The organism is Agromyces zhanjiangensis, assembly GCF_040496055.1.
GTDB lineage: Bacteria > Actinomycetota > Actinomycetes > Actinomycetales > Microbacteriaceae > Agromyces > Agromyces zhanjiangensis.
This window is the reverse complement of record NZ_JBEPKB010000003.1, coordinates 392,919-448,271: the sequence shown is the minus strand read 5'-3', so window position 1 is coordinate 448,271 and position 55,353 is coordinate 392,919. Positions and strand designations below refer to the sequence as shown.

The 55,353-nt window shown below is 72.8% G+C and carries 57 protein-coding genes (2 of these 57 running past the window's edge); 26 read left to right on the top strand and 31 right to left on the bottom strand.

The features are described from left to right. Positions 1-1,480: the 5' portion of an APC family permease gene (locus ABME02_RS08405; RefSeq protein WP_353814829.1), read on the bottom strand. Its footprint begins 2 nt before the window's first position; the window shows 1,480 of its 1,482 coding nt (coding positions 1-1,480); its start codon is at positions 1,478-1,480; the stop codon is cut by the window's left edge — 1 of its three bases falls inside, at position 1. 319 nt (positions 1,481-1,799) lie between these two features. On the opposite strand from ABME02_RS08405, the gene ABME02_RS08400 reads away from it, so the two are divergent. Both ABME02_RS08400 and ABME02_RS08395 read left to right on the top strand, forming a co-directional pair. After that, the gene (locus ABME02_RS08400; RefSeq protein WP_353814828.1) at positions 1,800-3,326 is read left to right on the top strand and encodes an APC family permease; all 1,527 of its coding nucleotides are present in this window, start codon (positions 1,800-1,802) and stop codon (positions 3,324-3,326) included. Then, positions 3,313-4,068 (top strand): helix-turn-helix domain-containing protein, encoded by a 756-nt coding sequence (locus ABME02_RS08395; RefSeq protein WP_353814827.1) that lies wholly within the window; start codon positions 3,313-3,315, stop codon positions 4,066-4,068. The genes ABME02_RS08400 and ABME02_RS08395 overlap by 14 nt, the downstream gene beginning before the upstream one ends. A gap of 62 nt (positions 4,069-4,130) precedes the next feature. On the opposite strand, the gene ABME02_RS08390 is transcribed toward ABME02_RS08395, so the two are convergent. The 9 genes from ABME02_RS08390 to ABME02_RS08350 all read right to left on the bottom strand — a co-directional run bounded on the left by ABME02_RS08390 (position 4,131) and on the right by ABME02_RS08350 (position 11,844). Further along, on the bottom strand, positions 4,131-5,474 hold the full coding sequence (locus tag ABME02_RS08390) for a type I glutamate--ammonia ligase (RefSeq protein ID WP_353814826.1): 1,344 nt from the start codon (positions 5,472-5,474) through the stop codon (positions 4,131-4,133). A 113-nt stretch (positions 5,475-5,587) separates the two neighbouring features. After that, the gene (locus ABME02_RS08385; protein WP_353814825.1) at positions 5,588-5,860 is read right to left on the bottom strand and encodes a hypothetical protein; all 273 of its coding nucleotides are present in this window, start codon (positions 5,858-5,860) and stop codon (positions 5,588-5,590) included. A gap of 15 nt (positions 5,861-5,875) precedes the next feature. Then, positions 5,876-7,747: a hypothetical protein gene (locus tag ABME02_RS08380; protein ID WP_353814824.1), complete on the bottom strand. Its 1,872-nt coding sequence runs from the start codon at positions 7,745-7,747 to the stop codon at positions 5,876-5,878. Positions 7,748-7,852: 105 nt separating this feature from the next. Beyond that, on the bottom strand, positions 7,853-8,041 hold the full coding sequence (locus ABME02_RS08375; RefSeq protein ID WP_155050889.1) for a hypothetical protein: 189 nt from the start codon (positions 8,039-8,041) through the stop codon (positions 7,853-7,855). Positions 8,042-8,288: 247 nt separating this feature from the next. Then, positions 8,289-8,942 carry an NADPH-dependent F420 reductase gene (locus tag ABME02_RS08370; RefSeq protein ID WP_353814823.1) on the bottom strand — a complete coding sequence of 218 codons (654 nt, stop codon included), beginning with the start codon at positions 8,940-8,942 and terminating at the stop codon, positions 8,289-8,291. A 61-nt stretch (positions 8,943-9,003) separates the two neighbouring features. Next, positions 9,004-9,360, bottom strand: coding sequence for a hypothetical protein (locus tag ABME02_RS08365; RefSeq protein WP_353814822.1), 357 nt, complete (start codon positions 9,358-9,360; stop codon positions 9,004-9,006). A gap of 149 nt (positions 9,361-9,509) precedes the next feature. Continuing rightward, positions 9,510-10,064, bottom strand: a complete 555-nt coding sequence (locus ABME02_RS08360; RefSeq protein WP_353814821.1) for a dihydrofolate reductase family protein — start codon at positions 10,062-10,064, stop codon at positions 9,510-9,512. A gap of 136 nt (positions 10,065-10,200) precedes the next feature. Further along, positions 10,201-10,626: an aspartate 1-decarboxylase gene (panD, locus tag ABME02_RS08355; protein WP_353814820.1), complete on the bottom strand. Its 426-nt coding sequence runs from the start codon at positions 10,624-10,626 to the stop codon at positions 10,201-10,203. A 123-nt stretch (positions 10,627-10,749) separates the two neighbouring features. After that, entirely contained in the window at positions 10,750-11,844 is a 1,095-nt protein-coding gene (locus ABME02_RS08350) for a fatty acid desaturase family protein (protein ID WP_353814819.1), read from the bottom strand. Positions 11,845-12,066: 222 nt separating this feature from the next. On the opposite strand from ABME02_RS08350, the gene ABME02_RS08345 reads away from it, so the two are divergent. After that, positions 12,067-12,549, top strand: a complete 483-nt coding sequence (locus ABME02_RS08345; protein WP_353814817.1) for a hypothetical protein — start codon at positions 12,067-12,069, stop codon at positions 12,547-12,549. Between the two features lie 118 nt (positions 12,550-12,667). On the opposite strand, the gene gap is transcribed toward ABME02_RS08345, so the two are convergent. Further along, the gene (gene gap / locus ABME02_RS08340) at positions 12,668-13,666 is read right to left on the bottom strand and encodes a type I glyceraldehyde-3-phosphate dehydrogenase (protein ID WP_353814816.1); all 999 of its coding nucleotides are present in this window, start codon (positions 13,664-13,666) and stop codon (positions 12,668-12,670) included. Between the two features lie 200 nt (positions 13,667-13,866). Here gap and ABME02_RS08335 point away from each other — a divergent pair, with 200 nt between their 5' ends. Continuing rightward, entirely contained in the window at positions 13,867-14,454 is a 588-nt protein-coding gene (locus tag ABME02_RS08335; RefSeq protein ID WP_353814815.1) for a VanZ family protein, read from the top strand. 10 nt (positions 14,455-14,464) lie between these two features. Here ABME02_RS08335 and ABME02_RS08330 read toward each other — a convergent pair whose 3' ends face one another. After that, a complete protein-coding gene (locus ABME02_RS08330) occupies positions 14,465-15,412 on the bottom strand; it encodes a GlxA family transcriptional regulator (protein WP_353814814.1) in 948 nt (315 codons plus the stop codon). Positions 15,413-15,542: 130 nt separating this feature from the next. Here ABME02_RS08330 and ABME02_RS08325 point away from each other — a divergent pair, with 130 nt between their 5' ends. Beyond that, positions 15,543-15,908, top strand: a complete 366-nt coding sequence (locus ABME02_RS08325; protein ID WP_353814813.1) for a hypothetical protein — start codon at positions 15,543-15,545, stop codon at positions 15,906-15,908. On the opposite strand, the gene ABME02_RS08320 is transcribed toward ABME02_RS08325, so the two are convergent. Then, positions 15,856-16,521, bottom strand: a complete 666-nt coding sequence (locus ABME02_RS08320; protein WP_353814812.1) for a TetR/AcrR family transcriptional regulator — start codon at positions 16,519-16,521, stop codon at positions 15,856-15,858. The two genes, ABME02_RS08325 and ABME02_RS08320, sit on opposite strands and share 53 nt — an antisense overlap. 92 nt (positions 16,522-16,613) lie before the next feature. Here ABME02_RS08320 and ABME02_RS08315 point away from each other — a divergent pair, with 92 nt between their 5' ends. Next, complete coding sequence (locus ABME02_RS08315; RefSeq protein WP_353814811.1) at positions 16,614-17,645, top strand: SDR family oxidoreductase; 1,032 nt, start codon at positions 16,614-16,616, stop codon at positions 17,643-17,645. Positions 17,646-17,745: 100 nt separating this feature from the next. Here the strand turns inward: ABME02_RS08315 and ABME02_RS08310 are convergent, their stop codons facing one another. Next, the gene (locus ABME02_RS08310) at positions 17,746-18,489 is read right to left on the bottom strand and encodes a glucose 1-dehydrogenase (protein ID WP_353814810.1); all 744 of its coding nucleotides are present in this window, start codon (positions 18,487-18,489) and stop codon (positions 17,746-17,748) included. Positions 18,490-18,837: 348 nt separating this feature from the next. On the opposite strand from ABME02_RS08310, the gene ABME02_RS08305 reads away from it, so the two are divergent. Next, positions 18,838-19,188: a hypothetical protein gene (locus ABME02_RS08305; protein ID WP_353814809.1), complete on the top strand. Its 351-nt coding sequence runs from the start codon at positions 18,838-18,840 to the stop codon at positions 19,186-19,188. A gap of 10 nt (positions 19,189-19,198) precedes the next feature. On the opposite strand, the gene ABME02_RS08300 is transcribed toward ABME02_RS08305, so the two are convergent. From ABME02_RS08300 to ABME02_RS08255, 10 genes are all read right to left on the bottom strand, one after another. Next, on the bottom strand, positions 19,199-19,993 hold the full coding sequence (locus tag ABME02_RS08300) for a transglutaminase-like domain-containing protein (RefSeq protein ID WP_353814808.1): 795 nt from the start codon (positions 19,991-19,993) through the stop codon (positions 19,199-19,201). Then, entirely contained in the window at positions 19,990-20,856 is an 867-nt protein-coding gene (locus ABME02_RS08295; RefSeq protein WP_353814807.1) for an NAD-dependent epimerase/dehydratase family protein, read from the bottom strand. The genes ABME02_RS08300 and ABME02_RS08295 overlap by 4 nt, the downstream gene beginning before the upstream one ends. Before the next feature lie 57 nt (positions 20,857-20,913). Further along, the gene (locus ABME02_RS08290; protein WP_353814806.1) at positions 20,914-22,278 is read right to left on the bottom strand and encodes an RNA polymerase sigma factor; all 1,365 of its coding nucleotides are present in this window, start codon (positions 22,276-22,278) and stop codon (positions 20,914-20,916) included. Beyond that, positions 22,260-22,634 carry a YciI family protein gene (locus tag ABME02_RS08285; RefSeq protein WP_353814805.1) on the bottom strand — a complete coding sequence of 125 codons (375 nt, stop codon included), beginning with the start codon at positions 22,632-22,634 and terminating at the stop codon, positions 22,260-22,262. Before ABME02_RS08285 ends, ABME02_RS08290 begins: the two co-directional genes overlap by 19 nt. 132 nt (positions 22,635-22,766) lie before the next feature. Next, complete coding sequence (locus ABME02_RS08280; protein ID WP_353814804.1) at positions 22,767-24,044, bottom strand: serine hydrolase domain-containing protein; 1,278 nt, start codon at positions 24,042-24,044, stop codon at positions 22,767-22,769. 162 nt (positions 24,045-24,206) lie between these two features. Continuing rightward, positions 24,207-25,382 (bottom strand): NAD(P)/FAD-dependent oxidoreductase, encoded by a 1,176-nt coding sequence (locus ABME02_RS08275; protein ID WP_353814803.1) that lies wholly within the window; start codon positions 25,380-25,382, stop codon positions 24,207-24,209. A 45-nt stretch (positions 25,383-25,427) separates the two neighbouring features. Further along, positions 25,428-26,486 (bottom strand): Gfo/Idh/MocA family protein, encoded by a 1,059-nt coding sequence (locus ABME02_RS08270; RefSeq protein WP_353814802.1) that lies wholly within the window; start codon positions 26,484-26,486, stop codon positions 25,428-25,430. Further along, positions 26,486-27,256 (bottom strand): amino acid ABC transporter ATP-binding protein, encoded by a 771-nt coding sequence (locus ABME02_RS08265; protein WP_353814801.1) that lies wholly within the window; start codon positions 27,254-27,256, stop codon positions 26,486-26,488. The genes ABME02_RS08270 and ABME02_RS08265 overlap by 1 nt, the downstream gene beginning before the upstream one ends. Beyond that, the gene (locus ABME02_RS08260; protein ID WP_353814800.1) at positions 27,253-28,041 is read right to left on the bottom strand and encodes an amino acid ABC transporter permease; all 789 of its coding nucleotides are present in this window, start codon (positions 28,039-28,041) and stop codon (positions 27,253-27,255) included. The genes ABME02_RS08265 and ABME02_RS08260 overlap by 4 nt, the downstream gene beginning before the upstream one ends. Positions 28,042-28,122: 81 nt before the next feature. Continuing rightward, on the bottom strand, positions 28,123-28,974 hold the full coding sequence (locus ABME02_RS08255) for an ABC transporter substrate-binding protein (protein WP_436408251.1): 852 nt from the start codon (positions 28,972-28,974) through the stop codon (positions 28,123-28,125). A 252-nt stretch (positions 28,975-29,226) separates the two neighbouring features. On the opposite strand from ABME02_RS08255, the gene ABME02_RS08250 reads away from it, so the two are divergent. From ABME02_RS08250 to ABME02_RS08240, 3 genes are all read left to right on the top strand, one after another. Then, positions 29,227-30,288, top strand: coding sequence for a LacI family DNA-binding transcriptional regulator (locus tag ABME02_RS08250; RefSeq protein WP_353814798.1), 1,062 nt, complete (start codon positions 29,227-29,229; stop codon positions 30,286-30,288). A gap of 55 nt (positions 30,289-30,343) precedes the next feature. Next, positions 30,344-30,820, top strand: a complete 477-nt coding sequence (locus tag ABME02_RS08245; protein ID WP_353814797.1) for a hypothetical protein — start codon at positions 30,344-30,346, stop codon at positions 30,818-30,820. An 89-nt stretch (positions 30,821-30,909) separates the two neighbouring features. Next, a complete protein-coding gene (locus ABME02_RS08240; RefSeq protein ID WP_353814796.1) occupies positions 30,910-31,728 on the top strand; it encodes a class I SAM-dependent methyltransferase in 819 nt (272 codons plus the stop codon). A gap of 15 nt (positions 31,729-31,743) precedes the next feature. Here ABME02_RS08240 and ABME02_RS08235 read toward each other — a convergent pair whose 3' ends face one another. Then, positions 31,744-32,232: a nucleoside deaminase gene (locus ABME02_RS08235; RefSeq protein WP_353814795.1), complete on the bottom strand. Its 489-nt coding sequence runs from the start codon at positions 32,230-32,232 to the stop codon at positions 31,744-31,746. 96 nt (positions 32,233-32,328) lie between these two features. Between ABME02_RS08235 and ABME02_RS08230 the strand changes: the two genes are divergently transcribed. Further along, positions 32,329-32,874 (top strand): hypothetical protein, encoded by a 546-nt coding sequence (locus ABME02_RS08230; RefSeq protein WP_353814794.1) that lies wholly within the window; start codon positions 32,329-32,331, stop codon positions 32,872-32,874. A gap of 152 nt (positions 32,875-33,026) precedes the next feature. Further along, positions 33,027-33,704, top strand: coding sequence for a hypothetical protein (locus ABME02_RS08225; RefSeq protein WP_353814793.1), 678 nt, complete (start codon positions 33,027-33,029; stop codon positions 33,702-33,704). Positions 33,705-33,828: 124 nt separating this feature from the next. On the opposite strand, the gene ABME02_RS08220 is transcribed toward ABME02_RS08225, so the two are convergent. Beyond that, entirely contained in the window at positions 33,829-34,794 is a 966-nt protein-coding gene (locus ABME02_RS08220; RefSeq protein ID WP_353814792.1) for a 5'-3' exonuclease, read from the bottom strand. Positions 34,795-34,995: 201 nt separating this feature from the next. On the opposite strand from ABME02_RS08220, the gene msrB reads away from it, so the two are divergent. The 5 genes from msrB (at position 34,996) to ABME02_RS08195 (ending at position 39,015) form a co-directional block, all read left to right on the top strand. Then, positions 34,996-35,460: a peptide-methionine (R)-S-oxide reductase MsrB gene (msrB, locus tag ABME02_RS08215; RefSeq protein WP_353814791.1), complete on the top strand. Its 465-nt coding sequence runs from the start codon at positions 34,996-34,998 to the stop codon at positions 35,458-35,460. Further along, positions 35,457-36,032, top strand: coding sequence for a peptide-methionine (S)-S-oxide reductase MsrA (gene msrA, locus ABME02_RS08210; protein WP_353814790.1), 576 nt, complete (start codon positions 35,457-35,459; stop codon positions 36,030-36,032). The genes msrB and msrA overlap by 4 nt, the downstream gene beginning before the upstream one ends. Positions 36,033-36,164: 132 nt before the next feature. After that, positions 36,165-37,232, top strand: coding sequence for an FUSC family protein (locus ABME02_RS08205; protein ID WP_353814789.1), 1,068 nt, complete (start codon positions 36,165-36,167; stop codon positions 37,230-37,232). Between the two features lie 20 nt (positions 37,233-37,252). Then, positions 37,253-38,188, top strand: a complete 936-nt coding sequence (locus ABME02_RS08200) for a PLP-dependent cysteine synthase family protein (RefSeq protein ID WP_353814788.1) — start codon at positions 37,253-37,255, stop codon at positions 38,186-38,188. Between the two features lie 17 nt (positions 38,189-38,205). Next, positions 38,206-39,015 carry a DUF8692 domain-containing protein gene (locus tag ABME02_RS08195; RefSeq protein WP_353814787.1) on the top strand — a complete coding sequence of 270 codons (810 nt, stop codon included), beginning with the start codon at positions 38,206-38,208 and terminating at the stop codon, positions 39,013-39,015. Between the two features lie 18 nt (positions 39,016-39,033). Here ABME02_RS08195 and ABME02_RS08190 read toward each other — a convergent pair whose 3' ends face one another. After that, positions 39,034-39,252, bottom strand: coding sequence for a hypothetical protein (locus ABME02_RS08190; protein WP_155844013.1), 219 nt, complete (start codon positions 39,250-39,252; stop codon positions 39,034-39,036). A gap of 148 nt (positions 39,253-39,400) precedes the next feature. Here ABME02_RS08190 and ABME02_RS08185 point away from each other — a divergent pair, with 148 nt between their 5' ends. The 6 genes from ABME02_RS08185 (at position 39,401) to ABME02_RS08160 (ending at position 47,161) form a co-directional block, all read left to right on the top strand. Further along, a complete protein-coding gene (locus ABME02_RS08185) occupies positions 39,401-42,325 on the top strand; it encodes an aminotransferase class III-fold pyridoxal phosphate-dependent enzyme (RefSeq protein WP_353814786.1) in 2,925 nt (974 codons plus the stop codon). A gap of 66 nt (positions 42,326-42,391) precedes the next feature. Then, a complete protein-coding gene (locus ABME02_RS08180; RefSeq protein WP_353814785.1) occupies positions 42,392-43,600 on the top strand; it encodes an adenylate/guanylate cyclase domain-containing protein in 1,209 nt (402 codons plus the stop codon). A gap of 162 nt (positions 43,601-43,762) precedes the next feature. Next, on the top strand, positions 43,763-44,995 hold the full coding sequence (locus ABME02_RS08175; protein WP_353814784.1) for a carboxylate-amine ligase: 1,233 nt from the start codon (positions 43,763-43,765) through the stop codon (positions 44,993-44,995). A gap of 52 nt (positions 44,996-45,047) precedes the next feature. Continuing rightward, positions 45,048-45,917, top strand: coding sequence for a TspO/MBR family protein (locus tag ABME02_RS08170; RefSeq protein ID WP_353814783.1), 870 nt, complete (start codon positions 45,048-45,050; stop codon positions 45,915-45,917). Positions 45,918-45,998: 81 nt separating this feature from the next. Next, positions 45,999-46,679 (top strand): alpha/beta hydrolase family protein, encoded by a 681-nt coding sequence (locus tag ABME02_RS08165; RefSeq protein WP_353814782.1) that lies wholly within the window; start codon positions 45,999-46,001, stop codon positions 46,677-46,679. 77 nt (positions 46,680-46,756) lie between these two features. Further along, positions 46,757-47,161: a TM2 domain-containing protein gene (locus ABME02_RS08160; RefSeq protein WP_353814781.1), complete on the top strand. Its 405-nt coding sequence runs from the start codon at positions 46,757-46,759 to the stop codon at positions 47,159-47,161. Positions 47,162-47,180: 19 nt separating this feature from the next. Here ABME02_RS08160 and ABME02_RS08155 read toward each other — a convergent pair whose 3' ends face one another. Next, the gene (locus ABME02_RS08155) at positions 47,181-47,936 is read right to left on the bottom strand and encodes an SDR family NAD(P)-dependent oxidoreductase (protein WP_353814780.1); all 756 of its coding nucleotides are present in this window, start codon (positions 47,934-47,936) and stop codon (positions 47,181-47,183) included. Positions 47,937-48,125: 189 nt separating this feature from the next. Here ABME02_RS08155 and ABME02_RS08150 point away from each other — a divergent pair, with 189 nt between their 5' ends. Together ABME02_RS08150 and ABME02_RS08145 are read left to right on the top strand one after the other, a co-directional pair. Then, a complete protein-coding gene (locus ABME02_RS08150) occupies positions 48,126-49,733 on the top strand; it encodes a molybdopterin-dependent oxidoreductase (protein WP_353814779.1) in 1,608 nt (535 codons plus the stop codon). Between the two features lie 402 nt (positions 49,734-50,135). Beyond that, positions 50,136-50,657, top strand: coding sequence for a hypothetical protein (locus ABME02_RS08145; protein WP_353814778.1), 522 nt, complete (start codon positions 50,136-50,138; stop codon positions 50,655-50,657). Between the two features lie 42 nt (positions 50,658-50,699). On the opposite strand, the gene ABME02_RS08140 is transcribed toward ABME02_RS08145, so the two are convergent. From ABME02_RS08140 to ABME02_RS08130, 3 genes are read right to left on the bottom strand one after another with little or no spacing between them, the layout of a single operon-like run. Beyond that, positions 50,700-52,457, bottom strand: a complete 1,758-nt coding sequence (locus tag ABME02_RS08140) for an amidase (protein WP_353814777.1) — start codon at positions 52,455-52,457, stop codon at positions 50,700-50,702. Then, complete coding sequence (locus ABME02_RS08135; protein ID WP_353814776.1) at positions 52,454-53,503, bottom strand: agmatine deiminase family protein; 1,050 nt, start codon at positions 53,501-53,503, stop codon at positions 52,454-52,456. Before ABME02_RS08135 ends, ABME02_RS08140 begins: the two co-directional genes overlap by 4 nt. Continuing rightward, positions 53,500-55,092, bottom strand: coding sequence for a purine-cytosine permease family protein (locus ABME02_RS08130; protein WP_353814775.1), 1,593 nt, complete (start codon positions 55,090-55,092; stop codon positions 53,500-53,502). Before ABME02_RS08130 ends, ABME02_RS08135 begins: the two co-directional genes overlap by 4 nt. A gap of 101 nt (positions 55,093-55,193) precedes the next feature. Here ABME02_RS08130 and ABME02_RS08125 point away from each other — a divergent pair, with 101 nt between their 5' ends. Beyond that, positions 55,194-55,353 carry the 5' portion of a TetR/AcrR family transcriptional regulator gene (locus ABME02_RS08125; RefSeq protein WP_353814774.1) on the top strand. Its footprint extends 470 nt past the window's final position, so only the first 160 of its 630 coding nucleotides appear in the window; its start codon is at positions 55,194-55,196; its stop codon lies beyond the right edge, outside the window.

Below are 55,353 nucleotides of genomic sequence, written 5' to 3'. Positions count from 1 at the left end.
AGGCGCTGATCGCCTCGGTGATGCGCTGGTACGTCTCGGGGCTGGTGCGCCGGAGGTACAGCGCCTGCAGGTAGCCGAAGACGGGCAGCGCGACGATGACCGCGAGGCAGATCCAGCTGACGGCGCCGAACACCGGGTTGCCCGCGGCATCCACGTCGCTGACCATGAACGGGAAGTAGGCGACGATCACGGCCGCCGAGAAGACGAGTCCGACGAGTCCGAGGATCGGCGCGACGAGCGTGTTCCACGGGCGGGTGTCGGCCTTCGTGCGGGCGAAGTAGGCGATGATCGCGATGCTCGTGATCGACATCAGCACGATGATGCCGAGGGTCGCGATGCCGGCGAGCCAGGTGAAGACCTGCGCCACGGGGTCCATGCCGAGCAGGGCGAACGCGGCGATCGCGACGGCCGCGGTCGCGGTCTGCACGAGCGACGAGGTGTGCGGCGACAGGTGCTTCGGGTGCACCCGGCCGAGGCTCGCGGGCAGCACGCCGGCGTTGCTCATCGACAGTTGGTAGCGCGAGACCACGTTGTGGAAGGAGAGCACGCACGCGAACATGCCCGTGATGATGAGCACGTTGATCGCGATCTCGCCGACCGGACCGAGGTAGGCGAGCGCCGTCGCGATGACGAGGCCGCCGGGGTCGTTGATCGCGGCCTCGACGACGCCGGAGGGACCCCACGCCATGACGACGCCCCAGCTGACGAACGTGTAGAACAGCGCGATGCCGATGACGGCGATGTAGGTCGCCTTCGGGATGGTGCGGTTCGGGTCGCGGGCCTCGTCGCGGAAGATCGCGGTGGCCTCGAAGCCGATGAACGCGGCGACGGCGAACATGAGGCCGACGCCGGGCGCGCCGGAGACGATCTGGCTCGGCACGAAGGTCTCGAGCGAGAGGCCTTCGGCACCGCCCTGGATCATGACGGCGATCGTCATGACGACCGCGATGCCGACCTCGAGCACGAGCAGCACGCCGAGCACCTTCGAGCTGAGGTCGATGTGGCGGTAGCCGAGCACGCCGACGAGCGCGATCACGGCGAGCGCCCACAGCCACCAGGGCAGGTCGGGGCCGCCGAGCCCGGCGACCGAAGCGCCGATGATGTAGCCGACGTAGCCGTGCACCGCGACCTGCACGGTCGTGTACGTGAGCCAGGCGAGGTAGGCGGTCGCGAGTCCCATAGGTCGGCCGAGGCCGTAGCCGGCGTAGGTGAAGAACGCGCCGGGCTTCGGCACGTGGCGGGTCATGGCGACGAAGCCGACGGAGAAGAGCAGCATCACGACGCCGGCGAACACGAACAGCGACGGGAAGCCGACGCCGTTGCCGAAGGCGATGCCGAGCGGCACGGAGCCGCCGACGACGGTGAGCGGCGATGCGGCCGCGACGACCATGAAGACGATGGCGGTGACGCCGAGCGAGCCGCTGAGGGTGCGCGGCGCCCGAGTCTCGACCGGTGCGGCCGAGTCCTTCTGGGTGGTCATGTCGATCCCTTTCGACGAGGCGGGGGTGGGGCGGATGCCACGTAGCCTCGCGAACCCGTGTTGCGTCGACGTCGGATGCCGGTAACGGTTCGGGCCGCGCAACTGAGACGCCGCCCGCGCGGCTGTCTCATTCACGCGTCATCGGCCGGAAACATGCGCAACGCAGGCGGGAAACGGATGCCGCCTAGGCTCGCGTGACCGCACGCCCCTGCGCCGCACGCCCCTGCGCCGCACGCCCCCGCGCACGAAGCCGCTCGCGCGGCCGCCGCGCCGCCGGCGTCGCGACCGCACCGCCCGCACCACCCCGAGGAGTCCGCCGATGTCCGCCCTGGAACGCGCGATCGCGAACCCCGAACCCGTGCCGGGCCTCGACGCCGAATCCCCGGTCGCGGGCCTCGCCCGGCGCAGCGTCGGCGGGATCGAGGTGCTCGCGCAGTCGGTCTCGGCGGTCGCACCCGCCGGCGCGGCGCTCACCATCCCGGCGATCATCGCCGCGGTCACCGGATCGGCGTCGCTGCTCCCCATGATCGTCGCGGCGGGCGTGACCCTCCTCGTGGCCTCCACCATCACGCAGTTCAGCCGGCGCATGGCCGCCCCCGGCGGCGTCTCGGCGTACATCGCGAGGGGCCTCGGGTCGACGGCGGCGCTGATCGGCGGCGTCGCGCAGCTCGTCGGCTACGGGTTCGTGGCGATGTTCGCCCTCGCGGGCACGGTCTACACGACGCTCTCCCTCGCCGACTTCGTCGCCCCGGGCCTCGTGGTCTCCGGCACCGTGGCGACCGGCGCCTGGGCCGCGGCGCTCATGGCGGGCTTCGGCGGCCTCGCGCTCTGGATCCTCGTGCGCGGCATCCGCCGCTCGGCCCGGGTGACCCTCGTCGCCGAGGTCGTCTCGGTCGGCGTCATCGGGCTGCTCACCCTCGCCCTGCTCGCCGTGCTCTGGGCGACGGATGCCCCGATGATGGCGAACCGTACGTTCGCGGTGTTCGACCCGACCGGCATCGACGGGCCCGAACTGCTCGTCGCGACCGCGCTCGCGATGACCGCGCTCGTCGGCTTCGAGAGCGCCTCGACCCTCGGCGGCGAGGCGAAGCGGCCGCTGCTGGCCATCCCGCGCGCGATCGTCTGGACCGTGTTCGTCTCCGCCGGCCTGTACCTGCTCACGGGCTACGCGCAGCTCACCGCCGGCGACGCCGGCGACCTCCGCGGCGGCGACGGCTTCTTCCCCGTCGACGGCCTGACCGCGGGCCTCGGGATGCCGTGGCTCGGCGCGGTGCTCGAACTCTCGATCGCCGTGTCGCTGTTCGCGTGCCTCATCGCGTCGGCGACCGCGATGACCCGCGTGCTCTTCGCCCTCTCCCGTGAGGGCCTGCTCCCCCGCGCGCTCGGCCGCACCCGCCGCCGGTCGGGCACGCCTGTCGCCGCCGTCGCGCTCACCATGCTCCTCGTGACCGCCGTGCCGACGGCGTCGGTGCTGCTCGGCGCGCAGATCTGGCCGACGATGCAGTGGCTGCTCCTCGGGGCCGCAACGGGCTACCTCGTCGCGTACTTCCTCGCGTGCGTCGCCGCGCCCGTGTTCCTCTGGCGCATCGGCGAGTCCGGCTGGCGCTCGACCCTCGTCGCCGCGGCCGGGGCGGTCGCCGTCGCCGTGATCCTCGTCGCCTACCTCGCCGTCGAGTGGACGGGTGCCCGCGCCGTCGCCGCGTGGGTCATGGTCGGGGTGCTCGTCGTCACCGTGCTGCTCGCCGCCTGGCGCACGGCGTTCGCGTTCCGGCATCCGCGCATCCGCGGCGTGTACGACGTGCCCACCATCGCCGACGTGTGGGGCGGCCGCCGTGGCGGCGCCTGACGAGCGAGCGGATGCCGCGGCATCCGTCGCCGACCCTGGCCGGTCCGCCGTGGCCGGTGCCGGTCCCGGCGTCGCGGGCGGCGTCATCGGTTCCACCGCCGCGGGCGGCGTCGAGCTGCGCGCGCGCCAGCCGAAGGCGATCCAGCACGCGCTGCACGTGCTGGAGGAGGTCGCGCGCATCGGCCCCGGCGTGACCGCCCAGCAGGTCTCGCGGAGCCTCGGGATGCCGCGCGCGACCGCGTACCGCCTGCTCAACCTGCTCGTGCAGGAGGAGTACCTCGTGCGCCTGCCCGACCTGTCGGGCTTCGCGCTCGGCAGCAAGGTCACCCAGCTCGCGACGCTCGTGCCGACGCCGCCCCCTCCTCGCGCGGTGCGCCGCGTGGTCGACGAGCTGCGCGGCAGCGTGCGCGCCGGCGTGCACCTCGTCCGCTACGACGGCGGCATCCTGCACATCGTCGACGCCGACCCCGACTTCCCGTTCAGCGACGAGGTGCGCATCTCGCGCGACCCGCACGTCTCGGCGCTCGGCGCGCTCCTCCTCGACCCGACGCGCGACCACGTCCGCATGGACTCGCCCATCGACCGCGGTCGCGCCTGCCTCGCCGTGCCGATCCGCGACGACCGCGGCGCCCTCGTCGCCGGCCTCGCGCTCGCCTCGACGCCCGCCCGCCTCGCCGACCCGGGCACCGCGCTCGCGACCCTCGTCGGCGCCGCCGACCGGCTGGAGCCGCTGCTCGCGTGACGCCGCGCGGTCGAGGTGCTGGCGTGGCGACCGGGCCGCTCGCCGGGGCGTTCGAGAGCGTCTCAGTACTTCCAGCGCACGAGGTCCGCGACGTCCTCCGGCACGTGCTCGCCGTACGCCTCCCACTCGTGCTGCCGCGTCGCGAGGTACGCGTCGACCAGCACGTCGCCGAACACGCCGCGGTAGAACTCGCTCGACTCCAGCCGGTGCAGCGCCGAGCCGAGGTCGGCCGGAAGCGGGCGGATGCCGGCGGATCGCCGCTGCGCGGCGGTGAGGGTCGAGGGGTCGACGCGCACGGGCTTCGGAGGCGTCGCGTCACGGGCGATCCCGTCGACCGCGGCCGCGATGATCGCGGCGGTCGCGAGGTACGGGTTCGCCGCGCCGTCGACCGGCTTCACCTCGATGTTCGACTGCTCGGCGCCCATGCCCGCCTGGCCGGGCACGAAGCGGATCGCCGCCTCGCGGTTGCCCTCGCCCCAGCAGATGTCGGCGCCCGCCCAGGCGTGCGGGCGCAGCCGGGCGAACGAGAGCACGCTGCCGCCGAGCAGCGCGACGCCCTCCTCGAGGCGGTCGAGGATGCCGGCGATCATGTTCGCGCCGAGCGGCGCGACGCCGAACTTGGCCTTCGGCTCGGCGAAGACGTTGCGGCCGTCGCGTCGTGCCGACACGTGCACGTGGCATCCGTTCGTCGATCCGCCCACGATCGGCACGGGGGCGAACGAGACCATGAGCCCGTGCTTCTGGGCGACGCGGGCCAGCACGACGCGGGCCAGGGCGAGGTCGTCGACCGCGGCGAGCGGGTCGCGCGGGGCGAACGCGAACTCGAGCTGGCCGGTGCCGAACTCCGGGTGCATCTGGTCGACCGGCACGCCGGCGACGTCGAGCGCCTCGAGCGCGGCGAATGCGAACCCCTCGAGCTCGAGCAGCGCACGCGTCGAGTACGCCGGACCGGTCGTGGCCGGGACGGGCGGCTCGCCCTCGACGGGCGACGGACGGAACACCGTGCACTCGAGCTCGAAGCCGACGAGGAAGGTCAGCCGGGCGTCCTCGGCATCGTCGACCACCCGCCGCAGCGCGGTGCGCTGGCAGGTCGGATGCGGCGTGCCGTCGAGCGAGAACAGGTCGGCGGGCGCCCATGCGAGCCGCGCCTCGCGGTCGAGCATGGCCATCGAGGAGGTGTCGGCGATGCCGCGCAGGTCGCCCACGACGGGGTCGACGTCCGGGATGGCGTTCAGGTGGTCGTCGACCGAGAACAGCACGCCGACGCTGTTCGAGATCGTGACGCCGTGCGTGCTCGCCGACAGGAGCTTCCGGTGCGGCAGCACCTTCACGCGCGAGATGCCGGCGTTGTCGACGTGGCACACGAGCAGGGCGCGGATGTCGTCGAAGCGCACGGATCGGTTCATGCCGGGTCTCCTCCCAGCCGGGGTCCCGGTCGGGGGAGGTCGGGCCCGGCGCTCGGGATCAGTATGCACCCGGCGCGTTTCGCGCGGTTTTCGCGTGCGAGCGCGTCCCGGACTCAGGTGCAGTACGCCCGCTGGAATCCGTGCACGGCTGCATCCCGGGCGAGCTTCAGCCCGGCCAACTCCTGTTGGTCGGGCTCGTCGTACGCGAGGTCCCCGAGGTTCTCGATGCGTTCCGCCCAGGTCGAGGCGGCCGAACCGGGCGCCTCCCCGTACGCGGCGGAACCGATCTCCGAGGCGAACTCGCCGAGGATCCGGAACCCGTTGCGGGCATTCGAGCCCGAGCAGCCCGCGAGCAGCACCACTACCGCGGCGGGAATCGCGATCACGCGAGCCGGCGCCGCTCATGCATCGGACCCACCGCCTCGGTTCGTCGCCGGCGCGACCGACGGCTCGGTGCGTCCTGCGTTCGCGCGCGCGCGCCGCGTCGCCCCCGAGACCGTGCGGCGCGGCGTCGCGCCGACGCCGCGCGACGCGCCGGACTTCGGCGACGGCGATGTCGACGACGACGACGTGCGGGCGGGCTTCGTCGATACGTCGGGCAGCCAGGCGAGGCTCCGCAGGTCGAGCGCACGCTCGAACGCGACGCCGAAGGACCCACGGCGACGCAGGGCCATGGGACGCGACCGCGTCCCCTCGCGCAGGTAGACGGCGTGCGCGTAGCCGGGGATCCGGCTCGCGGCCGACGCGTGGTCGAGGCGAACGTCCTCCACGGCGGGGCCGTAGAGCCGCGCGAGCGGCCCGCCGAACCAGTCGCCGAAGAAGAAGAACCGTGCCGGGTACCAGAGGTTCGTCCAGCGGACGACCGCGAACGGCGCGGCCTCGTGCAGCCTCCACTTGCGCGAGCCGGTGGCGCGCCAGATCAGGCCGGTGCGGCCTTCGGCCGTGAGCCCGCGGTTCTCGGCGGTCGCCCGTTCGGAGACCGGCGGGCAGGTGACGAGCTCCCGGCGGGCGATCCGCGTGTCGAACTCCGTCCAACTGCGCGTGAAGATCCGGTCCGCGAAGTTCATCGGGCTGCCGAAGGTCACGAAGTCGGTGATGAGCCACGGATGTCCCGCCTCGCGCTGCTTCAGCCAGACGTGCCGCTGGGCATGCCGGTACGCGTCGCGCTTCCCCGCCAGTCGAGTCCATCGGCTCGCGAAGTCGAGGCGGGTCCGGCCCGCCCAGCTCCGGTGGAGGTCGGCGGCCGCCGACTCGAGCTCCGCGACATCCGACGGTTCGAGCGTGAAGCGCTCGTTGCGCACGGTCCACAGGTACGAGATGGCGTCGTACCCGATGTAGGACCCGAGGCTGTGGGCGGCGACGACGATGCGCGAGTACTTCCCCGAATCGTGGAGGCCCTGCAGGAGGTCGACGATGCCCTTCCGGATCTCGTGCCGGGCGTCGTACGACCGGGGCGACGTGTCGAGGTAGCGGACGACGTCCACGAAGTTCTTGACGAGCCATCCGGGCAGCACGCGGCTCGCCAGGTAGGCGACCACCGCGATCGCCGACGCGCTGCCCGCGAACAGGGCACCGATGAGCGCGACCGGGGAGTCGAAGCTCGCGAGGTCCCGTACCGCGGGCACCGCCATGAATGCCCAGACGAGTGCGAAGACCGCGGCCCACACGACGACCCAGAGCCCGATGAGCCCCGGCGGCACGAGCGGCAGCATCATCGCGAGCACGATGACGGCGGATGCCGCGATCAGCGCCGGCGCCGCCCACGGTGTCGGGGCGTCGAGCACGCCGCTCAGCCAGGCGAGGCCGAGCACGATGAGGCCGAGGAGCGCGATTCCGATCACGGCGCGAACGAGCCCCGTCACCGGGAACATCACCCGCCGGAACGTCGGCCAGAGGTCGTCGAGCCGGTTGCCCTGCATGAGGTGCGCCCAGTGGTACTCGTAGATGTCGGTCTGGACATCGAACGTCGAGCCCTCGCCGTCGTGTTCGGGCGGCGTCGGCGGGATGACGTGCATCCGCGCCTCGTAGTCGCCCACCTTCGACGGCCTCGAGTGGAAGGGACTGCCGTTCGCGATCATCGTGCTGAAGGCGTTCAGCGTCTCGACCGGGCGCTGTTCGCCCATGCCGTGGACGACGACGATCGCCTGGCGGTGTCGCTGCGGTCGCTTCGCGCCGTTCGACGCCCGCGCGCTGTCGGCGCCCGGCGGCTCCGTGGGCGTGCCCGTCGTCGTCTGGTCGTCGTGGTGCTGGTCGTCGTGCTGGCCGTGTTCCATCGCGTCCTCCCCCAAGGACAGGCCGGGTCAGCGCAGATGATGCACTCGACCACCGCGTCTCGCATCAGGGGTGGCACTGAGCGACAGCGGCATCCGCGGGTCGCGTCAGGAGACGGCGGGCACGCCCTTCAGCTCGGAGTAGCGCTGTGCGTGGACCTGCGCCAGGTCGATCGCGCCCGTCATCAAGGCCTCCGCGCATTCACGCGCGGCCTCGTCGAGTTCGAGCTGTCGGCTGGTTCCCTCTGCGCTGGCCTGCAGGGCGCGCTTCAGGCGGTCCCGGTCTTCGTAGATCATGGTCTCCTCTTCTCGGTCCTCGGAGCGATCATGACGTCGTCGTCAACCGGTGCAGAGGAAGATACCGCGTCGCGGGCCCACCGCAAAGCCGAATGTGAACGTTTCGTCATCACGGTCCGTTCGGATCGCGACCCCGTCCGGTCGGCGTTCGCCGGCCTCCGCCCGTGCCACGACAGACATCGCGGGTGCCGTGAACCGTGCACCCGCAACGCCTGTCCGGTCCCCTCCCGCAGCGCGAGACCTCGGGTCAGGCCGCCGCAGGCCCGCGCTCGGCGCGGGCGAGGTTCGCGACGAGCTCGTCGCGCGTCTGCGGCACGACGTACGCCGGCTGGTCGCGCTCGACGCGCCAGCTCTCAGCGAGCGGGCCGACGTTCACCGTGTCGAAGCCGAACTCGTCGTACAGGCGCTCGACGGTGGCGGCGGCATCCTCGAAGTCGCTCGAGGTCGCGAGGGCTCGACGACCGGGCGTTCCGGCTGGAACGCCATCCGTCGTGATGTCCTTCGCCATGATGTGGTTGAAGCCCTTGGCGACCCGGCTCTCCGGCAGGTGCGCCTGCAGCAGGCCCGAGACCGTCGCATGCCCCTCGTCGAGCGCCGGCACGCGGCCGTCGCGCTCCCAGTAGTAGTTGTTCGTGTCGATCACGACCTTGCCGGCGAGCGGCTGGACAGGGATCGACGCGTACGCCCTGAACGGCACCGTCACGACGACGATGTCGCCCGCCGCGCCGGCCTCCGCCGCGGTCGCGGCACGAGCGCCCGGCCCGAGGTCGTCGACCAGGTCCGAGAGGGTCTCCGGACCCCGCGAGTTCGCGATGACGACCTCGTAGCCGTTCGCGAGGGCCGCCCGAGCGACCTGGCTGCCGATGTGTCCTGCTCCGATGATTCCGAGAGTGGTGGTCATGGTGACGCCAACGGATGCCTCGGGAGGACTGTTCCCGGAACCCGCGATGCCCAGCGCGTGCTCAGGCGGCCCCGAGGGCCCACGACCCCGCGATGAGGATCAGGAACGCGGCGGCGATCGTGAGCAGGATCGACACGACGGCGATCCCGACGATCGTCGCGACCAGCCCGAGCAACCGTGCGGCGAGACCGCCGCCCACGGGCTCATCCCAGTAGAGCCGCCAGTGGCTGGTGGCCCTGAGCATCAGCCCGGACAGCGCGAACGGTCCGGCCATCGCGAGGCCGATCCAGGCCGGGCCTCCCGCCGAGGTGTCGACGCTGAACCACGATGGGAACGCGAAGCCGAGCGCGGGGCGCGTCACCGCGAGAAGCACGGGGAGGCAGACGGCGAAGAGCGCGAGCGAGATCGGAAGCTGCACGTGCCCGGCCCACCACACGCCGCGGGCGAAACGCGTGTGGGAAGCGGGCGGGCGTCGTCGCCACCACCGTGTTCGGCTGCGGACTTCGGGCGCGGCAGCATCGGACGGGGCGGACACGGAATCCGAGTCGGGCCGGGGCATCCGCTCGCCTACCGCACCACGTCGAAGACGTTCTTGACGACGCCGTTCGAGTAGGCCTGGTGCTCGACGAGCTTCAGTGTGCCCTGCTCGTTGCCGTCGAAGAGGCGCTTGCCGTCGCCGAGCACGACCGGGAAGACGAGCAGGTGGTAGCGGTCGACGAGGCCGGCGGCCGCGAGGCCCTTCGCGAGCGTCGCGCTGCCGTGCACGATGATCGGGTCGCCGTCGCCCTCCTTGAGCGCCGCGACCTCGTCGAGCGAGCGGAGCACGGTGGTGCCCTCCCACTCGGGATCGGTCAGCGTCGAGGAGACCACGTACTTCGGCATGGCGTTGTACTCGGCGAACTCCTCGGTCATCGTCGGCCAGATGGGCGCGAACTCGTCGTAGCTGACCCGGCCCATGAGCATGGCGCCCGCCTCGAGCTGCTCGCGGCCCTTGATCTCGTAGGCCTCCTCGACGAAGGGGACTTCCGTGAAGGTCCAGCCCGCGCGCGGGTGATCGCCGCCGCCGGGCGAGTCGATGATGCCGTCGAGGGTGATGAACTCGGTCACGATGAGGGTGCGCATGGGTCGTCCTTTGCTCGGTTCGGGCGAGGCGGGGTGCCTCTCATTCTGGACGTCGAACGAGCGAGGGTGAGATCGACATGGCGAGCGAGATCCGTCGAGATCGGCTCCGGGGGGCGGATGCCGCGACCCGCGTCGCTCAGCCCGCGAGCGCGTGCGGCGGCGTCGCGAGCCCCTCGACGACCGCCTCCGCCGGGTCGGCGCCGAGTTCAAGGATGCGGTTGGCGGCGTCGACGTGCACGATGCGCGGCACGAACCCCGCGGCATCCGTCGAGGCCACCGACGCCCACGAGATGACGATGACGAGGTCACCGGCGGCGGCGAGGCGCGCGGCCGCGCCGTTCACGCCGATGACCCCGGAGCCGCGCTCACCCGCGATCACGTACGTCTCGAAGCGGTCGCCCGTGTTGATGTTCACGACCGAGACGAGCTCGCCCGCCAGGAGATGGGCAGCGTCGAGCAGGTCGAGGTCGACGGTCAGCGAGCCGACGTAGTGCAGGTCGGCGTGGGTCACGGTCGCGCGGTGGATCTTGGACTTCAGCATCGTGCGGTGGAATTCGGCCATCCTCCGATCCTGCACCGCACGGCGCCGCGAAGCCGGACCACGGCGTCACGGCACGACGCCGGGCCGGCGGCGCGACGCCGCATTGCGGCGCGACGCGGCATCGCGGGGGGACGCCGCCGATCGTCAGGCCGTGAGGCTCGCGCGCTGCTCGACGAGCGGGCAGACGAACGGGTCGCGCTCGCCGAGGCCGACCCGGTTGATGTAGCGGAGGACGATGCCGTAGCTCTGCCACAGGCCCGTGACGGTGTACCGGACGCCACGCTCGCGGCAGTAGTCGGCGATGATCGCGGCGGCCTCCCGGAGGTGGGGGCGGGGCATCGACGGGAACAGGTGGTGCTCGACCTGGTAGTTCAGGCCGCCCATGACGACGTCGAGGAATCGGTTGCCGCGGATGTTGCGGCTCATCAGCACCTGCCGGCGCAGGAAGTCGAGCTTCAGCCCCTTCGGCACGAGCGGCATGCCCTTGTGGTTCGGCGCGAAGGACATGCCCATGTAGACGCCGAAGACGCCGAGCTCCACCGCGAGGAACGCGACGGCCACGCCCGGCGAGAGCACCAGGAAGACGAGGGCGACGAACCCGACGATCCGCACCGCGAGGAACGCGATCTCGACGGGCCGACGCGCAACGCGCTCACGGACCAGCACCCGCCGCACGCTCGACGCGTGCAGCGACAGTCCTTCGAGCAACAGGATCGGGAAGAAGAACACGCCCTGGTGCGACATGATCCAGCGCATCACTCGCGTCTTGGCGCGCGCGGCCCGGTCGGGCGTGACCGCGACCACGGGAAGCTCGATGTCGGGGTCGGCGCCGACCTGGTTCGGCGTCGCATGGTGGCGGGTGTGCTTGTGCTGCCACCAGCCGTAGCTCATGCCGATGAACAGGTCGCCGACGATCAGGCTGATCCAGTCGTTCCACCGCCCGGACCGGAAGATCTGACGGTGCGCGGCATCGTGCCCGAGGAACGCCGTCTGCGTGAACAGCACGGCGAATCCGACTGCGGTGAAGAGCTGCCACCACGTGTCACCGATCCAGATGAAGATCGCGATCGCCGCGGCGAAGGCGAGCGGCACCGAGACGAGCTTGGTCCAGTAGTAGCCGTAGCGCCTCCGCATGAGTCCGGCGTCCTTCACACGGCGCGCGAGATCGGTGAAGTCGCTGTTGCTGCGGGTCGGACGCGTGCCGCCGGGCGTCGTCGCGACCTCGATGATTCCGGTCATGACGACCTGCTTCCCCGCACCGACGGTGCGCCGGCGGGACTTCTCTCGTCGCCATCCGGCGCCTGCCGGTCCTACCCTTTCTTCAGGCTACGTCCGCGTCACCGGACCGCTCCGAAAGTCCGGAGGAACTCTCAGCTTCGCCTTGAGCGGGACCGCCGATGCGCTCCGCGCACGCGCCGCGAAACTGTGAGGGAGTACATGTTCGAGGCCTACGCTCCGAAGATGAACTCGAACTCCCAGACCACCACTCCTCCGCCGAGCCGGACCGCGAAGGAGTCGGACTCGTTCGCGGTCGACCACATCCTCGTCACCGAGCTGCCGCCCGAGCTGGGCACCGTCGACGCACCCGAGCGCTACACCGTCGCAGCGGTCTTCACGCGTCGACCGCTGCCGCAGGAGCTCGACCTGCTCGCAGCCCCCGCGGTCGACACCGCACTCGCCAAGGCGGGCTACGCGCATGTCACGCTGCGCCCCGCCGACCGCCGGCTCCTCATCGGCGGCACCAACCTGAGCGAGCTCGAGCACGGCCTCGCGTCCGTGATCGGCGGGATCCTCGACGAGATCGGCACCGCGGCGGCGACGACCAGGTCCGCCCAGGCGCGCGACGCGGCCGAGTTCGCCAGCCGCGCGGCCGAGCGTGCGAACCGCGTGCTCGAGGAGGTCGAGCGCATCGACTTCTCGCCGCACCACTCGCAGTACAGCTGAGTCCGCGACGGCGCCCGGCATGTGAATCGCGCCGGCGGGGGCTCCACTCCCCCGCCGACGCGATGTCGGGGCCGGTCGGCCCGGGTACCGCCCCCCGAGCCGACCGGAGTCGGTGCGATCAGACCGCGGCGAGCAGCCCGAGCGAGTCGATGACGCGGTTCGAGAAGCCCCACTCGTTGTCGTACCAGGCGACGACCTTGACGTGCTTGCCGTCGACGCGGGTGAGTTCGGCGTCGAAGATCGACGAGTGCGGGTTGCCGACGATGTCGCTCGAGACGAGCGGCTCCTCGGAGTACTCGAGCACGCCCTTCAGGGGACCCTCGGCCGCGGCACGGTAGGCGGCGAGCACCTCGTCGCGCGTGACGTCCTTCGACACGGTCGCGTTGAGCTCGACGATCGAGCCGACCGGCACGGGAACGCGCATCGAGTCGCCGTTGAGCTTGCCGTCGAGGCCGGGCAGCACGAGGCCGATGGCCTTCGCGGCACCGGTCGACGACGGCACGATGTTCTCGGCGGCGGCGCGGGCACGACGTGCGTCGGAGTGCGGGGCGTCCTGCAGGTTCTGGTCCTGCGTGTACGCGTGGATGGTGGTCATGAAGCCGTGCTCGATGCCGGCGAGGTCGTCGAGGACCTTCGCGAGCGGAGCGAGCGCGTTGGTGGTGCACGACGCGTTCGAGACGATCGTGTGCGCCGCGGGGTCGTAGGCATCCGTGTTCACGCCGTAGGCGAGCGTGACGTCGGCACCCTTCGAGGGGGCCGAGACGAGCACCTTCTTGGCGCCGGCCTCGAGGTGCGCCTTCGCGGCCTCGGCGTCGGTGAAGCGGCCGGTCGACTCGAGCACGATGTCGACGCCGAGCTCGCCCCAGGGGAGCTTGGCGGGGTCGCGCTCGGCGAGCACCTTCACGCGGTGCCCGTCGATGACGAGGACGTCGCCGTCGACCTCGACGGTGCGACCGAAGCGGCCGCCGACCGTGTCGTACTTCAGCAGGCGCGCCAGCGCCGCGGGCTCGGTGAGGTCGTTCACGGCGACCAGTTCGAAGTCGGCGTCGCGCTCGATGAGTGCGCGGACGACGTTGCGGCCGATGCGGCCGAATCCGTTGACGGCGATGCGGGTCATGACGTCAGGGGTCCTTTCCTCTGTTGCGCGTTCCAGCATCATGGTGTGACGGATGCCCCGGCAGTGGCCGGAGCGACAGTATGCGAAAGGATCTCGCCAACCCCATGGCCGCTCCCCGCCGCGCCGGTCGATCCCCGACTCGATCCGGGCTCCCACCCGGCACACAGGAAGGACAAAGGTCGGCCCGAGACGATCGGGACATGCGTCCCTCCCGAACCGCCGCCGTGCTGCTCTTCGCGTACGCCGTCGTCATGCTCTGGGTGACGCTGGGACCCGCGCCCGGCGCGGTCTCAGGGAACCAGGCGCGCCGCGGCATCCTGGACCCGACCATCTGGGTCGACTCCGACACGTGGACGATCGGCTCGCAGACCGAGTTCGAGCTCAACGTGCTGCTGTTCGTGCCGTTCGGCGCGCTGCTCGCCTTCGCCCTGCGCGGGGCGCCCGCGGTCGTGCCGGCCGTCATGAGCGCCGGCTTCGCCCTCCTGATCGAGGTCGCCCAGATCCCGATGGCCGACCGGATCTCCGACCCGCGCGACCTCGTCGCGAACTCGCTCGGCGCCGTGATCGGGATCCTCGTCGCGCGCATCTCCGACGCGATCGCGAGCATCCCGGCCAGGATCAAGGCCCGCCGTCGTGCGGCGCTCGCGCGCGAGGTGACGCGCACGTCGCCGCTGCGGCCCACGTCGACCGGCGCGTTCCGCACGGCGACCGGCGGCCTCCGCCTCCCCGACGACCGTTCGAGCGGCCGCGCCCCCGCCCGCGCACCCGCGGAACGCGGCACGCGCTGAGGTCCGCGGCTCAGGCCGCGAACGTGTGCCGGTACTCGCTCGGCGACGTGCCGAGGATGCGGTGGAAGTGCAGCCGGAGGTTCGCGCCCGTGCCGAGGCCGACGCGGTCGGCGACCTGCTCCACGCCGAGGTCGGTGCGCTCCAGCAGCTCTCGCGCCAGGTCGATGCGCGCGCGCAGGATCCACTGCATGGGCGTGTAGCCCGTGTCCTCGACGAACCGGCGCGAGAACGTCCGCGGCGACACGTTGGCGTTCCGCGCCAGGTCGGCGAGCGTGAGCGGATCCTGCACGTGCTCCATCGCCCACTGGCGGGTCGCGGCGAACACCTCGCCCAGCGGCTCGGGCAGCGCGCGCGGGACGTACTGCGCCTGCCCGCCGCTCCGGTAGGGCGCCGCGACGAGCCGCCGCGCGGCGTGGTTCGAGACCGCGACGCCGTGGTCGCGTCGCACGAGGTGCAGGCAGAGGTCGATGCCGGATGCCGCGCCCGCCGACGTCAGCACCTGCCCCTCGTCGACGAACAGCACGTTCTCGTCGACCCTGACGAGCGGATGCCGCGCCTGCAGCGCGCGCGTGTAGTGCCAGTGCGTCGTGGCCCGACGCCCGTCGAGCAGGCCGGTCGCGGCGAGCGCGAACGCGCCGGTCGAGATCGCGGCGAGCCGCGCCCCGCGCTCGTGCGCCGCCCGGAGCGCCTCGACCACGGCGGCGGGCGGGTCCTCGCGGTCGGGGTGCCGGTAGCCCGGGATGAAGATCGTCTCGGCCCACTCGAACGCCTCGAGCCCGTCGGCGACGTGGTACGAGAGGCCGTCGCCGCCGGTCACCGGGCCGGGCTGCGCACCGCACACGCGCACCTCGTAGGGCATGCTGGCGCGCGTCGTGAAGGTCTGCGCCGGGATCCCGACGTCGAGCGGCTTGGCCCCCTCGAGCACGAGCACGGCGACCCGGTGGTTCCCCTGCGACATCCGCTCGCCTTCCCCTGCACGGCCGACCGGCAGCGGGTGATGCAGGTCATGACAAGGATGCCACCGATCGCAAGGATCTCGCACGTCTGCGCCGTCGCGGCCCGACCGCGGCGCCGCGTAGCGTGGGCGCATGCCGACCCCGGACGACCCCCAGGCATCCGTCGCCGACTTCGCGTCGCTCTTCGCACGCGGCCTGGTGCAGTGGGGCCTGCGCGGCGACCCGCACCTCTGGGAGGCGATGCGCGAGTCCCTCACCGGCGAGCCGTTCCCCGCCGGGTTCTGGGACGTGCGCAGCACGGTCCAGCGCGAGTTCGCGCGCCTGACCGGTCAGCCGCTGACCGACACCGACGCGCCGCTGCGCGTCGCCGCCTTCGTGACGGGCAGCGGCATGAGCGACGGGCACGTGCTGCCGTCGTTCTGGGTGCGGACCGCCATCCCGATCCTCATCGACCGCTGGGCGGCGGCGAGGGCTGCCGGGGCCACCACGACGGCATGAGCGTCGCGAGACGGGCAGCGGATGCCGCGGCATCCGTCTCGTCGCCCATGGCCCAGGTCTCGAGCGCACCGACGAGCCCGCCGGCGATGTAGGCGGCCGCCTCGGCGATCGCGACGTCGTCGTGCGGGGCGCCCGGCACGCCCTGGGCGCGCCACACCTCGAGCGCGAGGCGCGCCCGGACCCGCATCCGTGCATCGAGTGCCGAGCGGAACACGCCCCGGCTCGTCGAGCCGAACAGCGCGCGATAGCCGGCGCGGTCGTCGGCGACGTGCTCGAGCACCGCCACGAGCGACGCGAGGTAGCGCTCGGCGACGTGCTCGGGGGTCTCCGCCTCCGGCTCGACCGCCACGGCCGTGAGCCGGTCGAGGTCCTGCGTGAAGACGTCGAGCGCGAAGTCGTGCACGTTCGACGCGTGCGCGTAGAACGTGGTGCGGTGCACGGCCGCCTCGCGGCAGAGCGCGGCGACCGAGATCGCGTCGAGCGGCTCCCGCTCGAGCAGGCGGAGGAGCGCGGCGGTGAGGGCGGCGCGCGTGCGCCGGTGGCGCGGGTCGTCGGCGGGCGATGCGACCGCCGATGGCGCGACCGTCGGTGCCGGGGCATCCGCTTCGCTCATGCCGTCACCCTAGCGACCGCGGCGCGCCGGCCCGGGCCGGCGTCGGCCCGTCGCGCCCCGCACCGGGATAGGGTCCCATCCGGGAGGCGATCGTGGACGACGAACTGGTCCTGGTCACCGGCGGCACGGGCTTCGTCGGGATCACCTGCATCATCCGGCTGCTCGGCGACGGGGCCAGGGTGCGCACCACCGTCCGGGACCTCGCGCGCGCCGACGAGGTCCGCGAGCTCGTGCGACGCTCCGGGGCCGACCCGGGCGGGGTCGAGGTCGTCGCCGTCGACCTGCTGCACGACGCAGGCTGGGACGAGGCCGTGGCCGGCGCCACGCACGTGCTGCACGTGGCATCGCCCTTCCCGACGCGCCAGCCGAAGGACGAGGACGAGCTCATCGTGCCCGCGCGCGACGGCGCGCTGCGGGTGCTCCGCGCGGCACGCGACGCGGGCGTGCGCCGCCTGGTGCAGACGTCGTCGTTCGCGGCGATCGGCTACGGCCGCCCGAACCCGGGCCGGCCGTACACCGAGGAGGACTGGACCGACCCCGACGGCCCCGGCGTCACGCCGTACGCCAAGTCGAAGACGCTCGCCGAGCGCGCGGCGTGGGACTTCATCGACCGCGAGGGCGGGGACCTCGAGCTGGCGACCGTCAATCCCGTCGGCATCTTCGGGCCCGCGCTCGGCACCGACCTGTCGTCGTCGCTCGAGCTGCTCCGGCAACTGCTGGACGGCGCCTTCCCCGTCGTGCCGAACGGCTCGGTCGGCGGGGTCGACGTGCGCGACGTGGCCGACCTGCACGTGCTCGCGATGCGCCATCCGGATGCCGCGGGCGAGCGGTTCCTCGCCGTTTCGGGCGACGCGATCAGCTACATCGAGCTGGCCCGGCTCCTGCGTGCCGAGCTCGGCGAGCGCGCCAGGCGCGTGCCGACCCGCGTGATCCCGGACTGGGTCGTGCGAGCGGGGGCGCCGTTCAACCGCGACCTGCGCCTCATGTCGCACGAGCTCGGCCGCCGCGGCGACGCGTCGCACGAGAAGGCGACCCGGGTCCTCGGCTGGACGCCGCGGGACCGCGACGAGTCGGTGCTCGCCTCGGCGCGGAGCCTCGTCGACCTCGGGCTCGTCCGCGACTGACCGCTCCGGGCGGTCGTCGCGCCGCCCGGACGGGTGGCGGGCGGATGCCTCGGCGCGGGGCCGGGGCATCCGCCCGCCGGTGCGCATCGCGAGTGCCGGCTCAGCTCTCGTAGTGCGCGAGGCCGGCGGTCTCGCCGCCGTCGGCGACGAACTCGGCGCCGGTCGAGAAGCTCGACTCGTCGCTCGCGAGGAACAGGATGAGGTTCGACAGCTCGATGGGCTCGCCGACGCGGTGCAGCGCGACGTGGTTCTGCGGGGTGTCGAGCGCCTCGGTCATGGGCGTGCGGATGACGCCCGGGTGCACCGAGTTCACGCGGATGTTGTAGCGGCCGAGGTCGAGCGCCGCGTTCTTCGTGAGGCCGCGCACGCCGAACTTCGCCGCGTTGTAACCGGGCAGCGCCTCGTAGCCCTGCAGGCCCGCGGTCGAGGAGATGTTGATGATCGAGCCGGCGCCCGACTCCTTGAGGGCGGGGATCGCGGCCTTGATGCCGTAGAAGACGCCGGTGAGGTTGATCTTCAGGATCGTGTCCCACGCCTCGAGCGTGTAGTCCTCGAGCGGACCGAAGTTCGCGATGCCGGCGTTGTTCACGACGACGTCGAGCCGGCCGAACGCCTCGGTGGCGACCTGCACGGCCGCCTCCCACTGCGCGTAGTCGGTGACGTCGAGGTGCACGTACCGGGCGTTCGCCTCGCCGAGCTCGGCGGCGAGCGCGGCGCCCTCGTCGTCGAGCAGGTCGCCGATCACGACCTTGGCGCCCTCCTGGACGAGGAGGCGGGCGTGCGAGGCGCCCATGCCCCGTGCTCCACCGCTGATGAGTGCGACCTTGCCGCTGACGCGTGCCATTGCTGACGCTCCTTGTCTCGCCGCGGGCGTCGGCCCTGCGGCGTTCGTTGCCTGCTGGGCCCGGGGTCGGATGGCTCCGGGTGCGCCTCTAATCTACACCTGTCGATTACCGATGCCTGAGCATCGCCTGAACCGGAGACCCGGCTCGGATCGTGACGTCGCCGAGACCGTCGTGACCCGATCGAAATCGACGTGACCGGATCGTGACCGCCGTGTACCCCAAACCGGCGTCATACGCTCGCGCCTCGCGGGAGGATGTCGGGAGCACCACCGCGAGCTGGGACGACGACGTACCGGATCTCCCGGCACGCGGGCACCGTCACGCGAACATCCGGGGGGAGACGGGACATGTCGGCAGCCGAGACGCACGAGCCGGGCGACGAGCGCCTGCGCGTCGGCGACCCCTCGGCGTCCTCCGGTCGCGGGCTCGGGTCCGCGGCACTCGTCCTCGGCCTGACCACGGTGATCCTCGCGTTCGCGACGCCCTACCGCGAGTCGCTCGGCTCGGCGCTGCTCGCCGCGCTCGCGATCTTCACCTCGACGCTCGGACTCGTCGCGCGCAGCCGTGCCCGGCGCGTCGGCGATCGTCCCTCCGCCGCCGCGATCGCCGCGGTGTGGCTCGGCATCGGCGCGCTCGCCATCGTCGGGATCTCGGTGCTGCCCGCCCTGCTGATGCCGGCCGCGACCGTCGTCCGCTGACGCGGCGCCGTCAGCCGAGTCGCACGAGCCGGCGCACGTCGTCGTCGGGGAGCTCGTCCGCCACGGCCGTGACCTCGACCGAATCCAGCCGGACCACCCCGCCGTACGCCGAGAGGAACGCGGTGTCGGCCGCGTCGCGCCCGGTCGAGATGCGCACCATGGCGTCGCGCGGGGCGAGCGTGGTCGCGTCGACGACGTGCCAGGCGCCGTCCACCCAGGCCTCGGCGACCGCGTGGAAGTCCATCGGATCCAGGCCCGGCGCGTACACCGCGACGAGCCGCGCCGGCACGTCGAGCGCGCGCAGCAGGGCGACGACGAGGTGGGCGTAGTCGCGGCACACGCCCCGGCGCGCGAGGAGCGTCTGCACCGCGCCATCCGTCGGGCTGCTCGAACCGGGGACGTACGACAGGCGCGTTCCGACCCACGAGGAGACGGCCGCGAGCCGGTCCGCACCCTCGATCCCCGCGAACTCGGCGGCCGCCGTCGCCGCGAGCCGGTCCGACTCGGCGTACCGGCTCGGCCGCAGGTACGTCAGCAGGTCGACGGGGTCGACGGATGCCGCGGCCTCGCGCCCCGGCACCTCGGCCGCGTACGAGCACTCGAGCCGCCCGGCGGGCGCGTCGACGACGTGCAGGCGGTTGCCCGCGGCATCCGTCAGCTCGACCGCCTCGATCGCGTGGCCGTCGGTGCGGAACTCGAGCCGCTCATCCGCCTCGACGCCGCTCGCCACGGCGACCTGGAACGCCAGCCGGGCGGGCTCGTCGACCTGCAGGCGGATCTCGCAGCCGACCGAGCGCGCCGTCACGAGCGGCCCTCGCGCCAGCCGTGCTCGGGTTCGAAGCCGAGTTCGTCGCGCGCCCGGTCGATCGAGAACAGCGATTCAGTGCCCGCGAAGTCGCGCTTCAGCGAGACGCCCGGGAAGAACTCCTCGACGAGGTCGCGCGTCGGCCGGCTCATCACCGTGTCGGCGTTCGCGATCACGTAGGCGCGCGCGCCGTCGACGTCGGCCTCCAGGGCACGGCGCACCGACTGCGCGGCATCCCGCACGTCGATGTAGCCGAACGCGTTGAACAGCCGCGAGCGCGGGTCGTCCTCGAAGGACGGGAACTCGTCGTACCGGTCGGGATCGATCACGTTGGAGAAGCGCAGCGCGACGAACGGGATGCCCGTCCAGTCGGCGACATGCTCGGCCATGGTCTCGCCGAGCACCTTCGACAGCGAGTACGTCGAGTTCGGCTTCGGGTAGTGGTCCTCGTCGAGCGGCAGGTAGTCGGGCAGCCCGTCCGGGCCGAAGTCGAGGCCGAGCGTCGTCTCGCTCGACGCCCACACGACCTTCTCGAGGCCGACCTTCGCGGCCGCGAGGAAGACGTTGGAATTGATGGCGTTGTTCACGTTCAGCGTCCGCGCCGGCGTGAAGATCGTCGGCGCCGGGATCGCCGCGAGGTGGGCGACCGCGTCGACGTCCTGCAGCACCTCGACCGTGTCGCCGAAGTCCGTGAGGTCGGCCTGCGTGTACACGAGGTCGGTCCGCGACCACCTGGCAGGCAGCTTCGGCGACGGCGGGGTGACGTCGGTCGCGAGCACCTCGTACCCGTGGTCGAGCAGGTCGAGCACGACGGCCCGGCCCGCGAGTCCTGACGCGCCCGTGACGCAGATGCGCTTCGGCATGGATGCCCTCCTCGTGGTCCTCGTCCTCCACCATCCTGCCTCGGCGCGCTCGGGACGTCACCCGGGTTGCGCCTCGTCGCGCCCGTCGCTCCACGGGTCGTCGGGCCCGCCATCGGGCGCGTCGTCGAGTCGCGCGGCACGCGCGAGGAGGTATCCGCGCGTGCCCGCATCGGTCGCGAGCTCCGCGGCGCGTCGGAACGCGTCGACGGCCTCGCGTCGACGCCCACGGCCGGCGAGCAGGTCGGCGCGAGCGGCCCACCAGGGCTGGAACCCGGGCGGAGCATCCGGCAGCGCCGCGAGCCCGGCCGCCGGCCCGTCGAGGCGACCCACGACGACCGCCCGCGCCACCGCCGCCCCGAGGCTCGGCGAGACGGCCAGGAGCGCGTCGTACAGCGTCCGCAGCGCATCCCAGTCGGTCGCCTCCGATCGCCGGCGTGCGCAGTGCACGGACTGGATCGCCGCCTCGAGCTCGAACCGGCCCGGCGACGCGAGTCGCCCGCGATCGCGCGCCGCTCGGCGCAGGTACGCGTCGCCCTCCTCGATCGAGGCGGCGTCCCAGGTCGCCGGGTCCTGCTCGTCGAGCGGCACGAACCCCGTGGCGTCCGCGCGTCGGCGCGCGAGCGAGAGCGTCGTCAGCGCGGCGAGCCCCCACGCCTCGGGCTCGCGCACGAGCAGGCCCGCGAGCACGACGGACAGGTACTGCGCCTCGCCGGCCGGGTCGGCCGCGCCACCGCGCCAGTCGAGCGCCGCGCACCCGTAGATCGCCTCGAGCACGGCCGGGAGCCGCTCCGGCATCGCGCGCCGGTCGGGTACCGCGAACGGGATCCGGGCGTCGCGGATGCGGCGCTTCGCGCGCACGAGCCGCTGCGCCATCGTCGCGGGCGGCACCGCGAACGCGCGGGCGATCTCGGCCGCCTCGAACCCGAGCACGGCCTGCAGCATGAGCGGCGTGCGGACCGCGGGGTCGATCGCCGGATGCGCGCACGTGAAGAGCAGCTCGAGCCGGCGGTCGCGGATGCGGTCCGGGTCGATGTCGGCGAGCGGGTCGTGGGCGAGGGCGGATGCCTCCGGACGGGCCGTTTCCCGGACTCGGCCCGCGGCGGGCGGTCCGGGCTCGTCGTCCGCCGGCAGCGGCACGACGCGACGGCGCGCGGCGGACTTCCACTCGTCCCGTTCGCGGTTCCTGGCCACGGTGAGCAACCATCCGTCGGGGTTGGCGGGGACGCCGGACTCCGGCCACGCGCGCAGCGCGCGCTCGAAGGCGTCGGCGAGCGCGTCCTCGGCGAGCGCGAGGTCGCCGGTGGATGCCGCGAGCAGCGCGACGAGCCGACCGTACGACTCGCGTGCCGCCCGTGCCGCCGCGGCCCGTGCCGCCGCGGCGCGGGCGTCCCGGTCCGGGGCGGTCAGCCGTTCGGCGTCCACGCGCCCGCGACGGTGTACACGGCGCCCGGCCGCACCTCGATCGCGCCCCACGCGAGCGGCGGCGCCTGCCGCGCCCAGTCGATCGCGGCGTCGAGGTCGTCGACGTCGAGCACGAGCGTGCCGCCGAGCTGGTCCTTCGTGTCGGCGAACGGGCCGTCCTCCACGCGCAGGGCGCCGTCCTCGAGGCGCAGGGTCGTCGTGCTCGTCGACGGCTGCAGCACCTCGGCGGAGACGAGCACCCCCGCTGCCTCGAGCGTCTCGGTGTAGCTCGCGAAGGCGCGCTGCGCCTCCTCGATCACGGTGGGGTCGAGTTCGTCGGCCACCTCGGGATAGTGCATCAGCAGGGTGTAGCGCATGGCGGTCTCCCTCCGGCCATCAGCGGTCACTGTACCGGGCCGGTGCGGCCCGTCGACATGTTGACGATCGGGCCCGCCGCCGATCGACACGCCCTCGCCTTCCCAGGAGCCGCCTCGCCCGCACCGACCGGATCAGGCGCGCGGCTGCGCCGCCGGGCTCCCCGGCACGAGGTCGGCGGTGAGCCGACGCACCAGGTCCTCGCCCCAGTTGACGAGCGCGCCGTCCCAGCGCTCGTACGAGTCCTCGGTGTACGTGACCGCGACCGCGACCGTGACCGACCGGCCGTCCTCGGTACGCCCGGCGGGCAGCGTCGCGACCGCCGACGCGTAGCCGCCGAACAGCGGCGTCTGCATGACCCAGTCGAGGCTGAGGAAGGTGCCGAGCCCGTACGAGAACTCCGGGACGAGGGTCATGCAGGCGCGGCATCCGTCGAGGGGTTCGCCGAACCCGACGAGGTCGGGGGCGATGAGTGCGTCGTACGAGTCGGCGTCGAGCAGCTCGCCCCGGCCGACGATCGCGTCGAAGCTCGCGGCGACGTCGCCGATCGAGCTCGTCTGCACGGCCCCCTCCGGCAGGGTCCACGACGGGTTCCAGTACGTCGAGTCCTCCCAGACGCCGCGCTCGGCGGTGAAGGCGTGCACGACGGGCGCCGGGATCGAGGGCTCCTCCGATGCGACCGTCTGCGCGAGGCCGAGCGGGTCGAGGACCTCGCGCGCGATGAGCTCGTCGAGCGGCTCGCCCGACGCGGCCTCGAGCACCTCGCCGAGCACGACGTAGTCGGCGTGCGAGTAGTCCCAGTTCTCGCCGGCGGGGAAGAGCCGCGGCTCGGAGAGGCTCACCTCGATGAGGTCCTCGTTCGTCCACGACCGGAACGGGTCGGCGGCCAGCGCCCCCTCGAACGCGGGATCGCCCACGTAGTCGTGGTAGCCCGCGGTCATGTTCGCGAGCATGCGCGGTGTCACCGTGTCGGCGTCGCGCAGGTCGGGGAGCCACCGCGCGATCGGCTCGTCGAGGTCCAGCACGCCCTCCTCGGCGAGCCGGAGCATAACCACGCTCACGTACGTGATCGCGACGGCGCCGTTCCTGAACCGCCCGTCGATCGCGACCGGTTCGCCGCCGACCGCCTCGCCGAGCGCGACCTGGGCGACCACGTCGCCGTCGACGCGGATCTCACCGAGGAGCGACCCGAGCGCGTGAGCCTCGACCTGCGCAGCGGCTGCCTCGTCGAGCAGCGCCTGCACGTCGGGGTCGATCGTCGAGGGCGCGCCGCCACCGGCCGCGGCGCCCGGTTCCTCGGCCGGCGTCGGACTCGGCTGCGCGGACGGCTCGCCCCCGATCGTGCAGCCCGCGAGCACTGCGACGACGGATGCCGCGGCGATCGCGGCCGCGAATCGGACGGGTCTGCCCATGGCCCGGTCTCCGTTCCCCCTCGGCGACGCAGGGCCGACCCTGCCCGTCCATCCTCACGGCCGGCGCGCGCGGCGCGCCATCCCGCGAACGGGCGACACGGGCGGGGCGGACGCGCGGACGCGGGCCCGCCCCCGGAGGAGCGGGCCCCCGCGAACAGACGGCTACGCCGGAGCCACCGGCGCCCACGCGCCGGTCGCCACGGCGTCGGACACGACATCCGCCCCGAACCGGTCGAGCCGGAAGGACGCGAGCACGGGCGACGGCGACCCGGTCAGGATCTCCTCGGCGAGCAGCTCGCCGAGCGCGAGCCCGAGCGTCGCACCCGAGTGGGTGAACAGCGTCGACAGTCCGGCGATCGACGGCACCGCGCCGACGACCGGCTCACCGTCGCCCGGGATCGGCTTCAGGCCGGCCCCGACGCGCTGCGCGGTGAGGCGCGGGTTGCCGGCGAGCACGCGCGAGGCGGCGTCGAGCAGGCCCTGCACGGTCTCGTCGGGGACGGCGATCGCCCCGTCGTCGCCGACGACGATCGACTTCTCCGCCCAGTCGGCGTCGAGCACGAGCCGTCCGTCCGGCGTCGGCCGAACGGCGACGCGCGGTGTGTTGAGCACCGTGCGAACCTCGACGTCGACCGGGTCGGTGAAGAGCACGAAGGCCGCCGGGGTGGCATCCGGAACGATCACGCCGAGTGCGGCGAGGTGCGCGGGGACGTCGCCGCCGGTGGCGAGGACCACGTGGTCGGCCGCGATGCGCTCGCCGTCGCCGAGGACGACCCCGGTCGCGACGCCGTCCTGCACGTCCACCCGCGCATCGCCGGCCTGCTCGATGAGCCGGGCGCCATCCGCCTCGGCCTGCGCGACCAGGGCGGCGACCAGGTCGGGCAGGTTCACCCAGCCCTCGCCCGCGTTGAAGATCGCGCCCTCGGCCGCGACCGCGGCGGAGTCGACGTCGGGCGCGAGCCCGGCGACCTCCGCACGGTCGACCCAGACGGCGTCGTAGCCGGCGGCCCGCTCGAACGCGAACGTCTCGCGGAAGCTCTCGCCGTCGCCGGCCCACTTCATCGCGCCGTCGAAGCGCAGGTAGGCGCGGCTCTCGGGGTGACGCTCGGCCCACGTGCGGTAGCGGTCGAGCGCGATCAGCCGCAGGTAGTGGTAGTCGCGCGAGCGGTCGCCCGACGAGTTCAGCCAGGCGATCGAGCGGCCCGACGCGCCGTCGGCGATCGCTCCGGAGGTGACGAGGGTGACCGCGGCGCCGCCGCGAGCGAGGTGCGCGGCGGTCGACGCGCCGAGGATGCCCGCGCCGATGACGACGACGTGCTTCGTTCCGGTTCCAGACATGGTTCTGTCGTTTCCTTCTCGTGGTTCTCGAATGCTGCAGGTGGTTCAGGCGGCGACGGATGCCGCGGCATGCGCTCGCTCGATGAGTTCGAGCACCGCGACCGCGTCGGCCGGGTCGACGGGGAGGGGTCCGCCGTCGCGGAGGGAGACGGCGAGCAGGCGGTAGAACTCGCCGTAGTCGCCCCGCTCGGAGGGGACCGGGGTTCCGCCGCCGTCGGTGCCGAGGAGGCCCCAGCGGGATTCCGGCGTCTCGCCGAAGGCCGGATCGCCGGGTCGGGCGCCCGCGATGAGCGCCGGCTCCTGCCCGTCGAGGCCCCACGTCGTGTAGCCGGCGCGCGAGCCGAGCACGTGGAAGCGCGGGCCGAAGCGGGGCGCGACGGCGTTCATCCAGAGGTGCGAGCGCACGCCGGATTCGTGCCGGAGCGCGAGGAACACGTCGTCGTCGGCGATGGCGCCGGGGCGCCTGCGGTCGATCTCGGCCATCTCGAGCTCGGCGATCGGGCCGAAGAGCTGCACCGCCTGGTCGATGAGGTGCGTGCCGAGGTCGTAGAGGATCCCGCCGCCCTCGGAGACGGTGGCCTCGGCCTTCCACGACGTGGGCGGTTCGGGCTTCCACCATTCGAACCGCGACTCGAACCGGCGGACCTCGCCGAGTTCACCGGCGGCGACGAGTCGGCGAACGGTGCGGAAGTCGCCGTCCCAGCGCCGGTTCTGGAAGACCGTGAGCCGACGACCGAGCCGCGCCGCCGTCGCGATGAGTTCGCGCCCCTCGTCGGCGGTCACGGCGAACGGCTTGTCCACGACGACGTCGAGACCCGCCTCGAGCGCCGCCGCGGCGAGCGCGGCGTGCGTGCCGCTCGGCGAGCCGATGACGACGAGGTCGAGTCGATCGGCCATCGCCCACAGCTCGTCGACGGTCGTGACGGTGGTGACCGACGGATGCCGCGCCTCGGCGGCCGCCCGCCGGGCCGGGTCGCGCGTCACGATCGCGTCGAGCGAATACGCGGGGTCGGCGTCGAGGAACGGGGCGTGGAACACCCGCCCGGAGGTGCCGAAGCCGATGATGCCGGTGCGGATCGGCGCGCGCTGCGCGACATCCGCCATCACAGCACCTCCGAGAGGAAGCGCTGGAGCCGCGGACTCCGGGGCCGGTCGAAGAGATCGCCGGGAGCACCGTGCTCGATCACGCGGCCCTCGTCCATGAACACGACCTGGTCGGCGACCTTCCGGGCGAACCCCATCTCGTGCGTGACGACGAGCATCGTCATGCCGCGCTGCGCCAACTGCGCCATGAGGTTGAGGACGCCCTTCACGAGCTCGGGATCGAGCGCACTCGTCGCCTCGTCGAAGAGCATGACCTCGGGCTCCATCGCGAGGGCCCGCGCGATGGCGACGCGCTGCTGCTGCCCGCCGGAGAGGTCGCGGGGCCGGTGGTCCGCCCGCTCGGCGAGCCCGACCTCGGTCAACCGCTCCATGGCGACGCGGTTCGCGGCCGCCTTCGACATGCGCTTGACGTTGCGCAGCGCGAGCGCGACGTTCTCGAGCGCCGTGTGGTCGGGGAACAGGTTGAAGTGCTGGAACACGAGGCCGATCCGGCGGCGCACGGCGTCGGGCTTCTGGTCGAGGATGCTCTCACCCGCGAGCAGCACGTCGCCGCGGCTGGGCTCGTGGAGCCGGTTCACGCCGCGCAGGAGCGTCGACTTGCCCGAGCCGGACGGGCCGATGATGCAGGTCGTCGTGCCGGGGGCGACCTCGAGGCTCACGTCGCGGAGCACCTCGATGTCGCCGTACGCCATGCTGAGGCCGCGCAGCTCGAGGCTCGACCCGGCGTAGAGGTGGCCGTCGGTGATCGGCATCGGAGACGTGTACGTCATGAGTTCTCTCCGTAGGTCAGGGCCGGGCTGGGGGTCTGCTCTTCGACCTCGTCGAGGCCGCTCTTCGGCGGCGCGGGCTTGCGCCGCCCGGTGCGGAACCGGTCGTCGAAGTAGTTCACGAGGTGCGTGAGCGGCACCGTGATCACGAGGTAGAAGAGGCCGGCCAGCACGAGCGGCGAGAGGTTGCCGGTGAGGACCGCGGCATCCTGTCCGACGCGGAACAGCTCGCGCTCGGAGACGAGGAGGCCGAGGAAGTACACCAGGCTCGAGTCCTTCACGATCGCGATGAACTGGTTCACGAGGGCGGGGAGCACACGGCGTACGCCCTGCGGAACGACGACCAGGCGCATCGCGCTGCCGTAGCCCATGCCGAGGGCCCGGCACGCCTCGAGCTGGCCGCGGTCGACGCTCTGGATGCCGGCCCGGAAGATCTCGCCGATGTACGCGCTCGCGATGAGGCTCAGGGCGAGGATGCCGAGCGGGTACGGCGAGGGCCCGAAGACCTGCTGGCTGAGCCGGGCGAATCCCTGCCCGATGAGCAGGATGGTCAGGATCGCGGGCAGGCCGCGGAAGATGTCGGTGTACACGCGCGCGGGGATGCGCAGCCAGCGCGACCGCGAGATGCCCATGATCGCGACGACCATGCCGAGCACGATGCCGATCACGGTCGCAGCGATCGAGATGACGAGCGTGTTCACCAGGCCGGTGCCGAGCATCTGGGGGAACACCTGCCACATCGCCTCGAAGTCGAGGAAGGTCGCGACGAGGGTGTCGAGCCAGTCCATGAGGTCCTCCGTTGGGGTGGGGGGATGGTCCGGTGCGGGCCGCGGATGCTGTGGTGCGGCCCGCACCGGGCTGGTAGCGGGTTACTCGCCCTGCTCGTCCGACGGCAGGTACTGGTCGGGCATCGGCGAGCCCGGGAACCACTTCTCGTAGAGCTCCTTCCAAGTGCCGTCCTCCATGGCGGCGTGCAGGGCCTCGTTGAGCGCGTCCTGGAACGCCGTGTTGCCCTTGGCGATGGCGAAGCCCGCCGGGGCGTCGAAGGACGGGATGTCGATCGCGTTCACCAGCCCGTACTGCTCGGCGCACTCCTTCGCCGCCTCGTAGTCGAGGAAGTGGGCGTCGATCGAGCCGCTGTTCACGCCCGAGATCGCGGCGTTGTTGTCCGGGAAGCGGACGAGCTCGGTGTCGGTGAAGTTCTTCACGGCGTACGCCTCCTGCAGGGTGCCCTGCACGACGCCGAGGCGCATGCCGGCGAGGTCGGACTCGTCCTCGATGCCGGCCTCGGGGCTCGCCATGACCGTCAGGTAGCCCGCGAGGTAGCCGTCGGAGAAGTCGACGGTCTGCTTGCGCTCGTCGGTGATGCCGATCGCGGCGACGCCGGCGTCGAACTGGCCGTTGGCGACGGCCGGCATGATGGCCGAGAAGTCCTGGCCGGTGAACACGACGTCGTCGATGCCGATGCGGCTCGCGACATCCGTGAAGAACTCGACGTCGAAGCCGGTGAACTCGCCGTTCTCGTCGGTGAAGGTGTACGGCTTGGCGTCGCCGAGGCTCGCCACGCGGATCTGTCCGGGGGTGATCAGTCCGTAGGGGTTGTCCGCCGCGTCGTCGGATGCGGAGGTACCGGCCGCGCCACTGGCGCAGGCGGAGAGGACGAGGGCGGTGGCCGCCGCGGCGACGGCGACGGCCGTGCGCCGGAGGGTGGTGCGCTGGATCACGATGCTGCTTCCTGTTCGTGTCGGGGGAATGTGCGGTTCGGTTTCGGGTGGTGCGGGTGGTGCCGGTGATGCTGCGGGTTGCTCGCCCGGGATGGTGCTCCCGGTGGACGCGGACCCGGAGGCGGTTTGCCCCCGGATCTTGTTGAGACCGGTCTCAGTCCCGTAGATTGAGACCGGTCTCAACGCGTTTCCGGAACACTAACCGGCCGCCGAGAGATCCGTCAACAACTTTTTCTGAGGAGATCTCGAATGCCGGCAGACCACGCGAACGGCCGCCGCGAGGTGACCGTGAGCGACGTCGCCGCGGCCGCGAAGGTGTCGAAGGCAACCGCCGCCCGGGTACTCGGCGGCTACGGCGCAGCGAGCGAGGCCGTGCGGGACCGCGTGCAGGCGGCCGCCGAGGAACTCGGCTATCGGCCGAACGCCCTCGCCAAGACCATGACCACCGGGCGATCGAACTCGATCGGGATCGTCGTCGGCGACATCGAGAACCCGTTCTTCGCGCAGGCCACGCGCGGCGCGGCGGACGTCGCGAAGGCCGCCGGATACGACCTGATCCTGTTGAACTCCGACGAGCACTCCGAGGCCGAGGAGAACGCGATCTCGGTCCTCCTGGCCAAGCGCGTCGACGGGATCCTCGTCGCCCCGGCCTCGACCACCGATGCGGGCAGCCTGCGAGCCGCGGTCGACAGCGCTCGACCGATGGTGCTCTTCGACCGCGTGGCCGACGGGCTCGACCTCGACACGGTCGTGGCCGACAACCTCGCCGGCGGACGCCGACTCACCGAGCTGCTGCTCGCGGCGGGGCACCGGCAGATCGCGTTCGTCTCGACGATCGTCCACGATCGCGACTACCGGGCCGGTGACCGACTGGGATCGAGTTCGGTCGGCGACCGCGTCGCCGGGTTCATCGAGGCGCTCGCCGCTGCCGGGGTCCCGGATCCAGCCCGCTACGTGCGCCTCAACGCGCGTCGCGACGGCGTCGACGCGATCGTGCGCGGTCTCGTCGGCGACGGGATCACCGCGATCGTCGCGTCGGACAGCCTCATCGCACAGGCGGCGTTCCGGACGCTCCGCGACCTGGGCGTCCCCATCCCCGCCGAGATGTCGCTCGTCGCCTTCGACGACGCCGACTGGACGAGCCTGTCGGCGCCCGCGATCACCGTCATGGCCCAGCCGATCCACGAGATCGGCGCCGAGGCGGCTCGCCTGCTCATCCGGCGGATCGCCGGCGACGGAGCACCGCGCGAGAACGTGGTGCTCCCCCAGCGGCTCATCGAGCGCGAGTCGATCGCCCCGCCGTCGTCCTGACGGTACCGATCGCGCAGGCGGATGCCGCGGCATCCGTGGCCCGTACGATCGACGCATGACCGATCCCGCGCACGATCCCGACGACCGCGAGCGACGCGGCGGCCCGGCCGACGGCGGCGACGAGCACGACCGCCCCTCCGGCCTGGCGCCGACTCCGTGGTTCGGCGACCAGTACGAGGTCGGCGGGCTCGGCATGGGTCGCCTGTTCGCGTGGGCGGCCGTGCTGCTCGGGGCGGGGGCGCTCGGCATCGCGCTGTTCGCACCGCTCGAGGGGCAGGCGCTGCGGACGGTGTGGATCGCGGGGTTCGGGGCGGCCGCGATGTGGGTCGCCTGGATGGCGCCGTCGCGCTACCGGCGCGCCGGCGTGCGCGTCTCGTGGGCGGTGCCGCTCGCGACCGTGCTCGGCGGGCTCGCGATCGGCGTCGCGATCTACGCGTTCATCGTCATCGTCGCGGCGAGCGGCGGGGTGCAATTGCCTGCGCCGTCGTACTGGTTCGGCTCGACGGAGCCCGCGACGGGCGTGCCCACCTGAGCCGCGGCATCCCCGCGATCGCGGCGGCGGCGCGCGGCGCGCCGTGCAGGGCCGTTGCCGCGCACGCGCGACAGGCGTAGAAACGACGCATGGGCAAGGCCGATCTGTGGCACGACGGCGAGCCGTACGAGCGGTACGTCGGGCGATGGAGTCGGCTCGTCGCCGCGACGTTCGTCGACGTGCTCGACTCGCGACCCGGCCTCCGATGGCTCGACGTGGGCTGCGGCACCGGCGCGCTCACCGACGCCGTGATCGAACGCTGGTCGCCCGCCTCCATCGTCGGGGTGGACCCGTCTGAGGGGTTCCTCGCCGCGGCGCGAGCGCGCCCCCGCGCCGAGGGCGCCGACGTGCGATTCGTCGTCGGTGACGCGGAGCACCTCCCGCTTCCAGACGGGTCGGTCGACGCCGTCGTCTCCGGGCTCGTGCTGAACTTCGCGCCGGATCCGGCGGCCGCCGTCGCCGAGTTCACCCGCGTCGCCGCCCCCGGCGCGCTGATCGCGGCCTACGTCTGGGACTACGCCGAGGAGATGCAGATGCTCCGGACCTTCTGGGACGCCGCCGCCGCCCTCGATCCGGATGCCGCCGAGCTCGACGAGGGCCGGCGGTTCCCACTCTGCCGGCCCGAGCCGCTGCGGCAGCTGTGGTCCGACGCACCCGAGATGGACGTCGCCACCGTCCGGATCAAGTCGATCGAGATCGGCATGGCCTTCGAGGACTTCGACGACCTGTGGGAGCCCTTCCTGGGCGGGCAGGGACCGGCGCCCACCTACTTGCAGTCGCTGACGGATGCCTCTCGCGCGGCGGTTCGCGACCGGATGCGCGAGGCGACGTCCTTCGGGTGCCGGCCCGACGGCTCGATCATGCTGCGCGCGCGGGCCTGGGTCGTGGTCGGCCGCCGACCCGGCTGAGCCTCGCCGGGGCAGTCAGACCCAGAACCCGTCGTGGACGGCCGCGGCCTCCGGCAGGTCGGCGGGACCGACCACCTCGACCGGGCGGCCGCCGCGGGCGAACACCTCGCGCGACGGCAGGCTCAGCGTCGGCACCCCCTCCTGCTCGGCGACGATCTCGCGGAGGCCCGCCTCGGACAACGCGAACACGACCCGCGGGATGCCGCTCCAGTAGATCGCGCCCGAGCACATCGCGCACGGCTCCGTGCTCGTGTAGAGCGTCGCGGTCGAGAGCTCGGCTTGGTCGAGGGATGCGGCGGCCGCGCGCACCACGTTCGTCTCCGCGTGCCCGGTCGGATCGCGCCGCGTCACCACGGTGTTCATGCCCTCGACGACCCGCCCGTCGGCGGTGACGACGACGGACCCGAACGGATGGTCGCCGCGCTCTCGCGCCGCCCGCGCGAGCTCGACGCACCGCCGAAGCCGCGCCAGGTCGCCGTCGCTGATGCCGTCCGCGCCGCTCATCCCGTGCCTCCTCCGTCGACGGATGCCGCCGCCTGCCATTCTGCGCCTGTGGATGACGCCCGAGCGCATCTGCGAGATCCCCCTACCTTGGACCGCATGCCCCGAGCCCTCCCCCGTCTCGCCGCGCTCGTCATCACCGGCGCGGTGCTGGGTCTCGCCGCGTGCGCCGCGCAGTCGCCCGACCCGGAGCCGACGCCGACGACGGATGCCGCGGACGCCCCCCTCTTCGCGAACGACGAGGAGGCGCTGGCGGCGGCGGTCGAAGCGTACGAGGCGTACCTGGACGTGGAACACCGGATCATGGGCCCAGAGCAAGCGCCCATATCCTCAATCCGTCCGGTCACAACGGATTCGTTTGGTGACGAGCTGGCTGGGCAATACGAGGAACTCCGAGCCGCGGGACTGCACCTTGAGGGCACCGCACGAATCGACTCTGCCCGGCTGGCTCAGATTATCCAGGATTCGACCGCACAGGCCACGTTGTACGCATGTTCCGACGTATCTCACGTTCGCGTCATCGACAAGTCGGGCGAAGACGTCACACCGGTCCGCATCGACCGCGTTCCAGTGATCATCGAACTCGAGACCAAGGCGATGTTGGTCGCCGGAAGCACGACATGGACTGGCGACGACTTCTGTTAGCGGCCGCCGTTGCCGGTTCACTCATCCTGAGTGGGGCAAGCGCGGCCACAGCGCTGGAGCCCGGCTCATGTACTACCACGCAGGCTGCGATTGGCGTTTGCAGTGCTCAGGTCACTCCTAGGGCCCATGACGACGGAGTTTCACTTGTCGGTTTGATCGAGTCCCTCGCCGGCCCAGGCGAGCCCCACACTTCCCCCACCGACGGGTACACGCCTGACGTCGACACGATCAGCACCGCTGAACCCGAACGCCAGAGCGCACCCCCGGGCGACATCTGCAACCCCGAGAACCCCACCGTCTGCGCGTTCGAGGGGGCCGAGCCCGAACCGCCGGCTGCCGGCGAACCGACGGTGACCCTGCGCGACATCGCGTCGTTCCGACCGACCGTGCCGTCGGGCGCGATGGAGCCCGCCGGATGGGCGGTCGTCGGCCTCCCGGCGAACTTCATCGGAGCGGCCTCCGTCGAGACCCGGTCGGGCAGCCTGCTCGGCCGACCCGCCGAGGTCCGGTTCCACCCCGTCGACTACCAGTGGACGCACTCCGACGGCGCCGTCGTCCATGCCGTGGATCCCGGCGCGACCTGGGACGAACTCGGCCTCGCCGAGTTCACCGCGACGCCGACGAGCCACGTCTACGCGGCATCCGGTCGGTACACGGTCGACCCGATCGTCGTGTACGTCGCCGAGTACCGGTTCGACGGCTCGACCTGGCGCTGGATCGACGGCACGCTCGACCTGGCCGCACCGCGGCTTGACGTGCTCGTCGGCGAGTTCGACACCGTCCTCGTCACGGGCGACTGCATCGCGGTCCCCGGCGGCCCGGGCTGCTGACGGCGGGCTGCTCGATTCGCCGACGGCCGGTACTTCGGTACCCGATCCTCGGTACTCCGGTACCGCAATGCGGCGAGGAGACGCACTCCCCCGAGGCGCTCAGCGCGGCCCGTGGACGCAATCGCTACGCCGAGGGCGTCCGATCGAGCGACGCGAGCACGCGCGGCACCGACCCGCCGAGGTTCCACTCCTCCGCCAGGTCCTCGAGGGTCTCGCGGCGGGCTCCGGTCACGGGCGCGAGCCGGGCGCCGAGCTCCTCGGCCGACGGCAGGTTGAGGTCGCGCACGACGTTGACCACGGTCGGGGCGACGGCGAGGTACTCGTGCGCGCCCGCGAGCTTCGCACGCATCGAGGCCGACATGGTCGCGGGCGCCGCCGCCGCGGCATCCGGATCGCCCGAGGCCACCGTGAGCATCGCGTCGAGCGAGCCGAAGTCGCCGAGCAGGCCCGCCGCGGTCTTCTCGCCGATGCCGGCGACCCCGGGCAGCCCGTCGGACGAGTCGCCGCGGAGCGTCGCGAAGTCCGCGTACTGCGACGCCTCGATGCCGTACTTCGCGACGACCCACTCGTTGTCGACCAGCTCGAGTCGGTTCATGCCGCGGGCGGTGTAGATGACGCGCACGCCTCGCTCGTTGTCGACGAGCTGGAACAGGTCGCGGTCACCGGACACGACGTCGACCGGCATGGTCGCCTGCGTCGCGAGCGTGCCGATGACGTCGTCGGCCTCGTGCGCGGCGACGCCGACGATCGGGATGCCGAGCAGCCCGAGCGTCTCGCGGATCATGGGCAGCTGGGCCTCGAGCGGGTCGGGCACCTCCTCGATGTCGGGCCCGGCGGGCACGACCTGCTCGACGCGGTGCGCCTTGTAGCTCGGGATGAGCTCGACGCGCCAGTGCGGGCGCCAGTCGTCGTCCCAGCACGCGACGAGATGCGTCGGCTCGAACTCGGCCACCAGCCGGGCGATCATGTCGAGCAGGCCCCGCACCGCGTTCACGGGGGTGCCGTCGGCGCGCTTCAGCGAGTCGGGCACGCCGTAGAACGCCCGGAAGTACAGCGACGCGGTGTCGAGGAGCATGAGTCGATCGGCCATGCGCCCGATCCTCCCACCACCGCCCGACGAGGGCACGCCAGCACGCTCCGCCCGCTCACAGCGAACCCACAGCCGGCGGGCGCATCCTGCGGAACATCGGGCGCCCGAACGCGGTTCTTCCTCATGGACGCAGTCGTAACCGGCTCAGCCGGTGTCGATGGTCCGGGCGGCCCAGCCGGAGCCGCCGGAGAAGGAGCAACCGTGTCACAGGACTACCGCAGGACTCCCGAGGCGCTCGACCGCCTCACCCCGCTGCAGCGCAAGGTCACGCAGGACGACGCCACCGAGCCGGCGTTCCGCAACGAGTACTGGAACAACCACGAGCCGGGCCTCTACGTCGACGTCGTCTCGGGGCAGCCGCTGTTCGCGAGCGTGCACAAGTACGACAGCCGCTCGGGCTGGCCGAGCTTCACCCGACCGATCGACCAGACGGTCGTCACCGAGCACGTCGACCGCTCGTTCTTCATGAAGCGCGTCGAGGTCCGCTCGGCGGGCGCCGACAGCCACCTCGGCCATGTCTTCGACGACGGGCCGACGGATGCCGGAGGCCTCCGCTACTGCATCAATTCCGCCGCACTGCGCTTCGTGCACCTCGACGACCTCGAGGACGAGGGCTACGGCGAGTACCTCACCCTGTTCGTCACCACCACCGAGGAGACCGCATGACCACCGCAGGCGCCATCACCACCGTTCCCGGAGCCGAGACCGCGGTCCTCGCGGGCGGCTGTTTCTGGGGCATGGAGGACCTGATCCGGAAGCTGCCGGGCGTGATCGACACGCGCGTCGGCTACAGCGGCGGCGACGTCGAGTACGCGACCTACCGCAACCACGGCTCGCACGCCGAGGCGCTCGAGGTCGTCTTCGACCCGTCGAAGCTCAGCTACCGCGACCTGCTCGAGTTCTTCTTCCAGGTGCACGACCCGACGACGAGGAACCGCCAGGGCAACGACGTCGGCACGAGCTACCGCTCGGCGATCTTCCCGACGAGCGACGCCCAGTACGACACGGCGATCGACACGATCGCCGACGTCGACGCGTCCGGCATCTGGCCCGGCCCGGTCGTGACCGAGGTCGCGCCCGCGGGCGCGTTCTGGGAGGCCGAGCCCGAGCACCAGGACTACCTGCAGCGCATCCCGTGGGGCTACACCTGCCACTTCGTCCGACCCGGATGGCGCCTGCCGAAGCGCGACGTCCCCGGCACCCAGTCGACCGGCAGCGAGCAGGCCGCCGCGAGCTGAGCTCCGCGCCGCTCCTGATGACACCCGGAACCGGGGCCCGTGACCGCACGGTCGCGGGCCCCGCTCCGTCCGCGGTCACCCGGTCGCATCTCCCTACCGCCAGGGGCGGGCGCGCCCGCTAGCGTGGGGCCCATGCGGTTCTCCGAGCGGTTCCGCGCCACGAAGCGGGCGCCGATCCTGCAGGTGCTGAAGTCGGCGGTGGCGACCGTCGCGGCCTGGCTCATCGCCGGATGGCTCATTCCGGGACCGCTGCCCGTCTTCGCCGCGATCGCCGCGCTGCTCGTCGTGCAACCGAGCGTGAACCAGTCGCTCGGCAAGGCCGTCGAGCGCAGCGTCGGCGTGATCGCCGGCGTCGTGATCGCGTCGGCCCTCGGCCTCGTCTTCGGCCCGAACAGCTGGGTCATCCTCGTCGCGATCCTGGTGGCGCTCGTCGCGGCCTGGTCGGCCCGGATGACCGGCCCGACCGCGAACCAGGTGGCCATCAGCGCGATGCTCGTGCTCGCGCTCGGCGGCACCTCACCCGAGTACGCGCTCGACCGCGTGCTCGAGACGCTCATCGGCGCCGTGATCGGCATCGTGGTGAACGCGATCATCGTGCCGCCCGTGCTCGCGGGCCCGGCCCGCGAGCAGCTCGCCCGGCTCGGCAGCGAGCTCGCGGCATCCGTCGACCGCCTCGCCGAGGCGCTGCGCGCACCCCAGCGACCAGCGGACCTCACCGAGCTCATGCTCGAGGTCCGGCTGATGCGACCGATGCGGGATGCCGCGGCCACCGCCATCGCCGACGCCGAGGAGTCGCTCACCCTGAACCCGCGACGCTCGGCGCATCGCGGCGACATCGCCGAACAGCATCGCCTGCTCACGCGGCTCAGTCCCATCGTGACCCAGGTCGGGGGGATGACCCGGGCCTTCGTGGACCACTACGACGACGGCCTCGCGACCGAACCGACCGTTGGCGCCATCGCCGAGCAGCTGCATCGGGTCGCGCACGACATCCGCCTCGCGGTGCACCTCGCCGAGGTCGACCCCGAGCCCATGACCTCCGCCGTCCCGGCCCTGACGGCGCCGCTGCAGATCGCTCCGCCGAAGTCGGACCACTGGATCCTCATCGGCTCCCTCATGGAGGACCTCCGGCGGATCCGCGAGGAGCTCCTCGAGGACGATCTCCCGCCGGAGCCCACGGCCCGCCGCTCACGGGAGTAGCCTGCGCACGGGAGGCCGTCATGGACGCGTACGACGACAACGGGGTGCTCGACGCGATCGGCGGCACGCCGATCGTCCGGCTCGGGTCGGTCGTGCCCGATGGCGCCGCAGAGGTCTGGGTGAAGATCGAGGGCGCGAACCCGACCGGGTCCTACAAGGACCGCATGGCGGTGTCCGTGCTCGAAGCGGCGGTCGCCCGCGGCGACGCCTCCCCCGGCGACACGGTCGTCGAGTACACGGGCGGCAGTACCGGCACCTCGCTCGCGTTCGTCGCGGCCGTGCTCGGGCTGCGATTCACCGCGGTCTTCTCCGACGCGTTCTCCGTGAGCAAGCAGCAGGCGATCGAGGCGTTCGGCGGCGAGGTCCTCGTCGAGGAGAGCCACGGCCACGGGATCACGCCCGAACTCGTCGGCCGGATGCGGGAGCGCGCGTACGCGCTCGCCGAGCAGCCCGGCCACTACTACGCCGACCAGTTCGGTTCGCCCGACGTCATCGCCGGGTACGCACCCATGGGCGAGGAGATCGGGGCCGCGCTGGGCGACGGCGTCGACGTGTTCTGCACGGGCGTCGGCACGGGCGGCGCCCTCATGGGCACGCTCCGCGGCCTCCGCAGCGCGGGCCTCGAGCCGCAGGTCGTCGCGCTCGAGCCGGCCGAGGCACCGCTGCTGTCTGAGGGCGTCTCGCACGGGCACGCGGTCGAGGGCGTCGCGGTGTTCCCCGACCCGCCGTTCCTCGATCGAGGTGTGCTCGACGGCATCCGGACCATCGAGCAGGAGCGGGCGTTCGAGACCTGCCGGATGCTCGCCCGCCGGGAGGGCATCTTCGCCGGCGGTTCGACGGGCATGAACGTGAGTGCGGCGATCGACCTCGCCGTGGAGCTCGGCCCCGGCCACCGCGTCGTGACGCTCGCCTGCGACCACGGCCTCAAGTACCTCGGCGGGCGCATCTACTCCTGACTTCGCGCGCCCGCGCGATGGCGTGCCGGGGCGCGGAAGTCAAGGACTGTGGTCGAGCTCGGGTCGCGCCTACGCTCGCACGGTCGGAGCGCCGCGACCGCGACGCCGGGGAGGGAACCACGATCACGACCACGAAGGACACCGGGACGAAGGACACCGCGACCGAGGCCCGCACGGGGCCGCTGCGGGCCGGCGACGCGCTGCGCCGCACGCCACGCCGACTTCACGCCGCGATCATCGTCGCCGTCGTCGTCGCGATGACCGTGGTGGCCACCCAGCCGTGGGTCACCCCGACCGACCTCGTCAGGGACGGACAGGTCGTCGCGGCCGCGCACGGCGACGCGAGCCCGGCCTACGGCCTGGTCTCGAACCTCGGCATCGTGGTCATGGTGCTCGCGGCCGGCGCGGCGAGCACCGCCCTCGTCGTCGTACCGCGCGCCGACGAGACCCGAGGCCTGCTCGCCTGGTCCGTGGCGCTGACCATGCTCGTCGCGCTGGACGACCTGCTGATGCTCCACGAGACCGCCGCGTTCGGCCCGGGATCGGGTGTCGTCCTCGTCGCGACCTACGCGATCGCCTTCCTCGCCTTCGCCGTCCGCTTCCGGGAGCTGATCGTCGAGCGCCTCGATCCGGCGCTGCTCGTGGCCATGTTCGCCGGCCTCGGGACGTCCGCGGTCGTCGACGTCCTCGTCGAGCCGGCGACCCGCACGTCCGTCCTCGTCGAGGACGGCGCGAAGCTCCTCGGGCTCCTGGCATGGTCCGCATTCGTGGCACGCGCCGCGATCCTCACCCTGCGGGCGGACCGCCGCACCGTCCGCGGACGATAGCGCGCAGCGAGCCGGGACTCAGGCGAGCAGGTCGCGGACGGCCTCGCCCCACTCGAAGCCGCAGTCGCGGCAGTCGAAGATCGGCGCCTCGCCGGAGCGCCCGGCGGCCGCGGGATCGGCCTCGACCTCGAGATCGAGCGGGCCGTACACGATGACCCGGACCGCGGCGGAGCCGCAGCGCAGGCAGGGCTCGTCGAGCACGTCGGGCTCGAGCGTCGGAAGCGGCTGGTTCGTCATGGCCATCACGGTACGAGCGACCGCCGACATCCGCGGCAGGCCGCCCGCGCGTCGCCCGCGCGGCGGACGATCGGCACCGGGTTCGACACGGCGGCACTCGGCCGGAGGCATCCGCCATGGCTATGTTCGGAGGCGGAAAGGGGCGAACATGAGCCAGCCCGCCGACATCCGCGGATTCGACTTCTTCTCGGCCGGCGAGCTGCCCGCACCGGCACTGCCCGCCGACGAGGTCGCCGGGATCGTGCGCGAGCACTGGGGCCTCGAGGTCGAACTCGACGCGCTCGGCAGCCAGCAGGACCAGAACTTCCTCGCGCGGACGCTCGGGATCGAGGCCGCGCACCGCGGCCCGGTCGGCGTCGTGAAGATCACCAACCCGGCGTTCACCGCCGACGAGCTCGACGCGCAGGACCACGCCGCCTCCCGCATCGCCGACGCGGCACCGCACCTCCGCATCGCCACCACGAGCCTCGCCGACGACGGCACGCCGCGGTCGATCGTCGCCGAGACGAGCGAGGGCCCGCTCGCCATCCGCCTGCTCGAGTACCTCCCGGGCGGCACCCTCAACGGGCCCGCGCACCTCTCGCCGGCCGTGGTCGCGCGCATGGGCGAGATCGCCGCGCACGCGAGCCTCGCCCTCCAGGGGTTCGAGCACCCCGGCCTCGATCGCGTGCTGCAGTGGGACCTGCGCCACGCCGACCGCGTCGTCGACCTGCTGGCGCACGTCCACCCCGACCCCGCGAAGCGCGAGGAGGTGACGGATGCCGCGGCTCGCGCCTGGGCCGACGTGCAGGCCGTCGCGAGCGAGCTGTCACTGCAGGCCGTCCACCTCGACCTCACCGACGACAACGTCGTGTGCACGACCGAGCGCGGCATCCGGCTGCCCGACGGGATGATCGACTTCGGCGACGTGACCCGCAGCTGGGCGGTCGCCGAGCTCGCGATCACGATCTCGTCGGTGCTGCACCACGCGGGCGCCGAGCCGGCCTCGGTGCTGCCCGCGGTGCGGGCCTTCCACGCGATGCGGCCGCTGTCGGCGGCCGAGGTCCGCGCACTGTGGCCGCTCGTCGTGCTGCGCGGTGCGGTGCTCGTCGTGAGCGGCGAGCAGCAGGTGCAGATCGACGGCGGCGCGAACGCCTATGCGGCCGAGGGCGTCGAACGCGAGTGGCGCATCTTCGAGCAGGCGGTCTCGGTGCCCTCGATCGTGATGACACGGCTGATCGCCGACGCGCTCGACATCGACCTCGGCGATCGAGCGGATGCCGGGCCCGCGCGCATCGCGCTCGACCCCGCCGTCGACCTCGCCCGCGCGACCCGGCTCGACGTCTCGATCACGTCGGACGACATCGACGCCGGCGCCTGGCTCGCCCCCGACCTCGAGGAACGCCTCGCGCACGCCGCCCTCGACGCCGGCGCACCCGTCGCCTGGCTCGAGCGGGCGACGCCGCGCCTCACCGGAAGCCGCACGCTCTCACCGGAATCCGGGGCGACCGTGCCGCTCGGCATCGACGTGTGGTTCGCGGTCGCCACCCACGTGTCCTCCGACGGCGACGACGCACGCCTCGTCGTCGAGGCCGCCGACGGCATGACGATCCTCGACGGCACGGTGCCCGCGCGCACGCGCGCCCGCATCCGGCTCGGGGCGGCCGACGCCCCGTCGCACGTACCGCACCTCGTGCGACCGGAGTACGCCGCGGGGTGGCTGGCGCTGACGGCGGACCCGGCGGCCGCGATCGGGTTGACCGGTGCGGTTCTCGACACGCCGCTTCGCGGCACCTCGACCGGCGCGAGCGACGCCGCCGACCTCATCGCGCGCCGCGACCGCTCGTTCGCCGACGTGCAGGAGCACTACTACGACGCACCCCCGCGCATCGAGCGCGGCTGGCGCGAGCACCTCGTCGGCACCGACGGGCGCGTCTACCTCGACATGGTGAACAACGTGACCCCGCTCGGCCACGGGCACCCGGGGCTCGCCGCCGCCGTCGCGAAGCAGCTGCGCACCCTCAACACGAACTCGCGCTTCAACTACGGCGCCGTCGTCGATTTCTCCGAGCGCCTCGCGGCGATGGCACCGGAGCCGCTCGACACCGCGTTCCTCGTGAACTCGGGCTCCGAGGCGACCGACCTCGCGATCCGCGTCGCCCTGGCCGCGACCGGTCGACGCGACGTGGTCTCGCTGCTCGAGGCGTACCACGGGTGGACGTACGCCTCCGATGCCGTGAGCACGTCCGTCGCCGACAACCCCAACGCCCTCGCCACCCGCCCCGACTGGGTGCACCCGGTCGACGCGCCGAACCCGTTCCGCGGCGTGCACCGCGGCGAGGAGGCCCGTCGGTACGGACCCGAGGCGGCGGCGCGGATCCGCGAGCTCGCGGCATCCGGTCGCCCGCCGGCGGCCTTCATCTCGGAGAGCTTCGCCGGCAACGCCGGAGGCATCCCGCTGCCCGACGGGTACTTGGCCGACGTGTACGAAGCGGTGCGCGAGGTGGGCGGGCTGGCGATCTCCGACGAGGTGCAGGCCGGGTACGGCCGGCTCGGCGAGTGGTTCTGGGGGTTCGAGCAGCAGGGCGTCGTGCCCGATGTCATCGCGGTCGCGAAGGCCGCGGGCAACGGCTATCCGCTCGGCGCCGTCATCACGACGCGCGAGATCGCCGCGCGCTACCGCACGGGCGGCTATTTCTTCTCATCGACGGGCGGCAGCCCGGCGTCGAGCGTCGCCGGGCTGACCGTGCTCGACGCGTTCCGCGACGAGGGGCTCCAGCAGGGCGCCGCCGAGACCGGGGCGTACCTGAAAGGGCGACTCGAGGCGCTGGCGCAGCGGCATCCGCTCATCGGCATGGTGCACGGCCTCGGGCTCTACCTCGGGGTCGAGTTCGTCCGCGACCGAGCGAGCCTCGAGCCCGCGACCGAGGAGACGGCGGCGATCTGCGACCGGTTGCTCGAGCTCGGCGTGATCATGCAGCCGACCGGCGACCACCAGAACGTGCTCAAGGTGAAGCCGCCGCTCGTGGTGACGCGCGAGAGCGTCGACTTCTTCGTCGAGATGCTCGATCGGGTGCTCGCCGAGGGCTGGTGAGGCCCGGCGGATCGGGTCCGGGTCGACACTGCCGGAGGGTCCCCGCACGGGTCTAGGCTCGCCAACGTGGGCGGATCGGTCGGTCGGTACACGCGGGACGAGGTCGCCGGGCGCTCAGGGGTCGGACTCGACTTCGTCGATCGGCTCCTGCAGCTCGGCGTGGTGGCGCCCGCCGCAGACGGCACCTTCAGCCGAGGCGACGTGCAGCGGGTGCGCCTCGTCGAGGCGTGCGACCGCGCCGGTATCGACGCCGAGGCGATCGGCGAGGCCGTGTCGAGCGGCCGGCTGTCGCTCGCGTTCATGGACGCCCCGCAGTTCCGCTGGTCGGAGTACGGATCCGAGACGTCCGGCGAGTTGGCCGCTCGACTCGGGATCCCGTTCGAGGTGATCCGCGAGACGAGTGCCGCCCTCGTCAACCGGCACCTCGCGCCCGAGGATCCGGCGCGGGAGGACGACGAGTCGATCTTCCGGCTGATCGGCATGGTCGCGACGCTGGCCGAGCTCGACGCGCTGGTCCGGATCGGACGGGTCTACGTCGACGGGCTCCGACGTGTCGCCGACGCCGAGAGCGAGCTGTTCCAGACCCACATCGTCGGCGGCCTCGTGCGGTCGGGGCTGGACTACGGCGCGGCGCTCGCCCAGGCGGCCGCGCGCGGCACGGACCTGACCCCGCTCATGGAGCAGATGGTCCTCACCCTGTATCGCCGACAGCAGGAGCGCGGGTGGACCGAGGGGAACGTCGAGGGCATCGAGCGTGCGATCGAGGCATCCGGCGCCCGGGTCGGACCCGCACGACCGCCGGCGTTCGTCTTCATCGACCTCGCGGGCTACACGGGGATCACCGCCGCGGAGGGCGACGCGACCGGGGCGCGGCTCGCCAGGGAGCTGAGCGCGATGGTCGAGCGCATCGTCGCCGACCACGCCGGAACCCCGGTGAAGTGGCTGGGCGACGGCGTCATGGTGCACTTCCGGCAGCCGGGCGGAGCGGTGCGCGCCACGCTCGAGATGGTCGGGGCGGCACCGACGATCGGCCTGCCCGCACACGCGGGCATCGCGGCCGGACCCGTCGTGATGCAGGACGGCGACTACTTCGGCCGGGCCGTGAACCTCGCCTCGCGGATCTCCGGCGCCGCGTCGGCGGGGCAGACCCTGGTCACCGCCGCTGTCGTGGAACTGAACGACGACCCCGGCCTGTCGTTCCGCCCGGTCGGCCCGCTCGAGCTCAAGGGCCTGACCGAACCGGTGGAGGTCTTCGAGGCGACACGATCCGACTGACGCTGTTCTCGCCGGCGCCCGAATCCCCGCCCGCGCGCGTCCGACACGCACACGTCGGCCACGTGCCGATAGCCCTTGACACCGCCTCGCCGGCGACGCACGCTGCGAACATGAGGCGCATGGAATCGACCCGAACGGCGTGCGCCCCGGACGGGAGCGACGATGACGACGTTCGGCATCGAGGAGGAGTTCTTCTTCCTCGACCCTGAGACGATGCTCCCCGCGGATGTCGCGGCGGACGTCCACCGTCGCCTCGCCGCCGACCCGCGCTGGGGCGAGTTCGCACATCCGGAGTTCCTCGCGTCGCAGGTCGAGTTCGCGACGCCGGTGCTCGAGGACCTCGCGGATGCCGCCGACCGGCTGCTCGCGTTCCGGCGCGAGGTGAACGCCGACGCCGGCCGTCACGCGGTGTGCGTCGCGAGCGTCGGCACGCCGCCCGACGCGCACCGCTTCCCGTCGATCACCGACACCGAGCGCTACCACCGTGTCGTGCGCGACATGGCCGGCATCATCGCCGACCACCAGATGAGCGGGTTGCACGTGCACGTCGGCATCCCGAGCCGCGAGCACGGCATCGCAGCGCTCAACGCGGTGCGCCCGTGGCTGCCGCTGCTCACGGCGATGACCGGGAACTCACCCCTCTGGCGCGGGAACGTGACGGGCTACGAGAGCTGGCGCACCGTCCAGCTGCGGCGATGGACGACCGCGGGCTGCCCGCCGCGGTTCGCCGACGCCGCGGACTACGACCGCCGCGTCCGCGACATGCTCGGGCTCGGCGGGCTCGTCGAACTCGCCCTCATCGCCTGGAACGTGCGGCTCTCCGAGCACCTGCCCACCATCGAGTTCCGGATGGCCGACGCGCAGCTCACCGCCGACGACACGCTGCTCGTCGCGGCGCTGTGCCGGGCCCTCGTCGTGCGCGCGGTCGACGAGCACGACCGCTTCGGCGCGGACCCCGCCGCCATCCGCCCACTGCGGTCGGTCGACGACCCAAATCCCGACCTGCCGTCGGAACTCCTCAGCGCGGCGACGCTGCACGCGGCCCACGCCGGCCTGTCGGGAGGCGCGTTCGACCCGGCGAGCGGCCGTCTCGCCCCGGCCCACGACCTCGTGCGCCGGCTCGAACGGCACCTCGCCGAGCCGCTCGAACGCGCCGGCGACCGCGAGCTGGTGCATCAGCTCGTCGGCCGCCTGCTGCGCGACGGAACGGGCGCGAGCCGGCAGCTGGCCGCGTGGAACCGGAGCGGGGTCGCGGGCCTCCGGCGCCTGTTCGCGTCGACGATCATCGCGCGCGCGAGCACGACGTCGGGGTCGGGCGGGATCGCCGGACTCACCGGCGGACGCACGGGCGGACCGGCCGCCGACGCGGGCCGCCGGATTCAATCGAACGGTTGACGCCGCGGTCGGCACCGCTTCGTACGCTGGGCGCGCGAGAAGGGAGGCGACCGTGACATCGACCGAAGCGACCCGCGACCGGCGACGACCGTCCGCCGCGCGCGGCACCGCCGCCGACACGGTGCGCCAGGTCGTCGTGCTCGCCACCTCGCTGCTCGCGATCGTGGCCGCGTTCGTCGGATCGGGCGCCGCGGGCGGGACGCCGATCCAGGACGCGGCGGGCGGGTGGCTCGACGCCGACTCGACGCTCATCGCCCCGGCACGGCCTGCCTTCGGCATCTGGAGCGTGATCTACACCGGCATGCTCGCGTACGCGATCTTCCAGGTGCTCCCGGCCCTGCGGACGAGCGCCCGGCACCGTCGCATCGGCTACGCCGTCGCCGCATCGCTCGTCCTGAACGCCGTCTGGATCGGCGTCGTGCAGCTCGACCTGCTGTGGGCGAGCCTGCCGGTCATCGTCATCCTGCTCGCGGTGCTCGCGTGGCTCTTCGTGCAGCTGCGACGGATGCCGCCGAGCGGCGTCGTCGATGCGGTCGTCACCGACGGCTCCATCGGCCTGTACCTCGGCTGGGTGATCGTCGCGACGGCCGCGAACGCGACGGCGGTGCTGCAGGCCGCCGGGTTCGAGGGGTGGGGCCTTCCCGCCGAGGCATGGGCCATCATCGTGCTCGCGGCGGCCGCCGCGGTGGGCGTCGCCCTGGCCTGGTGGGGCCGTGGCCGGATCGCTCCGGCGCTGTCGCTCGCCTGGGGGCTCGCGTGGGTCGCGGTGGGACGCCTCACGGACGAGCCGGCGTCGGCGGCGACGGGCATCGCCGCCGTGATCGCGGCTGCGGTCGTCATCGTGGTCACCCTCGTCGTCCGGATCGGGGCCATGCGCTCCACGGGCGACGACCGGCGGGTGGGGACCCCCGGGACGAGGTGACACGGATGCTGCGCGGGGGCGCAGCGCGCGGGCCGGGACGTTTCGGGTCGTCCCGGCCCGCCTCTCGTGCACGATGGACGCATGAGCGACGACGAACGAACCCTCTCGATCGACGTGGGTGACGGCATCGGCGAGGTGCCCGCCGTCCTCCGGCGGCCGGACGGCGCGACCGCCATCGTCGTCGTCGCACACGGTGCCGGCGCCGGCATGGGGCATCCGTTCATCACTGGGTTCTGTCGGGCGCTCGGCGACCTCGGCGTGGCGACGCTGCGCTTCGACTTCCCGTACCGCGCGGCGGGTCGCCGCTTCCCGGATCGCCCGCCGGTCGCGATCGCCACCTGGCGGGCGGTCATGGCCGCCGCCCGCGCCGAGGCGGCCGACGGCGAACCGGTCTGGGCGTCGGGCAAGTCGTTCGGCGGGCGCATGGCGTCGATGGCCGTGGCCGAGGGCATGGATGCCGCGGGGCTGGTCTTCCTCGGCTACCCGCTGCACCCGCCCGGTCGACCCGAGAAGTCGCGCGACGAGCACTTCGGGGAGCTCACCGGCGTGCCGATGCTGTTCCTGCAGGGGCGCAACGACCCGTTCGCGATCCCGAACGAGCAGCTCGACGCGCTCGTCGCGGGCCTCGCCCCCTCGGCGGTGCTCGACTGGATCGAGGGCGCGAACCACTCGTTCGAGGTGAAGGGCGCGAAGCGCAGCGCCGTCGAGATCGGGGCCGGGCTCGCGCCGCGCGTGGCCGGGTTCGTCGAGCAGCACGCCTGAGTCGGTCGCGGGACCTAGGGCCTCGCAGCGCGCCGCTCCCCGACGGCATCGTGGACGGTGACGAAGGGGGAATCGTCATGACCGCCTACCCGCCGGGCCCGGCGTCCGGCCAGAACCCTCAGGTCGCGCGGGCGGCGCAGGACGCGACCTCGGACCGCTCGTTCGTCGTCACCTGGCTCTTCGCGTGGCTGCTCGGCGTGTTCGGCGTCGACCGCTTCTACCTCGGCAAGGTCGGCACGGGCATCCTGAAGCTCCTCACCGTCGGCGGCTTCGGCATCTGGTGGCTCGTCGACCTCGTGCTGACGCTCGCCAACAGCGCGAGGGACGGCGACGGCCGGCGCGTGCTCGGCACCCGGCAGGAGCAGACGATCGCGTGGATCGTGACCGCCGCCGTCATCCTGTTCGGCTGGGTCATGAGCGCGGTGACGCAGTCGTTCACGTACCTCACCGATCAGCTGGTCCCGCTGGCGCCCTGGCTGTAGCGGGCGGCGGGTCGGCGCGTCACACCGCGGTGTAGCCGCCGTCGACGAGGTGGTAGCTGCCCGTGATGAAGCTCGCGGCGTCGCTCGCGAGGAACGCGACGAGCGCGGCGACCTCCTCGGGTTCGCCGAGCCGGCCGATCGGGTGCTTGCCGACGAGGAACTGCTGCGTCGCCTCGTCGAGGTTCGCGTCGATCAGGGGCGTCTTGATGAAGCCGGGGCCGACCGAGTTCACGCGCACGCCCTGGTCGGCGTACTCGATCGCCGCGTTCTTGGTCAGCCCGACCAGTCCGTGCTTGGCGCTGACGTAGGCCGACGCGCTCGCGAACCCCACCGAGCCGAGGATCGACGCGACGTTGACGATCGCGCCGCCCCCGTTGCCGGCGATCGCGGGCAACTGCGCGCGCATGTTGTGGAAGATCGAGCTGAGGTTGACGGAGATCACGGTGTCCCAGCTGTCGACCGGGTAGTCGCCGATCAGGGCGCTCGCGCCGCCGATGCCGGCATTGTTCACGGCGAGCCGCAGCGGGGCGAGCCTGCCGGCCGCCTCGACGGATGACGCGACCCACGCGGGGTCGGTGACGTCGCCCACGGATGCCTCGGCGGTGCCGCCCGCGGAACGGATCTCCTCGACCACCCCCGCGGCATGGTCGGCGTCGAGGTCGTTGACGATCACGGCGGCGCCGTTCGCGGCGAGCAGGAGGGCGACCGACCGGCCGATGCCGCTGCCGGCTCCCGTCACGATCGCCGAACGGTCGGAGACGTCGTAGGTGGCCATGGTGTGCTCCTCACGTGGGGATTGGATGCGTGCGACGGCCCCGGGGGCCGTCGTCCGCTCCACGCTATGCGCGATGGCGCGACGTGTGCAGGGCCTTGCGTCCCGCACGGTGATCGGTCGCCATTACGAACCGCTTACAGGTGCCGGGGCACAGGTCCCGCGCCCCTGAGACCGACGTAGCCTGAGGGCATGCCGACCGACCGCGAGCCACTCGGACGGCTGCGTCCCGCGCTGGCGGGCGTCGCGGCCGCGACGTTCGGCGCCGGGGCCGGGGAACTCACGGCGGCGATCATCGCCTCGACCGCCTCGCCGTTCGCGTCGATCGGCGGCCTGCTCATCGACCTCGCCCCACCGTGGGCGAAGGATGCCGCGATCGCCCTGTTCGGCACCGCGGACAAGGCCGCGCTGCTGATCGGCGTGGGCGTGGTGCTGGTCGGCGTCGGCGCCGCGGCCGGCGTGCTGGAGGCGCGGCACCCCCGCTGGGGGCGCGGCGTCTTCGCGCTCCTCGGCGTGTTCGGGGCCCTCGCCGCGGCGACGCGGGCGAACGCGTCGCTCCTCGCGATCCTGCCGGCGGCCATCGGCGCGCTCGCGGCGATGGGTGCGCTGTCGATGTTGCTCACCCGGCTGCCCGCGGCACACCCCGTGGCGGCGGTCGGCGCCTCGCCGGGATCGGGCGCGGCGGCGGCCGACCCCGGGGCGCCGGATGCGGGCGATGCGCGGGTCGACGGCCTCGATCGGCGCCGCTTCCTGGCGTGGGCGGGCGGAACGGCGGCGGTCGGCGTCCTCGCCGCGATCGCGTCGACCACGCTGTCGGCCGGCTCGCGCGCGGTGAGCACGGTCCGCGAGGCGCTCCGGCTTCCCTCGGCGACGACGAGGGCATCGGTCCCGGCCTCCGCCGAGCTCGGCATCGACGGACTCGCCCCCGTGATCACGCCCAACGGCGAGTTCTACCGCATCGACACCGCGTTGAACGTGCCGCAGGTCGACCCGGTGGAGTGGCGGCTGCGGATCCACGGCCTCGTGGACCGGGAGGTCGAGCTGACGTGGGACGAGCTTCTCGCCCTGCCGCTCGGGGAGAGCGTGACGACGCTCGCGTGCGTGTCGAACGAGGTCGGCGGCGAGCTCATCGGCACCGCCGTGTGGCTCGGCTACCCGATCCGTGAGCTGCTCGCACGCGCCGTGCCGAACGCCGACGCCGACATGGTGCTCTCGCGGAGCATCGACGGCTTCACGGCGTCGACGCCGCTCGAAGTGCTCACCGACCCGGGCCGCGAGGCGGTCCTCGCGGTCGGCATGAACGGCACGCCGCTGCCCGTCGAGCACGGCTTCCCGGTGCGGATGGTCGTCCCGGGCCTGTACGGCTACGTCTCGGCGACGAAGTGGGTGACGGATCTCGAGGTCACGCGGTTCGACCGCGATCGCGCGTACTGGTCGGACCGTGGTTGGAGCGAGCGCGGCCCCATCAAGCTGTCATCGCGCATCGACGTGCCCCGCGTGGGCCAGTCCGTCGCCGCCGGGCCCGTCGTCGTCGCCGGCGTCGCCTGGCACCAGCACACGGGCGTCTCAGCGGTCGAGGTCCAGGTCGACGACGGCGCATGGCAGCCCGCGACCCTCGCGACGGCGATCTCGGCCGACACGTGGGTGCAGTGGCGGTACGAGTGGGATGCCGCTCCCGGCCGCCACACGATCCGCGTGCGTGCGACCTCCGCCGACGGCGAGGTCCAGACCGCCGAGCGCGCCCCGGTCGCCCCCGACGGCGCGACGGGCCACCACGAGCGCACCTTCGACGTCCGCTGAGCGTTCCGACGCGACCTGAGCTTTCCGACGCGACCTGGGCGTTCCGACGCGGCCGTCCTCCACCCCACCACCGGGCGGGCCGTTCTCCACGGTTTCGAAGCGGCCTCCCGCGCGCCGCTGATCTGCGCCGACGCTTGGGGTTGTCCGCGGATTCGGCGGTACTCCGGTACCCGGTGTTGCGGTACTCCGGTACCCGGTGTTGCGGTACTTCGGTACCGATTTCGGCGGAGGTGATGGCCCCGGTCGGGTTGCGATGGCACGGCGGCGGGGATGGTGAAGGGCGTGCCGACCGGTGGTGAGACCACGACAGCGACGGGGACGCCGACAACGACGGCAACCGCGACAACGACGACGACGACGAACAGCGACAGCGACCCCATGACGTGCGTGCAGGGAGGGACGATGACGGAGAAGCCCATCAAGGTCGACGCCACGACCGATCGGACGGTCTCCGAGCTCGCGTACTTCCTGCGGACCACGAAGAAGGCCGTCGTGGCGACCGCCGTCGCCGACTACGCCGAACGGCGCGATCGCTACCCCGAGGCGGCGGAGAACCGAAGCGAGACCGACCACGAGCCCGGCCGACACGGGACGCGCCGCGGTCGCGACGCGCGCCCGACGATCCTCCACCTCACGCCGCTCGAGCGGCTCGCGCTCCGGCGGAGGGAGCTCACGCGCACGTTCGCCGAGCGGGGAGCCGGCGACATCCGGATCCTCGACACCGGGGCCGCGGAGGCGGGCGAGGCGGAACTCGTCCTCCTCGCGGAGACCGACCTCGTCGACGGCGGGCAGGCCGCCTGGGACCTCTCGCGTGTTGCGTCCCGTCTTCTCGGTGTCCGCGTCGAGGTGATCTCGACGGCGATGCTCCGACTCTTCGACAAGGACGGCCTCCGGTGGTCACTCGAGCACTCGCGCCCCCTCTGAGGCACCGGTCACCCGGTCACCGTGACCGGGTGCCGGGCCGGCTCAGCCGAGGCGCGGGGTCCGGGGCGGCGCGGTGCGGCGGGGCGCGAGCGCCTCGAAGGCGGCGGCGAGGGCCAACAGGGCCGTGTCGTCGTAGGCACGGCCGGCGAACGTGAGGCCCACCGGCATCCGGATGTCGCCCATGAGGCCCATCGGCACCGTCACGGTCGGGATGCCCAGGTGCCGGGGCACGAGGTTGCCGTTCGCGACCCAGACGCCGTTGCGCCAGCCGAGGTCGGCCGAGGCCGGGTCCACGTCCATGTCCGACGGGCCCACGTCGGCGACGGCCGGGAACGCGACCGCGTCGAGGCCGAGCTCGTCCATCCACTGCTCGAGGTCGACGCGGCGCGTCTCCTCGAGGCCGCGCAGCCCGTCCTCCAGTTCGGGCATGTCGTCCCACGTCGCGCCGGGGTGGGCGCGCACCCAGCCGGGATACTCGGCGATGTCGTCGTCGAAGCCCGTGTAGCGATCGGGCAGCGCGCCCTTGGGGTGCGGGAAGATCCGCGCCCCGTCGACGTCGGCGAGCGTCGAGAGCCCCGGGTCGCCGTTGGCCTGCAGGAAGTCCTCCCAACCCCACGCCGAGAGGTCGATGATCTCGCGCTTCAGGTATTCCGGCGAGACGAGTCCGCGCGTCGCGATCGTGGGCGCGCCCGGGCGGTCGCCCTCGTAGTTCGACACCACGGGGAAGTCGACGAGCACGACCTCGGCACCGGCCGCCTCGAGGTCGCGGCGCGCCGCCTCCCAGAGTTCGATCACCGAAGCGCGCGTCTCGATGCGCTGCCCGGTCGCCCCGCCGATTCCGACGGTCTCCCCCGGCCCGGCCGTGCCCGCGTCGGGGTCGGCGTTGACGTACATGCGCGGCACGCCGATGCGCGTCCCGGCGAGCGCGGCCGGCGCGCCGGCGGCATCCGTCGCCAACGCGGGGTACGACGCCGGGCGCACGGCGGATGCCGCGGGCAGCTCGATCCACGGCTGCGCGCGCCAGAAGTCGCCGCGCGTCTCGGGGTCGTCGGCGACGATCACGTCGAGCACCTCGAACAGGTCGGCCATGGTGCGCGTCTGCGGCACGACGACGTCCATGGTCGGCACGAGCGGCCAGTTGCCGCGGGTCGAGATCACTCCGCGCGACGGCGTGTACGCGCACAGCGCGTTGTTCGACGCGGGCGCGCGGCCCGACGACCAGGTCTCCTCGCCGAGGCCGAACGCCGCGAACGACGACGCCGTCGCGGTGCCCGACCCGTTGGACGAGCCCGAGCCGAACGCGGCCGTGAGGAACTCCGCGTTGTAGGGGCTCTCGGCACGGCCGTAGACGCCGCGCTGCATGCCGCCGTTGGCCATGGGCGGCATGTTCGTCAGCCCGAGGCAGATCGCGCCGGAGCCGCGGAGGCGCTCGATCGTGAACGCGTCCCGCTGCGCGACGAGGTCGGCGAACGCGGGCGAGCCGGATGCCGCGGTGAGCCCCCGCACGAGGTAGGAGTCCTTCGCGGTGTACGGGATGCCGTCGAGCGGGCCGAGCAGCTCGCCGCTCGCGCGGCGCGCGTCCGAGGCGCGGGCCTCGTCGAGCGCCTCGGGGTTGCGGACCACGACGGCGTTCAGTGCCGTCTCGGTGTCGGGCCCGTCGTAGGCGTCGATGCGGGCGAGGTACGCCTCGACGAGCTCGACGGCCGTGGTGCGACCGGCGACGAGGGCGGCGCGCAGGTCGGCGATCGAGGCCTCGACGACGTCGATGCCGGTGCGGGGGTCGGTGGTGGTGGCGCTCATCGGTTCGCCTCCTCGTCGGGCAGCGCGGGCTGCTGCTGGGTGATGCAGTGGATGCCGCCGCCGCGCGCGAAGATCGGGCGCGCGTCGACCGTGGAGACCGTCCGGCCGGGGTACGCGTCGGCGAGGATCGCCGCCGCACGCTCGTCGGCCTCGGGCTCGCCGAAGCCGCAGGCCACGACGCCGTCGTTCACGACGAGGTGATTCACGTAGCTCCAGTCGACGAAGCCCTCGTCGTCCCGCAGGGTCGCGGGTGCGGGGAGGTCCACGACCTCGAGGCGCCGCCCCGCGGCATCCGTCTCGCCCTCGAGCAGCTCGCGCAGCTCGCGCGTGACCTCGTGGTCGGGGTGCGCCGGGTCGGCCTGGTGGTGGAGCAGCACGCGGCCGGGCGAGGTGAACGTCGCGACGATGTCGACGTGGCCGTTCGTGCCGAAGTCGTCGTAGTCGCGGGTGAGGCCGCGCGGCAGCCAGATCGCCGTCGTGGCGCCGATCGTGCGGGCCATCTCGGCCTCGACCCGGGCGCGGTCGGCGAACGGGTTCCGGCGCGGGTCGAGCTGCACGGTCTCGGTGAGCAGCACCGTGCCCTCGCCGTCGACGTGGATGCCGCCGCCTTCGTTCACGAGCACCGAGCTCACGAGCTCGGCGCCGACCTGCGCGGCCGCGAACCGGGCGATCTCGGCCGAGACCCTCCACTCGGCCCACGCGGGGGCGCCCCAGCCGTTGAAGGTCCAGTCGACCGCGCCCAGCACGCCGGGCCGCTCGTCGTCGACCACGAACGTGGGGCCGAAGTCGCGCATCCAGAACTCGTCGAGCGGGGCCTCGACGATCTCGACGTGGGAGCCGAGCATGCGGCGCGCGCGATCGAGCTCGGTCGGGTCGACGACCATCGTCACGGGCTCGAACTCGGCGACCGCGTGGGCGACGGCGGTCCACGCCGCGTACCCCTCCTCGCGGTGGGCGTCGCCCTCGCCGAGGGTGATCCCCTCGCGCGGGAACGCCATCCAGGTGCGCTCGTGGCGGGCCGTCTCGGCGGGCATGCGCCAGCTCATGCGTGGTCTCCGTTCGTGCGGGCGGATGCCGCGGCATCCGTCTCGATGATGGCAGCAGGGGCGGCCGACGCCGCGCCCGGTCGCTTCGCGGGGTCGCGGTACGGGTCGGTGGTCAGCCAGAGCAGGGCGTAGATGCCGGCGCCGAGCACCGGTCCGACGAGGGCCGACAGGTCGGCGCCGCCGAGGGCGTTCGAGATCGGTCCGACGTAGAGGGTGGTGTTCGCCGAGAGCACGGCGATCGTGATGGCCGTCACCATCGCGACGACGCCCGGCAGGAACACGCCGCCGTGGTACCAGAACGGTCCGCCGCGGCGTGTGTCGTCGAGCGCGGCGCCGTCGTAGCGGTTGCGTCGCAGCACGATGTCGATCGCGTAGATCGACACGAGCGGGCCGAACACCGTGACCGCGAGCTCGAGCGAGGCGCTCAGCGCGTCGAGGAAGCTCGGCGACAGGAACAGGACCCATCCGGCGGCGGCCGTCGCGACGATGCCGGTGACGATCGTGGTCGCAGCGCGCGAGATGCGCTCGGCGAGCGCCTGCGCGTAGAAGCCGGTCGAGTACGCGACGAGCACGTTGTTCGTGATGCTCGAGAGCACGATCATGCCGAGGAAGAGGGGCGTGAACCACGCCGGCACGATCTCGCCGATGGTGAGCTCGGGGTCGGTCATGTCGATCGCGGTGCCGGCGACGACGCCGAGCGCACCGATGAGCACGGCCGGGACGAAGCCGCCGAGGGCGGTGTACCAGGCGACGGCCTTCTTCGAGACGTCCGCCGGCAGGTAGCGGGCGTAGTCGGCGCCGATGCCCCACGAGAGCGGGCTCGAGGCGACGATCGCGAGGCCGAGCATCACGAGCGCCCAGTGGTCGGCGACGGGCAGCGGCTCGACAGCATACGTCCAGTCGGCCGCGCCGAACACGAACACCGCGAGGACCACGAACACCACGGCGAGCGCGGCCGAGAACCACGGGGCGAGCGCGAGGATCGTCGCGTGTCCGTAGACGCCGATGACGAAGCTCAGGACGCCGATGACGGCGAGCACGATCCACTCGCCTCCGGCCGGCAGCCCGATCCCGAAGTGGGCGAGCAGCGCGATGGCGCCGAGCGTGGCGAACGCGACGTTGATGATCTCGTAGAAGAGGCCGATGAGCACGCCGAGGCCGGCGCCGAAGACCTTGTTGCCGCGGATGCCGAACATGGCGCGCATGATCGACACGCTCGGCGAGCCCGAGACCGGGCCGCTGACGGCGAGCCAGCCGACGAGCGCCCACCAGAGGTTGCCGACGACGGTGATCGCGAGCGCCTCCCAGAGCGGCAGGCCGAGCAGCATGAGCACGCCGCCGACGACGAAGTAGAGGTAGCCGACGTTCGCCGACATCCACACCCAGAAGAGGCTCGACGGGCGCCCGTGGCGCTCGGAGGCGGGGACGTGCTCGGTGCCGTGCTGCTCGACGTGGCCGACTCGGTCGGCGGCCGGGGCGTCGTGTGGCGCGTGGTTGGCGCGGGCGGGGGCGGATGCCGCGGCCGCGGCGGGTGCGGAGGGCGTCGCGGCGGCGTCGGCGCGGATCTCCTCCGGGGTCTGGATGCTCATGTGCGGAACCTCATCGTTCGACGGCGGGATGCTCGATCGAGCAGATCGATATATTGATCATGCGATCAATAAGGTGGGACATTACCTAGACTGGCCTGACGATGTCAACACCCGTCCGTACCCGCGCGACTCGCAAGAGCCCCGCCGAGCGCTCCGCCGAGATCGCCGAGGCGGCGCGCCTGCTCGCCCTCGAGCAGGGTCTGACGGCCGTCACGCTGCGCGCCATCGCCGCCCGCGCCGGCGTCACGCCGGCGCTCGTCG

Bases quoted from the DNA above. Each gene is read 5' to 3' on its own strand.
- ABME02_RS08400 (WP_353814828.1), top strand. From the start codon at position 1,800: ATGTCCGCCCTGGAACGCGCGATCGCGAACCCCGAACCCGTGCCGGGC.
- ABME02_RS08390 (WP_353814826.1), bottom strand. From the start codon at position 5,474: ATGAACCGATCCGTGCGCTTCGACGACATCCGCGCCCTGCTCGTGTGC.
- ABME02_RS08380 (WP_353814824.1), bottom strand. From the start codon at position 7,747: ATGGAACACGGCCAGCACGACGACCAGCACCACGACGACCAGACGACG.
- ABME02_RS08375 (WP_155050889.1), bottom strand. From the start codon at position 8,041: ATGATCTACGAAGACCGGGACCGCCTGAAGCGCGCCCTGCAGGCCAGC.
- ABME02_RS08370 (WP_353814823.1), bottom strand. From the start codon at position 8,942: ATGACCACCACTCTCGGAATCATCGGAGCAGGACACATCGGCAGCCAG.
- ABME02_RS08360 (WP_353814821.1), bottom strand. From the start codon at position 10,064: ATGCGCACCCTCATCGTGACCGAGTTCATCACCCTCGACGGCATCATC.
- panD (WP_353814820.1), bottom strand. From the start codon at position 10,626: ATGGCCGAATTCCACCGCACGATGCTGAAGTCCAAGATCCACCGCGCG.
- ABME02_RS08350 (WP_353814819.1), bottom strand. From the start codon at position 11,844: ATGACCGGAATCATCGAGGTCGCGACGACGCCCGGCGGCACGCGTCCG.
- ABME02_RS08345 (WP_353814817.1), top strand. From the start codon at position 12,067: ATGAACTCGAACTCCCAGACCACCACTCCTCCGCCGAGCCGGACCGCG.
- gap (WP_353814816.1), bottom strand. From the start codon at position 13,666: ATGACCCGCATCGCCGTCAACGGATTCGGCCGCATCGGCCGCAACGTC.
- ABME02_RS08335 (WP_353814815.1), top strand. From the start codon at position 13,867: ATGCGTCCCTCCCGAACCGCCGCCGTGCTGCTCTTCGCGTACGCCGTC.
- ABME02_RS08330 (WP_353814814.1), bottom strand. From the start codon at position 15,412: ATGTCGCAGGGGAACCACCGGGTCGCCGTGCTCGTGCTCGAGGGGGCC.
- ABME02_RS08325 (WP_353814813.1), top strand. From the start codon at position 15,543: ATGCCGACCCCGGACGACCCCCAGGCATCCGTCGCCGACTTCGCGTCG.
- ABME02_RS08320 (WP_353814812.1), bottom strand. From the start codon at position 16,521: ATGAGCGAAGCGGATGCCCCGGCACCGACGGTCGCGCCATCGGCGGTC.
- ABME02_RS08310 (WP_353814810.1), bottom strand. From the start codon at position 18,489: ATGGCACGCGTCAGCGGCAAGGTCGCACTCATCAGCGGTGGAGCACGG.
- ABME02_RS08305 (WP_353814809.1), top strand. From the start codon at position 18,838: ATGTCGGCAGCCGAGACGCACGAGCCGGGCGACGAGCGCCTGCGCGTC.
- ABME02_RS08295 (WP_353814807.1), bottom strand. From the start codon at position 20,856: ATGCCGAAGCGCATCTGCGTCACGGGCGCGTCAGGACTCGCGGGCCGG.
- ABME02_RS08285 (WP_353814805.1), bottom strand. From the start codon at position 22,634: ATGCGCTACACCCTGCTGATGCACTATCCCGAGGTGGCCGACGAACTC.
- ABME02_RS08280 (WP_353814804.1), bottom strand. From the start codon at position 24,044: ATGGGCAGACCCGTCCGATTCGCGGCCGCGATCGCCGCGGCATCCGTC.
- ABME02_RS08275 (WP_353814803.1), bottom strand. From the start codon at position 25,382: ATGTCTGGAACCGGAACGAAGCACGTCGTCGTCATCGGCGCGGGCATC.
- ABME02_RS08270 (WP_353814802.1), bottom strand. From the start codon at position 26,486: ATGGCGGATGTCGCGCAGCGCGCGCCGATCCGCACCGGCATCATCGGC.
- ABME02_RS08265 (WP_353814801.1), bottom strand. From the start codon at position 27,256: ATGACGTACACGTCTCCGATGCCGATCACCGACGGCCACCTCTACGCC.
- ABME02_RS08260 (WP_353814800.1), bottom strand. From the start codon at position 28,041: ATGGACTGGCTCGACACCCTCGTCGCGACCTTCCTCGACTTCGAGGCG.
- ABME02_RS08250 (WP_353814798.1), top strand. From the start codon at position 29,227: ATGCCGGCAGACCACGCGAACGGCCGCCGCGAGGTGACCGTGAGCGAC.
- ABME02_RS08245 (WP_353814797.1), top strand. From the start codon at position 30,344: ATGACCGATCCCGCGCACGATCCCGACGACCGCGAGCGACGCGGCGGC.
- ABME02_RS08240 (WP_353814796.1), top strand. From the start codon at position 30,910: ATGGGCAAGGCCGATCTGTGGCACGACGGCGAGCCGTACGAGCGGTAC.
- ABME02_RS08235 (WP_353814795.1), bottom strand. From the start codon at position 32,232: ATGAGCGGCGCGGACGGCATCAGCGACGGCGACCTGGCGCGGCTTCGG.
- ABME02_RS08230 (WP_353814794.1), top strand. From the start codon at position 32,329: ATGCCCCGAGCCCTCCCCCGTCTCGCCGCGCTCGTCATCACCGGCGCG.
- ABME02_RS08220 (WP_353814792.1), bottom strand. From the start codon at position 34,794: ATGGCCGATCGACTCATGCTCCTCGACACCGCGTCGCTGTACTTCCGG.
- msrA (WP_353814790.1), top strand. From the start codon at position 35,457: ATGACCACCGCAGGCGCCATCACCACCGTTCCCGGAGCCGAGACCGCG.
- ABME02_RS08205 (WP_353814789.1), top strand. From the start codon at position 36,165: ATGCGGTTCTCCGAGCGGTTCCGCGCCACGAAGCGGGCGCCGATCCTG.
- ABME02_RS08200 (WP_353814788.1), top strand. From the start codon at position 37,253: ATGGACGCGTACGACGACAACGGGGTGCTCGACGCGATCGGCGGCACG.
- ABME02_RS08195 (WP_353814787.1), top strand. From the start codon at position 38,206: ATGGCGTGCCGGGGCGCGGAAGTCAAGGACTGTGGTCGAGCTCGGGTC.
- ABME02_RS08190 (WP_155844013.1), bottom strand. From the start codon at position 39,252: ATGACGAACCAGCCGCTTCCGACGCTCGAGCCCGACGTGCTCGACGAG.
- ABME02_RS08185 (WP_353814786.1), top strand. From the start codon at position 39,401: ATGAGCCAGCCCGCCGACATCCGCGGATTCGACTTCTTCTCGGCCGGC.
- ABME02_RS08175 (WP_353814784.1), top strand. From the start codon at position 43,763: ATGACGACGTTCGGCATCGAGGAGGAGTTCTTCTTCCTCGACCCTGAG.
- ABME02_RS08165 (WP_353814782.1), top strand. From the start codon at position 45,999: ATGAGCGACGACGAACGAACCCTCTCGATCGACGTGGGTGACGGCATC.
- ABME02_RS08160 (WP_353814781.1), top strand. From the start codon at position 46,757: ATGACCGCCTACCCGCCGGGCCCGGCGTCCGGCCAGAACCCTCAGGTC.
- ABME02_RS08155 (WP_353814780.1), bottom strand. From the start codon at position 47,936: ATGGCCACCTACGACGTCTCCGACCGTTCGGCGATCGTGACGGGAGCC.
- ABME02_RS08150 (WP_353814779.1), top strand. From the start codon at position 48,126: ATGCCGACCGACCGCGAGCCACTCGGACGGCTGCGTCCCGCGCTGGCG.
- ABME02_RS08145 (WP_353814778.1), top strand. From the start codon at position 50,136: ATGACGGAGAAGCCCATCAAGGTCGACGCCACGACCGATCGGACGGTC.
- ABME02_RS08140 (WP_353814777.1), bottom strand. From the start codon at position 52,457: ATGAGCGCCACCACCACCGACCCCCGCACCGGCATCGACGTCGTCGAG.
- ABME02_RS08135 (WP_353814776.1), bottom strand. From the start codon at position 53,503: ATGAGCTGGCGCATGCCCGCCGAGACGGCCCGCCACGAGCGCACCTGG.
- ABME02_RS08130 (WP_353814775.1), bottom strand. From the start codon at position 55,092: ATGAGCATCCAGACCCCGGAGGAGATCCGCGCCGACGCCGCCGCGACG.